This window comes from Vibrio sp. 1167 (assembly GCF_033340375.1).
GTDB lineage: Bacteria > Pseudomonadota > Gammaproteobacteria > Enterobacterales > Vibrionaceae > Vibrio > Vibrio alginolyticus.
The window spans coordinates 171,452-229,122 of the sequence record NZ_JAWOWK010000004.1 but is presented as its reverse complement, the minus strand read 5'-3'; the positions used below and the strand labels follow the sequence as shown (position 1 = coordinate 229,122).

Sequence of the window (57,671 nt, the reverse complement as noted above, 5' to 3'; positions counted from 1 at the left end):
GAACCTGGTTTGACAACAAAGCCTGGGTGTACGCAGTGTCCAGCCTCAAAGATTTTTATTTTTAGACCAGTTTGCATACTGCTGTATTCCTTCTTGAATTGAAAAAAGCGGTTGGTAATTCAGTGTTTGTTTCGCCTTGCTGATATCCAGAGTTTGATGATAGTTAAACAATCCTGCGCTGTATGAGGTGAGCCTTGGTTCTGGCTGATGTGGTAAGTGCCTTCGTATTTGCTCACTGAGCTTTAATAATGGTGATACCACACCGTATGGTAATGATTGTAACGTTACTTTTAGGTTTAACCCCTCACATAAAGCTTGCAGAACAGTCTCAATTGGCATTGGTTCGTTGTTGGAAATGTTGAACACATCACCATGCTGAAGTTGGCCTGCCTGAGTGCAAGCGAGCATCGCTGCATGGGCAACGTTGTCTACATAGGTCAGATCAACCACAGGATTTCTACCCGATGGCAGAAGCAGAGTGTTGTTTTTTATCGCCTTAAGCACTCTTGGGATAATCGCGCGATCATTGGGTCCAAAAATGCCACGCGGTCTTAAAATGATCGCTTTGCTTTGGCCTTTTACGGCTTCAATTTCCGATAGGTATTTTGTGTGTGCGTAATCATTACACCAGTATGAAGCTATGGCGTCGGTTTCTCGAATATTCCAACGGTCTTGATGGTCAAAGTAGACGCTGGTGGACGAAATATGGATAAAACGCGAGATTTGATGCGTATTAGCCGCATTGACGAGGTTTTTGGTGGCATCTACATTGGCTTGATAAAACGCCTGCCACTTTCCCCATGGGCTTGAGAGAGCGGCACAATGGATGACTGCATCCATACCTTGGCATACCGCATGAACTGCTGAGTGGTCTCTTAAATCGACTATATGGGGGATAACATCGAATTGCTCGGCGAGTTGTTTAGCGATGACTGTATTTCGTGCTATAAAATGCAGTTCATGCTGCTGGTGAAACATTCTCAGAATTGCGCTACCCAACATCCCGCTGCCACCAGTGACCAATATCTTCATAGTTTTAGCACTCCCATCCCTAGCGACAACCCTGCGGCGGTGCCAGCTAATAACACATGTTTTCCTGCGGTTTCTGGCTGATTACGCAGCCAGTGTAAGTTAATTGGGAGTGAGGCGGCGACTTGGTTTCCCAAAGTCGAAAAGTGATTAACGGTTTTCTCTGTTGGTAGCCCGGTGAGTGAAGACAGTTTTTTTAATCCATGCGCGCTGGCTTGATGAGGAAGAAAATAATCAATATCGCCGAGTGTTACCGGAGAGGCGTCAAACCCTTTTTTTAGAAACGCTGGTAAGGCTTTACGCACATGTTTAAAGAGTGCTTTGCCCTCCATCTCAAACTGGCAACTTTTTAAATAGGCTTGATGCTCGGAGGTATGCGGATTGATATGACTACCTCCGCCCTTAATTTGACAAAATGAATACCCGGTATGATGCGTTTCAAAGTGACTGGTGAGCAATCCATCATCGTTGTGTTCTTCGAGCAAAAATGCGGCGGCACCGTCCGCGAATAAGGTTGCAACTTCTGGTTTGAGCGTAAAATTTCGATTCAGTGTGATGCCAGTGGCGAGTTCGCTGGTGACAATAAGAATCCGACGGTACCGTTTTGCTAAGAATAGACTCTGAGCAAGATCAAGCGCAGAGAGAAAGGATAAACAGGTGCTGTTCAAATCAAAGCTTTCTAGCCATGTTGGAGCGTCTAACGCGGCGAGAACCGCTGAAGCGTCGTAGGGTAGAGACTGGTGGTGTGTACCGCTAGCGTAGATAAGGAGATCAACGGAGCTTAAGGTATGTGTGTTTCCTAAACACTGCTCTATTGCCTGCACCGCCATGTAAATAGCGGTCTCTTTTGTATTGGCTACATGACGATATTCAACGTCGAATTTATTTCGGCAGGTCCCTGGCGCTAATTTTAGGAAGTGATCCATCTCTCGATCAGACCATTGATTCGTTGGCAGGTAGCTTCCACTGGAAACGATGTTAAAGCCCATTATTCTCTATACACTTATTAAAAACGTCGTTCAAAATAAACCACGTTGCATATTGAAGCTATGGTGAGCGAGATGAAAAATAAACAGAACAAAACAAATGGGAGTAAGAGCACGCTTTGGGTGCAATGCTGAGAATGAATTTTCAGGAATGAGCCAGGCTTTTATTTGCTGGCTCAATTTGAATAGAGTGAGGGTTACTTCTTAAATTTCGCCAAAATACGATCCAAATGGTTTGCAAATTCGCGTCGATCGGTTTGAGAAAGCGCGGCGGGCCCACCTGTCTGAATTCCGCTTGAACGCATGGTTTCCATAAAGTCGCGGATATTTAGGCGAGCTTTGATGGTGTCTTTTGTATAGAGCTCGCCACGAGAACTGAGGGCTTGAGCGCCTTTAGAGATAACCTCATCTGCAAGCGGAATATCTGACGTGATCACCAAATCGTTGGCTTCTACACGCTTGACGATTTCGTTGTCTGCGATGTCAAATCCCGCAGGGACTTGTAGCGAATGGATGTTGTCTCTTTTCGGCACAGGGACAACGTGGTTAGCGACAAACGTACATTCAATCCCCGTACGCTCGGCGGCACGCACAATGGTTTCGCGAATAACTTTTGGACACGCGTCTGCATCTACCCATAACTTCATGATGATTTCTCATTTAGCTTGGCTTCTAGCTCTTCAATACGAGCCACTAATTTTTTCACCGTGCTTTCTAGCGCTGCAAGACGATCATTATCGGTGTGCGCTTGTGCTGCGACTTCAACCTTGGGAACACGCTGAGCACTTTTCCAACTTTTTATTGCGGTGATTAATGCAGGCATTGGGACGGGCGTTTTCAAGCGTGCTTTCACTAACGCTACGGTTGGTTCTTTTCCTTGTTGTTGCAGTTGTTCCATTACCGCTTCTAATTCTTTAGTAACGTCTTGAGTTAACATTTTTAATCCTTAACAACGATATATCTATCATCATACGTTGAGTGCGCTAATTTGGCGAATGGCATTTTGGAGAGTGTAGTGTGAGAGATCTCTTACATAGGTTGTGAGAGAAAACGATTTCGTAAGCGGGAAAAGAGAAGATAAAGAGCTTAAGTTTATGATAAATAATGATTTAACAACTTGTTAACCAATGTGAGAGCCAAATATTTATCTTGGATAGATTGTCTATTTTTGGAAAAGGCGTAAATTGAGAGTTGTCAGCAGGAAGCAGACATGGAACAGGAAAGCACCAAGGATTTGGTTATCGTCAGGAAGACGATTTGGTTGGTCAGGATGATTAATCAAGCATGGAGCGTAGGACATTGTAAGGATACGATCATCAATAGGATGTTGATGACTAAGGATAGACAATGGACCCCTCTAGGATTGAGGTTATGGACAGCATCAGGAAGATGCAAGGGACACCGCTCAAGGAACAAGTGACGTGTGCTAACGAGGAATGTTAGCAGTCAGGATGATAAGGACACCGCTAGGACGGCGACGTAAGGAATAAGCTGACGGAATCAGCCACTATTATGGATGATGCATGGAGCACTTTTAGTAGCCGGACTGCTGCGAGTAAGACCATGACCCCGATACTTATGTGTCGGGGTCTTTCTTATATAAAAACGATATCCAGTGTTCTCATTGAATTAAGCATCTCGATGTTGCTTGGGGATATCAATATCACAAAATATATAAATTCCTAATAACACTTAATAAAAAACAACTCAGATCAATATCCTTTCCAACCAGTTGGTTTAACTTTCGGCTTCTCTACAAGGTGTTATGCCCGCAATCATTGAGCATGTTCAGCTCATCGAGTTTGTGATCTGCGGATAGATTAAGTTTGTTGTAATCAAGGAACAGATGTGGCCATAGTAACCAGAAGAATGCTTCTTCTACCCTACAATGAGTCGTTGCAACTAGAATTCGTCATGCTGAATTGCTGTGCGAAAAACCGTGCTGAATTGAATGGTCCGTATACAGTTGCGTCTGCCAAACAGATGTTTGAGAAAATACTGGATGATGAGAACATTTATAGTATGGCAGTGCTAGAGAGCACCAGTCGTGACTATATGGGGCACGTGTTTATTGCTAATCTCGATTCCGAACCTGAATTAGGGTTTATTTTTGATAAATCATATTGGGGTAAAGGGTTAGCAACAGAAGCACTAAAAGCATTTTTCCCCAAAGCGTGCCGTGAGTTGGGCTTGAATAAGGTGAAAGCTAACGTGAATAGCAATCATCAAGCTTCTATGGCGGTACTGAAAAAGCTGGGATTTGTTAAAACAAAAGAAAGTAAGGATATATATGGTCCTTACTTTGAAATGGAATTTACAAGCGATGCGGTGGTAGGTGAAAGTTCTGCGGCCTGAAACCGACCATGGTTAACTCTCCTTGGTAGCAATCGTCACCAAGAGATGAAAACTCAAATTGATACACCGTATGCCAACGCCAGACTCCGTCTGGCGTTTTTAGTTTATGGGCACCAAAGGCGATGCTGATTAATTGGAGATCCAATTGCTCACATTTACGCGTGATGGCCGCTTTTGCGAGTTCGGCTTGGCGACGCTGTTGCCAAAACAGGTAACAGAAAAAGCAGAGCCCTAAAATTGCTAAAAGATCACCAATCATTCCTGAACCTTTCTTAGCTTTTTGTTGTTTGTTGTAAGCTTACTAGCGCATTTGCTAGTTCCTCTGATGGGTTTGAATGCAGCAAAGGCAATAACACCATTCTTAACTCTGGCAGCATCACTAAATCGGCAAATAACTGATTAAATAGGGCTTGATTACCGGTTTGAGCTAAACGCAGCAAAAACTGTTCTGCTACCTCTTCATTGGCGAGTAAGTGCCAAGCGCGACCCGCCACACCAATCAATACCTCCTGATGGCTTAAACGAGGGCTATGCAATATCGCATCTAATACTGGAGAGGCGACTTCTGTTGGTGCACCAGCAAGGGCTCGGATAAGTGCTGAAAGTAGGAAGAGATCAGGTTCGCTACTTGCGATTTCTTGCTGTGCCTTTTCCGCGATACGTTCTGCTAAACGCTCTTGAAGCTCTACATGCTCAAGCGCACCTAATAGTGCATAAAGTGGCTCATTTGGTAGGTGGTTCAACGCTTTGCGTATCATTACTCCGTTTTGCTCTTTGTCCAGGCGAGCGGCTATGTCTGTGATACCTTGCAGACCTACAGTTTGCCAATTATCCCAGCCTAAACCTCCAGAGAAGTAATGCTGGGTATGCTCGTAATATTGGCTGGTAGGAAGATTGAGGTTTGCGCGGACCTGGCTATGAAACACGGCCATTTTATCTTCGGAAGGTTTGAACGTATATGGGTTGTTAGACAGCTTTTGTTGTTGCTCTTCAGTGATATCATCATTGAGGCGTGTTCCCATAGCCTCTACAACGTATTTAATGAAATTGCCGATATCCGCTTGCTTTAACAAACCACGCTCGTCCAATTCAAACTTTAGAAACCAAATCCAAGGTTGCTTTTGTTCATTCCAATAAGCGATGGCAAGGTGTGCTTTACGCTGCATTGGAAATGGGTAAGGTGCTTGACCTTTTTCTACATCGGTAAACTCTTTTTTAGCGATGGTTTTGATACGGCGACCAAGATCGAAGATTTGATAATCACAGTGGCTGTTGTTCAACAGTTGAGTGAGGGTTTGAATGTTTTCCATTAAATACGACGTCCTAACGTTCTTTTCACAAGAAATGGTATCATTCTCGGCTAATTCAAGGTTCGAGATAGAATTAATGGTAACAAATACTCAATTGGTCGACTTACTTCACCAACTTGAAACGCAGCTTAGAGAGCATAAATTGTGGCAATACACTATGCCTTCAGAGCAAGCCTTACAGAGTGCGGAGCCATTTGCGATTGATACGTTGCATCCTCATGAATGGTTGCAGTGGATTTTTATAGCCAGAATGCACGCACTAGTGAAAAATAACCAACCACTGCCAAGAGGGTTTTCTCTCGAGCCCTATTTTTCAGAAGCGTGGAAGCAGGAACCGCAGTTCGCCGAGCTGCTTGTTACAATCCGAACCATTGACGAACTGTGTAAGTAAACGAATGCTAGAACAAGAAATAGCGCGATCTTCAGAACCAGTTGAGCTGGAGATCGTTTATCAGGATGAATATTTTGTAGCGGTCAACAAGCCTGCCGGCATGTTAGTGCATCGCAGTTGGTTAGATAAACACGAAACTCAATTTGTCATGCAAACTTTGCGCGACCAAATTGGTCAGCATGTGTTCCCATTGCATCGTCTGGATCGTCCAACATCTGGTGTGCTTGTGTTTGCGTTGTCGAGTGAAGTCGCATCACAAGTCATGCCGATGTTTGCTGAACATAAAATGGAAAAGACATACCACGCAATAGTACGCGGTTGGATTGAGGAAGAGGGCGTCTTGGATTACGCGCTCAAAGTCGAGTTGGACAAGATTGCTGATAAGTTCGCTTCACAAGAAAAAGAAGCGCAAGAAGCGGTGACGGAATATAAGCCGTTGGCTAAAGTGGAAGTTCCCTATTCGACGGGTAAATTTCCTACAACGCGTTATTGCTTAGTTGAGATGAAACCTAAAACGGGGCGTAAGCACCAACTTCGTCGTCATATGGCACATCTACGCCATCCGATCGTGGGTGATACAACGCACGGGGATGGAAAGCACAACAAGCTGTATCGCACAGAGTTTGATTCTCATCGTTTGCTACTGCATGCTTCAGAGTTACGGTTCATCCATCCATTTACCGATCAAGAGATTGTTATGACGGCCAATCTTGATGAAACTTGGCAGCAATTGTTTACTCGATTTGAGTGGGATGAATCGATGATTAACCGATAATCGGCGCAGTTAGATCTAGATAATGATTGAGTACAAATAAAAAGGGTTAGCATCAATGCTAACCCTTTTTAATATTTAAGACTTAACGTTTTACTTTAGTTTTTCAAGATCCGCTTCGATCTCTGCGATCTTACTCGAAACGACTTTTTCTAAATGACGAAGGTCTGAAAGAATTTTCTCTTTTACATCAACCTCAGGTTGTTTCGTTGGCTTAGTAATTTTATTCAGTTCATCAATGACTAATGTGAGGTTACGGTTGATTTCCGTTACTTCTTTATATTTGTGACTGCCACTATCAACAAGAACATTTTTGATTTGGCGTGGGTATTTGAATTTAACGCTTTTAGCGAACAGTTCGCCTTTTTGCTTGTGGAAATAGATCTTGAGTACGTCTTTGTGTGCTTCTTGGCGTAGGGAATAACGTTCAATCTGCTTAGGGTCGTGAATACCCAAACCAGTGAGGTGGGGATACATAGGCTACCTCTATTACATCGAATTGATATTGATATAACTGTAGCAGCCTATGTATGAGCTAGATAGCTGATATTTAGCCAAAATGCTTAACTTGTGGGCAAGATCGCTCTCGCCCTGAACCGAAAAGATTGGCAGGTTTGATCTAAGCTGCGACCTCATCAGATAACTTTTCGATCAATCTCTCTCTTAGCTCATCTTGCTGTTCTTCACTTAATCTTCCTCCTGCATCACTGGTTAAAATAAACAAGTCTTCTGCTCGCTCACCAATGGTGGTGATTTTGGCACCGTGAAGGTTGATATTTAAATCAGCAAACGTACGGCCTACTTTGGCCAACAGCCCTGGTGTGTCTAGCGCGACAAACTCCATTAAAGTGTGTTTTTTACCTTTGGTTGGTAAGAAGTCGACTTTGGTTTTCACGTTAAAGTGCTGAAGTTTGTTCGGAGTACGGCGCGTTTTAATCTTGGTTGGTCGGCCTGCCTCCAGTACATGAGTGAGGTGTTTAATCACCGCGGCGTGACGAGATTCATCGATCGCTTCGCCATGTTGATCGAGTACCATAAAGGTATCAATCACGTGCCCATCTTTGCTGGTCATTATTTGTGCGTCGTGTACATTAAAATTACGCCTATCTAACTCCGCCACGACCGTCGCAAATAAAGCAGGCTGGTCTTTCGTATATACAAACACCTCAGTGCCGCCACGAGTGGCTTTTTTACTGATCAACACCAAAGGCTTAGTCGGATCTTCCATGCGAAGTAAGTGTTCGCAGTGCCACGCGATTTGCGTATGAGTATGACGAAGGAAGTAGTCAGCTTTGAAGCGTTGCCACAATACTTCAATTTCGCGCGCGGCAAACCCCTCTTTGCGCAGCATTGCGGAGGCCATCTGTTGATTGTGGCGAATTCTCTCACGCACATCGACAGGGTTCTCTAGCCCTCTGCGTAAAGCACGTTGTGTGGAGTAATACAGCTCTGCAAGTAAAGTTCGTTTCCAAGCATTCCAAAGTTCTGGGTTGGTTGCACAAATATCTGCAACTGTCAGGCATACAAGATAATCGAGAGATTCTTCGTCTCTGACTTTTTTGGCAAACTCGGTAATGACATCGGGATCATAAATGTCTCGGCGCTGTGCTGTGACGGACATTAATAGATGATGCCTTACCAACCAAGCGACAAGTTTCGCTTCGGGCTTCGATAAGCCATGCTCAATACAGAAGTCGTACGCTTCTCCTTCACCGATAATCGAGTGATCGCCGCCACGACCTTTCCCGATATCATGGAAAATAGCGGCAATAATCAGCAGCTCTTTCTTTTGCATCCGTGGGTAGACGTCACAGCAAATAGGGTGCTTCGCATGATTTTCTGGGTCACTAAAAGTGTTGATGTGTTTAAGTAAGCGAATACTGTGCTCATCAACCGTGTAGGCGTGGAATAAGTCAAACTGCATTTGACCAACAATCTGACTCCATTGCGGTAAATAGGCCGCCATAACCCCTAATCGGTGCATGAGGCTGAATGCTTTGTGCAGAGCATTAGGGTGACGACATAACGCCATGAACTTTTCACGCGCAGCAGGAATGGTGTGCAAAAACTTGTTGAGCCGACGCCGAGCGGTGCGCAGTTGACGCAGCGTTGGTGGGCTCACCCCTTCAATAGTTGAGTCGTTAGCAATATGTAAGAACATATCCAGAATAGTTTCTGGGCGAGCTTGGAACAATGCGGGTTTCCGCGCTTCAATTAAAGAACCGCGACGTTGAAAGTCTGTATCGAGAATCTCGGCACTTTCTGTTGCCCCACCATTAATGATTGCTTGGTCAAAGAGTTTGAGTAGCATTTTATTGAGCTCTGCCACACGACGAAGCGTGCGGTAGAACTCTTTCATCATCATTTCTACGCCTCGGTTGCCTTCTCCGACATAGCCTAGATTTTCCGCAACTTGTGCTTGATGAGCAAAGGTCAAGCGGTTGTCATAGCGGCGAAGCTCCATATGCAGAGCGAAACGTACTCGCCAAAGGAAGTCCTGACATTCAACCAATTCTCGGTATTCTGCGTCAGTTAAAAATCCGTATCGGCTCATTTCCAACAATGAAGTCGCACCAAAGTGACGTCGAGCGACCCAGCTTAATGTATGAATATCGCGTAGCCCGCCAGGGGTTGATTTAATGTCCGGTTCTAAGTTGTAGGTCGTGTCGTGGTAACGTGCATGGCGTTCGCGCTGCTCTTGAATTTTAGCGCGGTAAAACGTCTCACTTGGCCAGAAGGAGTCTGATAACACGACTTTCTTCAGTGCCTGAAAGGTGTCCTCGCTTCCACACAGCAGTCGCGCTTCTTGCAGGTTTGTCGCGACCGTTAGATCGGCTTTACCAATTTCAGCACATTCAGTAACGGTGCGAACAGCGTGTCCGACCTCGAGTTTTAAATCCCACAACAGCGTAATGAATTCGCTGATTTTTGCTTCTAACGCGGTTGGCAGTTTATTGTTCGACAGAATCAAAATATCGATATCGGAGAGTGGATGCAGCTCACCGCGTCCGTAGCCACCAACGGCAACCAGGGAAATGTTGTAAATATCCTTGAAACCAAAATGTTGCCACAAACGATTGAGAAGCAGATCCATATATTCAGCTCTGGCTAAAACCAAGCTTGTTACCGGATGATGATTGAGAAACTCTTGGTTTTGATTAGAGCTAAACTTCTCTAATTCTTGTTTGAGTTCACCGATATTGATTTGTTCATCGGAAAAGGTAAGAGGGGACTGAAGTGTCATATTTGCCATCCGTGCAAGCTAATCTAATAACAATCTAACAAATTTGCGGCAGATAAAAAATATCCCCGCCGAAGCAGGGATATAGTAAACAACGAGTGGTCGTCAGCTTTACGCGTTTTTCATTAGGCGAGGAATCGTATCGTCGCTACGAAGCGTCAGTACTTCACAACCTTCTTTTGTTACAACAATGGTATGTTCCCATTGCGCAGAGTTCTTGCCGTCGCCCGTGTAAACAGTCCAGTCATCTTGTGCATCAACAGAGCAACCAAATTTACCTGCGTTAATCATCGGCTCAATAGTAAAGCACATGCCTTCTTTTAATACGCGGCGGTCTTTGTTCTTGTAATGAACCACTTGTGGTTCTTCATGGAACTCATCGCCGATACCGTGACCACAGAAGTCTTTCACAATAGAAAACTTGTTGCGAGGATTGTTCTTGTTGTTCTCTTTGATGTACTTCTCGATAGCTGTACCGATGTCACCAACTGTTGAACCTGGCTTTACGGTACGCATACCAACGTACAGTGCTTCTTGAGCTACCATGCACAGACGTTTGTTTGCAGGCGAAACATCACCGACTAGGAACATCTTAGAAGTGTCACCATGGTACCCCTGAGGACGCACGCTCAGATCTGCATTCTCATCATTTGGAACGATTACGGTAATATCAACGTTTAAGATGTCGCCATCTTTTAGTACCGCCGGCTTCATTTGGCCGTTGCTACCGATTTCGTCTTTTTCCGCTGGAATACCGTGGCATACGATATGGTTGATTGAAGTACAGATCGACTTAGGGAAACCATGGTAATCAAGCGGAGCAGAGTATGCACCTTTTTCTAGAGCGTACTCATGACAGATTTTGTTTAACTCTTCTGTCGTCACACCAACTTTGATGTGTGGTTCGATCATTTCTAGAATCTCTGCGGCTAGCTTGCCCGCAATGCGCATGCGTTCTATTTCTTCAGCAGTTTTAATCTTGATTGACATTGGCTTTCTCTACTTATTCCTAAGCACGTAAACGTGCGAATGGCCGCATTCTATCAGACATCGGGGCGTTAACCCAAGTTAGATAGGAATATGCATCATTCTTAATTCGATCATATGTTTAAAGTTTTGCTTATAAATAGGAGAAAGTGGCTCGGTGAAGAAATAATTTTTACTAGCCACAGTGAGCTAAAATATGGTATAAAGCGCGCCGGAATAGAGGACTGTTCTCTTCGTTTAGCAAAGTTAAGCGGCGAAGCAAGCTTCATCCGAATAACCTTTTATCTTTAAATCACACACATTCCGTCACATATTCCGGGGTGCTGAGCAGAAGCTTGGTCGGAGTTATGGGGAATGTGGAGGCCTAACCCCATAGAGGATTTTAAAATGGCAACTGTATCAATGCGCGATATGCTAAAAGCTGGTGTTCACTTCGGTCACCAGACTCGTTACTGGAACCCAAAAATGAAGCCATTCATCTTTGGCGCTCGTAACAAAGTTCATATCATCAACCTAGAAAAAACTGTACCAATGTTCAACGACGCTCTAGCTGAACTAGCTAAAGTTGGCGAGAAGAAAGGTAAGGTTCTATTCGTAGGTACTAAGCGCGCTGCATCTGAAGCTGTTAAAGAAGCTGCAATCGCAAGCAACCAGTTTTACGTAAACAACCGCTGGTTAGGCGGTATGCTTACAAACTACAAAACAGTTCGTCAGTCTATCAAGCGTCTAAAAGAACTAGAGACTCAATCTCAAGACGGTACTTTTGACAAACTAACTAAGAAAGAAGCTCTAATGCGTACTCGCGAAATGGAGAAGCTAGAGAAATCTCTTGGTGGTATCAAAGACATGGGCGGCCTACCAGACGCTCTATTCGTAATCGACGCTGATCACGAACACATTGCAATTAAAGAAGCTAACAACCTAGGTATTCCAGTATACGCTGTGGTAGATACTAACTCTAACCCAGACGGCGTTGACTACGTAATCCCAGGTAACGACGACGCGATCCGCGCTGTACAGCTATACCTGAACGCTGCTGCTTCAGCAGTATCTGAAGGTCGTAACAAAGACGTAGCTGCAGTTGCTGAAAAAGACGGTTTCGTAGAAGCTGAATAATAGCGGCTCTGTGTCACACTTGGTCTATGTGAAACCTTTGTGTAGCATAAACTAAGTTATAGTTAGCAATGGGGGCCGACAATGTTAGGCCCCTGTTTTTTACCTTATTTCGAATCAAACGAGGAAGACAGAATGGCAACTGTAACTGCTGCTCTAGTTAAAGAACTTCGCGAGCGTACTGGCGCTGGCATGATGGAATGTAAGAAAGCGCTTGTAGAAGCAAACGCTGACATCGAACTAGCAATTGAAAACATGCGTAAATCTGGCGCAGCGAAAGCAGCTAAGAAAGCTGGTAACGTTGCAGCTGAAGGCGCAATCATCATCAAAGAAGAAAACGGCGTTGCTGTTCTTCTTGAAGTTAACTGCCAAACTGACTTCGTTGCTAAAGACGGTAACTTCACTGCATTCGCAGAAGAAGTTGCAGCTGCAGCTCTAGCTTCAAAAGCTTCTGTTGAAGAACTACAAGCACAATTCGAAGACGCACGTGTAGCTCTAGTAGCTAAAATCGGTGAAAACATCACTATCCGTCGCGTAGAATACGTTCAAGGCACTGCAATCGCTTCTTACCGTCACGGTGAGAAAATCGGTGTTGTTGTTGCTGGTGAAGGCGACGCAGAAACTCTTAAGCACGTTGCAATGCACGTTGCTGCTTCTAAGCCAGAGTTCGTTAACCCAGAAGACGTACCAGCTGACGTAGTAGAAAAAGAGAAAGCGGTTCAAGTTGAAATCGCAATGAACGAAGGCAAGCCTGCTGAAATCGCTGAGAAGATGGTTGTTGGCCGAATGAAGAAATTCACTGGCGAGATCTCTCTAACAGGTCAAGCTTTCATCATGGAGCCTAAGAAAACTGTAGGCGAAATGCTGAAAGAAAAAGGCGCTTCAGTTTCTACGTTCGTTCGCCTAGAAGTAGGTGAAGGTATCGAGAAGAAAGAAGAAATGAGCTTCGCTGAAGAAGTTGCAGCAGCTCAAAAAGGTTAATCCTTAGAGACTGTATAAAGATTAGACCGTAGCCAAGGCTGCGGTCTTTTTATGAGCAGTGAACGATTAGCCGTGATGAATAGCCATAACTGAAGTTGTGTCTATTCATGACTGTTAATCAACAACTCTCTTTGGAAGGTAAACTCCATGACTACGAACCCTAAACCAGCGTATCAACGTATTCTATTAAAACTGAGTGGTGAAGCTCTTCAAGGTGAAGACGGTTTTGGTATTGATCCTGCGGTCCTTGATCGTATGGCACAAGAAGTTAAAGAACTGGTTGAACTGGGTGTTCAGGTTGGTGTAGTTATCGGTGGCGGTAACTTGTTCCGTGGTGCAGGCCTAGCTGAAGCTGGTATGAACCGCGTAGTTGGTGACCACATGGGTATGCTTGCTACAGTAATGAATGGCCTAGCGATGCGTGATGCTCTTCACCGTGCATACGTAAATGCGCGCGTTATGTCTGCAATCCCTCTAAAAGGCGTATGTGACGACTATAATTGGGCTGATGCGATCCGTGAGCTTCGCCAAGGCCGAGTTGTCATCTTCTCTGCTGGTACTGGTAACCCGTTCTTTACAACGGATTCTGCTGCTTGTTTACGTGGTATCGAAATTGAAGCGGATGTCGTACTAAAAGCGACGAAAGTTGATGGTGTATTTACTGCTGACCCTGTAGCAAACCCAGACGCAGAGCTGTATGATAAGCTATCTTATGCAGAAGTTCTGGATAAAGAGCTGAAAGTTATGGACTTGGCGGCGTTTACGCTAGCTCGTGACCACAAAATGCCAATCCGCGTATTTAATATGAACAAGCCAGGCGCACTACGTCGCGTGGTTATGGGCGAAGCAGAAGGCACGCTCATCAACGAATAAGCTTGGCTTAAGGTGCCACTCCAAAGCGTTAGGGTGGTGCTTGCTTTGCTCAACCGTTTTAGGCTTTCTTCAGGAAAGATGACATTTTTAAGGTGAAACTGTGATTAACGAAATCAAAAAAGACGCGCAAGAGCGCATGGATAAAAGCGTTGAAGCGCTTAAGAACAACCTTTCTAAAATTCGTACAGGTCGTGCACACCCAAGCCTACTATCTGGTATTTCTGTAGAATACTACGGTGCAGCAACACCTCTAAACCAAGTAGCAAACGTTATTGCTGAAGATGCGCGTACACTTGCAATCACGGTTTTTGATAAAGAGCTGACGCCGAAAGTAGAAAAAGCGATCATGACGTCTGACCTTGGTCTAAACCCTATGTCAGCTGGCACTATCATCCGCGTTCCACTTCCACCGCTAACGGAAGAGCGTCGTAAAGACCTAGTTAAGATCGTTCGTGGTGAAGCTGAAGGTGGTCGTGTTGCTGTTCGTAACATCCGTCGTGACGCAAACAACGATCTTAAAGCGCTTCTAAAAGATAAAGAAATCTCTGAAGATGAAGACCGTAAAGCACAAGACGAAATTCAAAAGCTAACTGACGTTGCAGTTAAGAAGATCGATGAAGTTCTTGCTGCAAAAGAAAAAGAGTTGATGGAAGTTTAATACTCCCACACACATCACTGTTGGAAAACGCTGTGCTCACAGCTCAGCGTTTTTTTATGTTAGTCTATCCAACTGATGGAACTCAATTAACTCCCTATGCAAAATTCTCAAGCCTTCTCTGATTCCCTTCCTAAGCATATTGCCATCATTATGGACGGTAATGGCCGTTGGGCTAAGTCCAAAGGAAAACCTCGCGTATTTGGTCATAAAAAAGGCGTTAGTGCCGTTCGTAAGACCGTGGCTGCTGCTTCAAAACTAGGCATTAGAGCCATGACGCTGTTTGCTTTTAGTAGTGAAAACTGGCGTCGTCCGGAGGAAGAAGTGGGTCTTTTGATGGAACTGTTTATCACGGTCCTGTCTAGTGAAGTAAAAAAACTACACAAAAATAACTTACGGTTGCGCGTGATCGGTGATACCAGTCGATTTAGTGAGCGTCTACAAAAGAAAATTGTAGAAGCAGAAAACCTAACGGCAGATAACACGGGTATGGTGATCAACATTGCAGCCAACTATGGCGGTAAATGGGACATCACAGAAGCTGCTAAAACGTTAGCGCTAAAAGCACGTAACGGTGAAATTCGTGTAGAGGATATCAATGAGCAGCTAATCACTGAGCATTTGACCATGGCAGACCTACCGGAAGTGGATCTTTTAATTCGCACCAGTGGAGAGTGCCGCATCAGCAACTTTATGTTGTGGCAAATGGCTTATGCAGAAATGTACTTTACACCAGAGTACTGGCCAGAATTCGATGAAGACAGTTTGGTAGAAGCTGTGACTTGGTTTATCAACCGAGAACGTCGTTTTGGCTGTACAGGTGAACAAATAAAGGCATTGATGGCAGCTCAATAAGGACTAGTTAGTTTGAAACAGAGAATAATAACAGCACTAATTTTAGCTCCCCTGGTTATTTTAGGCATTTTTAAATTACCGCTAATGGGCTTTATTGCCGCTTTAACTGCAATAACGCTATTAGGTTTTTGGGAGTGGACTCAGTTTACAGGAAGCAACTCTCGCATTGCTGCCCTTGTGCCGGCAATCATTATTACCGGACTTAGTTTTCTATACATCTCGCCTGATGCATATAGCCTCAATCACTTAACGACACCTCATTATGTCGTCTTGGGTATTGGTTTTGTTTGGTGGATTATTGCTAGCTTAATGGCGATTACTTACCCCAAAACGACGAAATCTTGGCAAAGTAATTTTGTTTTACGTCATGTATTTGGTTTTCTGACATTAATCCCATTCCTTTGGAGTGTGATTATTCTCAGAGCGTATGACATCACTGTAGATCCATACCACGGCGCAAAGCTTGTGTTGTACGTTTGTTTCTTGGTATGGGCTGCAGATAGCGGCGCCTACTTTGCAGGCAAAAGCTTAGGCAAACGTAAGATGGCTCCTCATGTAAGCCCCAATAAAACCATTGAAGGGCTAATTGGTGGCATTATCACGGCATTAATCGTAGCGTGGGCATTTGCTGATTGGTTCGATATCCAGTTCACTAGCCCTGTCCATATGGTGCTGATTACGCTAGTGACTGTCGTTATTTCAGTGCTTGGTGATCTGGTTGAAAGTATGTTCAAACGTGTCTCAGGCATTAAAGACAGCAGTAACATTATCCCAGGGCACGGTGGTGTGCTAGATCGTATCGACAGCCTAACCGCAGCATTCCCAGTTTTTGCTCTTCTTTACTACGTATTCTAATTTATCAGGAGCGGCGTCGTCGCTCCTGAGCTTTCTAACGGTCTTACAACATGCAAAAGTTAACGATTCTTGGTGCTACTGGATCAATTGGTGCAAGCACGCTTAAAGTGGTCGAACAAAACCCAGATCTGTTTTCTGTCGTTGCCTTAGCGGCAAGCACTAACGTTGAAAAGATGATCGGTCTATGTCGTCAGTGGCAACCTAAGTATGCGGTCATGGCAGATAAAGCTGCGGCGTCTCAACTTCAAGCTGAGCTACACTCGGTTTCGCCAGGTACCGAAGTGCTAGGTGGTGTTGATGCGCTATGCCATATTGCTTCGCTGGACGAGGTCGACAGTGTAATGGCTGCTATTGTAGGAGCAGCCGGCTTATTGCCTACCATGGCTGCCGTGAAAGCAGGTAAGCGAGTCTTGTTGGCAAATAAAGAAGCACTTGTAATGTCAGGCCAGCTATTTATTGATGCCGTTGAAGAATTTGGCGCAGAGCTACTTCCCGTCGACAGTGAACACAACGCCATTTTCCAATGTTTACCACAGCAAGTACAAACCAATCTAGGTCGTTGCAATTTACAAGAACATGGCATTTCTCATATTTTGTTGACTGGATCTGGTGGTCCTTTCCGTTACACTGACATCGCAGAACTGGAGCAGGTGACACCCGCTCAGGCGATCGCTCATCCAAACTGGTCGATGGGGCCAAAAATTTCTGTTGATTCTGCCACGATGATGAATAAAGGCCTTGAGTATATAGAAGCTAAGTGGCTATTTAATGCTGCTCGCGAACAACTGAAGGTGGTTATTCATCCTCAATCGGTAATTCATTCTATGGTTCAGTATCGTGATGGTTCGGTCTTGGCACAAATGGGAGAAGCGGATATGGCGACGCCAATTGCGCTCACCATGTCATACCCGTCAAGAGTGGAAGCTGGGGTTAAGCCGCTAGACTTCACGAAAGTTGGTGAGCTGACGTTTTTGCAGCCTGACTTTGCTCGTTACCCATGTTTAAAACTCGCAATTGATGCTTGTTATGAAGGTCAACACGCAACAACGGCATTGAATGCAGCTAATGAAGTCGCTGTTGATGCATTTTTAAATAACAGACTAGGTTTTACCGATATTGCTCGCATCAATGAGTCTGTGTTGAATAAAATCAACGCAAGCTGCAAAGCTGAGAATGCGAATAGCTTGGAAAGCTTGCTCGAGCTAGATAGAATGGCACGAACTATTGCCCTAGAAACCATACGCGAGCGTAGCTGATGACTGGTATATTGTGGAATCTCATTTCTTTTATCGTCGCACTGGGCATTCTTGTTGCCGTGCACGAATTTGGGCATTTTTGGGTTGCTCGCCGTTGCGGCGTTAAAGTTGAAAAGTTTTCAATCGGTTTCGGCAAGTCTATTTGGAGTAAAGTAGGCAAAGACGGAACGGAGTACAGCATCTCAATGATCCCTCTCGGCGGCTATGTGAAAATGGTTGATAGCCGTGTCGATGAGGTGCCAGAACATGAGAAGCACCTAGCGTTTGATAAGAAGCCGTTATGGAAGCGTACCTCTATTGTTGCGGCTGGCCCCATCTTTAATTTTCTTTTCGCAATTTTTGCCTATTGGCTGGTATTTCTAATTGGTATCCCAGCTGTTAAGCCTGTAATTGGTGAAGTTACGCCCAATTCGATTGTTGCGGAAGCTGGAATTGAATCTGGAATGGAACTTAAATCGATATCTGGTATCAAAACTCCGGATTGGGAATCAGTAAATATGGGATTGATTTCTCATATTGGCGATGATTTGATGACGGTAACACTAACGTCAGCGAATGAAGTTGGTTCAGAAGTAACGAAAACGCTCGATTTACGTGAGTGGAAGTTCGACCCAGAAACTCAGTCAGCGATGCAGTCGTTAGGTTTTGCTCCGTATACACCGGAGGTGTATCGAGTTATCGAGCAGGTCTCGCAAGGTGGAGCGGCGGAAAAAGCCGGTGTGCTTCCAGGTGATGAGGTTGTCGCAATTGGTCAACAACGCGTAACCGAATGGAAGCAAGTGGTTGAAGCGGTTCGTTCTAATCCTGATACACCGCTTGAATTGACGGTGTTGCGTCAGGGTTATGAGCAAACATTGACGCTGACGCCCGGTAGCCGTGAGCTAGCTAACAAAGAAGTCGTTGGTTTTGCAGGTATTGCACCTAAAGTCGCAGAATGGCCAGAAAGTTATCGCTTCGATCTTCAGTTTGGTGTATTCGAGTCAATAGGTAAAGCAGTAGACAAAACTGGCCAAGTCATTGGTTTGACAATCAGCATGCTTAAGAAGCTGATTGTTGGAGACGTTGGTCTGAATAATCTGAGTGGACCAATATCAATAGCCAAAGGCGCAGGCGCGACAGCAGATTATGGTTTGGTCTACTTTTTAGGTTTTCTCGCTCTAATTAGTGTTAACCTAGGTATTATTAATCTCGTTCCTTTACCAATGTTGGATGGCGGTCATTTGTTGTTTTTTGCAATTGAAGCTGTCATTCGACGTCCTGTTCCTGAGAAAGTGCAGGAAATGGGTTTTAGAATTGGTGGTGCGATCATCTTCTCGCTCATGGCGTTAGCGCTATTTAATGATTTTACTCGTCTGTGATAGTTCAGAGACAAAAGCAGTAGCAAGGAATAATTAGAACAAGTATGGCGATTAAGCGAATTCTATTTGCAAGTTTACTGGCGACCAGTGTATCTGCAAATGGAGCAGAGAACTTCGTAGTTCAAGATATTGAAATCGATGGATTGCAGCGTGTAGCACTGGGTGCTGCATTGTTGAAAATGCCTGTACGTGTCGGTGATACCATTGGCCAAGGCGATGTTGCAGAAATTATCCGCGCCCTGTATGCATCTGGTAACTTTGAAGATGTGAAAGTGTTGCGTGACGGTGGTGTTCTGATGGTTCAAGTCAAAGAACGTCCTACCATTGCAAGCATCTCTTTTTCAGGTAACAAAGCAATCAAGGACGAGCAGCTACAAGAAAACCTGAACGCGTCTGGCGTTCGTGAAGGTGAAGCGCTTGACCGCACCACGCTAAGCAACATTGAAAAAGGCTTAGAAGACTTTTACTACAGCGTAGGTAAATACAACGCAACAGTAAAAGCGGTGGTGACTCCACTACCACGTAATCGTTCTGATCTTAAGTTTGTCTTTACTGAAGGTGTGTCGGCAAAAATTCAGCAAATCAACTTTATCGGTAATGAAGTGTTCAGTGATGAAGAACTGCTTTCGCGCTTTAACTTAAATGTTGATGTGCCGTGGTGGAATTTCCTTTCTGATGAAAAGTATCAAAAGCAAGTTCTTGCAGGTGATATTGAAGCACTCAAATCATTCTACCTGGATCGTGGTTACTTAAAATTTAACGTTGATTCGACACAAGTTGCAATCTCTCCTGACAAGAAAGGGGTATACATTACTCTTGGTCTAGAAGAGGGCGAGGTTTACACCGTTAAGGACGTGAAGTTCCGTGGTGATTTGATTGGTGAGGAAGCGACGTTCGAAAGACTTGTGCCATTTGAAGACAATGAGACATACAACGGCTCGTTGGTGACTTCAATGGAAGAAGGGATTAAGCGTGTGCTTGGTGAGTCCGGTTATGCTTATCCTCAAGTGAATACCATTCCAGAGTTTGACGACGAGAATCAAGAAGTTTCTTTGGTCGTTAACGTAGATCCGGGTAACCGAATTTATGTTCGTGACATTCGCTTCACGGGTAATAACTCAACCAAAGATGAAGTCCTTCGTCGTGAAATGCGTCAGATGGAAGGCAGTTGGTTGAACTCGAAATCGATTGAAACGGGTAAAACTCGTCTAAATCGTTTGGGCTACTTTGAAAATGTTGAAGTACAGACGGTTCGAGTTCCTGGTAGTGATGATCAAGTTGACCTAGTTTACTCTGTCAAAGAAGCGAACTCTGGTAGCGTTAACTTCGGTGTTGGCTACGGCACAGAATCGGGTGTGAGCTTCCAGGTTGGCCTGCAACAAGATAACTTCATTGGTAGTGGTAACCGTGTTGGTATCAACGCGATGATGAATGACTACCAGAAAAACATCAGTCTAGATTACCGTGATCCGTACTGGAACTTAGACGGTGTAAGCTTAGGTGGTAAGGTTTTCTATAACGAATTTGAAGCGAAAGAAGCCAATATCGTTGACTATACCAACGAAAGCTATGGCGCGAGCTTAACGTGGGGTTTCCCATTCGATGAGTTGAACCGTTTTGAATTCGGTGTCGGTTATACGCACAACAAGATCGGTAACTTATCGCCTTACTTACAGGTAGAGCAGTTCTTACGAGCACAAGCAGACAACATTGATTCTAGTGGAGCGTTGAACACAAACGATTTCGACTTCAATATCTCTTGGACACGTAATAACTTAAACCGTGGCTACTTCCCTACGGCAGGTAACCATCAGCGTGCATTCTATAAAATGACCGTACCTGGCTCTGACGTTCAATACTTCAAAATGCAGTACGATGTTCGTCAGTATGTGCCATTGACTAAAAAGCACGAGTTTACCCTCTTGTTCCGTGGCCGCTTAGGTTACGGTAATGGTTACGGTCAAACGGATGGCAACGATAACTTGTTCCCATTCTACGAAAACTACTACGCAGGTGGCTTTACATCGCTTCGTGGCTTTGGCTCAAACTCTGTTGGTCCTAAAGCGGTTTACCGTGATACATCTGGTTCAAACAATGGCGCAGATACAGCAACAGATGACTCTGTTGGTGGTAACGCCGTAGCGCTAGCAAGTGTTGAGTTGATTGTCCCAACACCATTTGCATCAGAAGAAGTACAAAACCAAATTCGTACCAGTATCTTCTTTGATATGGCAAGTGTTTGGGATACGGAGTTTGACTACCGCGATTCAGGTGCGGAATATGGTGACCGTTACTACTACGATTACTCAGATCCAACCAACTACCGCTCTTCTTACGGTGCGGCGTTGCAGTGGATGTCTCCAATGGGGCCACTAGTCTTCTCACTAGCGAAACCAATTAAGAAATTTGATGGCGATGATGAAGAGTTCTTCACATTCACTATCGGTAGAACTTTCTAAAGAGGAAAATATTTTGAATAAAATGATCAAAGCGGCTGGGATTGGCCTTCTTGTACTGAGCTCTTCAATGTTTGCAAATGCGGCAGAAGCTGCACAGAAAATTGCTTACGTAAATACAGCTCAAGTTTTTCAAGCTCTTCCTCAACGTGAAGTTGTACTACAAAAAATGCAGAAAGACTTCAAAAGCAAAGCTGATGAACTGAAGTCAATCCAAGCACAAGCTAAAACAAAGATTGAGAAGCTACAACGTGACGGCGAGCTTTTGGGTCAAGACGAAGTTGAAAAGCTACGTATCGATATCGCGAAGCTAGACAGCGAGTACAAAGTGAAAGCACAAGCACTTGAAAAAGCAAGTGCGCGTCGTGAAGCTGAAGAAAAAGCGAAGCTTTTCAAAACGATTCAAGATGCAGTTAAGAAAGTCGCAGACAAAAATGGTTACGATCTTGTGATTGATATCTCTGCTTTGCAGTACGGCAAGCCAGAATACAATATCTCTGAAGACGTAATTAAAGCTCTAAAATAAGAAGTTATGAAGACATTGACATTAGCCAAATTGGCGACAATTACCGGGGGTGAGCTGTTTGGTGACGAGTCTCTCGTTGTAAGCCGTGTTGCCCCAATGGATAAAGCACAAGAAGGTGACGTAACCTTCTTGTCTAACCCAAAATACGCAAAACACCTTTCTGAGTGCCAAGCTACCGTTGTTATGGTAAAGGCTGAGCATAAAGATCAATGCGTTGGAAATGCGCTAGTGGTTTCAGACCCTTATGTCGCATTTGCTCGTGTGGTTCAAGCGATGGATACCACACCAAAACCGGCAGACGATATTGCACCAAGTGCTGTGATTGCCGCTGACGTTAAGATGGGTGAGAACGTTACAATCGGCGCTAACGCTGTGATTGAAACGGGCGTAGAACTCGGCGATAACGTAAGCGTTGGCGCTGGTTGTTTTATCGGTAAGAACGCCAAGCTAGGGAATAACACCAAGCTTTGGGCTAATGTCACTATCTACCATGAAGTGTCATTAGGTGATGACTGTCTTGTTCAATCGGGTACCGTCATTGGCTCTGATGGCTTCGGTTATGCGAATGACAAAGGCGAGTGGATCAAAATCCCTCAGCTTGGTTCAGTGCGTATCGGTAACCGCGTTGAGATTGGTGCTTGTACTACGATTGACCGCGGTGCACTCGAAGATACTATCATTGAAGACAATGTCATTCTGGATAACCAACTTCAAATCGCGCACAACGTGCAGATCGGATATGGTACCGTGATGCCTGGTGGTACTATTGTCGCGGGCAGTACAAAAATTGGCAAGTACTGCCAGATTGGCGGCGCGTCTGTTCTGAATGGCCATATCACTATCGCAGATGGTGTGGCGATTACAGGTATGGGCATGGTAATGCGCAGTATCGAAGAAAAAGGCCTTTACTCATCAGGTATTCCACTACAAACGAACAGAGAGTGGCGTAAAACTGCAACTCGAGTTCACCGTATTGATGAGATGAATAAGCGCCTGAAAGCGGTTGAAAAACAGCTGGAACAGAAAGAAGAAATTTAGAACAAGTTATCTTTCGCTCTGTATTTAACGTGAAAGCTAACAGGCTCTAGTTCCATATTCTGTACGAAGACTCGCGAAATGCGGGTCTTTTTCTTCTATAATGACGCGCTCTAAGTAGATTTAACTCCAAGATGGTGCGTATTTTGCTAGTATATTGCAAAGCGATTCGGCTTTACGACCTGTTGCCACGTTTGCCATCTTGGCGGCAAAAAATTGATATAGGAAGACGACTTTGACTACTGAAAAGAAAACGATGAACATCTCTGAAATTCAAGAGCTACTACCTCATCGCTACCCATTCTTATTGATCGACCGAGTGATAGACTTCCAAGAAGAGAAGTACCTTCACGCGATTAAAAACGTGTCGGTTAACGAACCTCAGTTCACAGGTCACTTTCCTCAACTACCAGTATTCCCAGGTGTTTTGATTTTAGAAGCAATGGCTCAGGCAACAGGCTTACTTGCATTTAAATCATTTGGTGCACCAACAGAAAATGAACTGTACTACTTTGCAAGCGTAGACGGCGCGAAATTCCGTAAACCAGTGGTTCCGGGCGACCAATTGGTTATTGAGGTAGAATTTCTGAAAGAACGTCGCGGCATTGCTGCATTTAGCGGTGTAGCAAAAGTTGACGGTGAAGTGGTATGTTCTGCAGAACTGAAGTGTGCTCGTCGAGAGTTTTAATATGATTCATGAAACCGCTAAAATCCACCCGGCAGCGGTGGTAGAAGAGGGCGCCAAAATTGGTGCTAACGTAACAGTAGGTCCTTTTACGTACATCACCTCTACGGTTGAAATTGGTGAAGGCACAGAAGTGATGTCTCACGTTGTGATCAAAGGTCACACAACTATTGGCAAAGATAACCGTATTTTCCCACATGCTGTCATTGGTGAAGAAAACCAAGACAAAAAATACGGTGGTGAAGACACAACTGTGGTTATCGGTGACCGTAACGTCATTCGTGAAGCGGTCCAAGTTCACCGCGGCACAGTGCAAGACAAAGCAACCACGATCATTGGTGATGACAACTTATTGTGTGTGAATGCACACGTTGCGCATGATGTTGTTATTGGTAACCACACTCATATCGGTAATAACTCGATTCTTGGTGGTCACGTTACTGTTGATGACTATGCCGGTGTGATGGCACTGTCTGCGATTCATCCGTTTTGTACAGTGGGCGCTTACGCATACATTGGCGGCTGTTCAGCTGTGGTGCAAGATGTCCCAGCTTATGTACTCGCGCAAGGTAACCACGCTACTCCATTCGGCTTGAACCTTGTTGGCTTGAAGCGTAATGGCTTTGAGAAACCAGAGATTCGTGCGCTACAAAAAGCGTATAAAGAAATCTACCGTTCAGGTAAGACGCTAGAAGAAGTGAAGCCTATTCTGGCTGAAATGGCTCAAGAGTGGCCGGCTGTGAAGCGTTTCTCAGATATTCTGGAAACGACGGAACGTGGCATTATTCGTTAATTGGCGAATGAACCAATAAATAAAAAGATCGTGACCAAATTTGAGGTTACGATCTTTTTGTGTTTTATGGATAAGGCAAACCGTTATCCATAGCGCACAGGAAAAATAGCGAAGTAGATATGGAAAGACCATTACGTATTGGCATCATTGCCGGAGAATTGTCTGGCGATACGCTAGGTGAAGGCTTTATCAAAGCAGTAAAGCAACAATATCCAGACGCAGAGTTCGTAGGCATTGGTGGTCCGAAAATGATAGCCCAAGGTTGCGAGTCTCTGTTTGATATGGAAGAGCTTGCGGTGATGGGATTAGTCGAGGTTTTAGGCCGCTTACCGAGACTTCTTAAAGTGAAAGCTGAGCTCGTTCAGTATTTTACTCAGAATCCGCCTGATGTTTTCATCGGGATCGATGCTCCTGACTTCAACTTACGCCTGGAGCTTGACCTCAAGCAAGCGGGCATTAAAACCGTTCATTACGTGAGTCCGTCTGTTTGGGCTTGGCGTCAGAAGCGCATCTTTAAAATAGAAGCGGCAACGAACTTGGTGCTAGCATTTCTTCCGTTTGAGAAAGCGTTCTACGACAAATTTAATGTACCTTGCGAGTTCATTGGTCATACCTTGGCTGATGCCATCCCACTAGAATCAGAACAAGCGCCTGCACGTGAGTTGCTTGGTTTAGAACAAGATAAAAAGTGGCTTGCTGTCCTGCCAGGCAGTCGTGGTAGCGAGTTAAAAATGCTCTCAGAGCCATTTATTGAAACCTGCAAGTTACTCCATAAAAAATTTCCAGAACTGGGGTTTGTTGTCGCGCTTGTTAATCAAAAACGCCGTGAGCAGTTTGAACAAGCATGGAAAGAGCTAGCGCCAGAGTTGGACTTCAAGTTAGTTGATGACACCGCACGCAACGTCATCACCGCATCCGATGCCGTGATGTTGGCCTCCGGTACCGTAGCGTTGGAGTGTATGCTTCTCAAGCGTCCAATGGTGGTGGGTTATCGTGTGAATGCATTTACTGCTTTCTTAGCTAAACGTCTATTGAAAACGAAGTATGTGTCATTGCCGAATATCTTGGCGGATGATGAGCTCGTCAAAGAATATCTACAAGATGAGTGCACACCAGACAATTTGTTTACTGAGGTTTCTCGCTTATTGGAAAGCGACAATAAACCGATGTTAGATAAATTTACGGAAATGCATCATTGGATTCGTAAAGATGCGGACCAACAAGCCGCAAACGCGGTTCTAAAACTGATTGAGAAATAGAGATTTATCATGGCTGTTAAACCAAAAGCGACCAAAACCAAAGTTGAACTCCCTCCGTTTGAATATCCGCAAGGTTATCAGCTTGTGGCCGGAGTCGACGAGGTAGGACGTGGCCCTTTGGTAGGAGACGTCGTCACCGCTGCGGTTATCCTTGATCCTAACAATCCTATTGAAGGGTTGAACGATTCGAAAAAATTGACCGAAAAGAAACGTATGGCGCTGCTTCCTGAAATCAAAGAAAAAGCATTGGCGTGGGCGGTCGGGCGTTGTTCTCCTGAAGAAATCGATCAACTGAATATTTTGCAGGCGACTATGGTTGCGATGCAGCGTGCAGTGGCGGGGTTACAGGTTCAACCTGATTTGGTGTTGATTGATGGTAACCGTTGTCCGGAGCTGCCTATGGATGCTCAAGCTGTAGTAAAAGGCGATCTACGTGTTGCCGAAATCAGTGCTGCTTCAATTATTGCCAAAGTCGTGCGTGACCAAGAGATGGAAGAGTTGGATAAACTTCATCCACAATTTGGCTTCGCGAAGCACAAAGGTTACCCAACTAAAGCGCACTTTGAAGCGATTGAGCAACACGGAGTGATCAGTGAACACCGCAAGAGTTTCAAGCCAGTAAAAAAAGCGTTAGGCATAGAATAATCAAACGATCTAATTGGTGTTATAAACCCAACCTCTTTAGGTTAGAATCCCCAACAAAATAGAGTTACACGGTACCTGTTAATGTCAGATCCCAAATTCATCCACCTGCGTGTTCATAGTGACTTCTCGATGGTGGATGGCCTCAACAAAGTTCCGCCAATCGTAAAGAAAGTTGCTGAGCTCGGTATGCCCGCAATGGCGTTGACCGACTTTACCAACCTATGTGGTTTGGTGAAGTTTTACGGTACTGCGCATGGCAGTGGTGTTAAACCGATCATCGGTGCTGACTTTAAAATGCAGTCGGACGAGTTTGGTGAAGAGCTGACTCAAGTGACTTTGCTTGCGGCGGATAATGTGGGTTATAAGAACCTGACGTTATTGATATCAAAAGCGTACTTACGTGGACATGTTCAACACCACCCTGTGATTGATAAAGCCTGGTTGGCTGAAATGTCTGAAGGCTTGATTGTATTATCCGGCGGTAAAAGCGGGGAAATTGGTCGCGGCCTTTTGAAAGGCAACCGTCAAATAGTGCAAGGGTGTGTTGATTTCTATAAACAGCATTTTCCAGATCGCTTTTATCTTGAGTTACTTCGTACCGGTCGTCCAGATGAAGAAACTTATCTTCACTTTGCAGTTGAATTGGCAGAGCAGCAAGACTTGCCAGTAGTGGCGACCAATGAAGTTGTATTCCTGAGTCCAGACCTATTTGATGCTCATGAAATACGCGTAGCGATTCACGATGGTTACACATTAGAAGATCCGCGCAGGCCAAAAAACTACAGTCCGCAGCAATATCTTCGTACAGAAGAAGAAATGTGTGAGCTGTTTGCTGATATTCCTGAAGCGTTAGAAAACAGTGTCGAGATAGCGAAGCGTTGTAACGTGACTGTGCGCTTAGGTGAGTACTTCCTACCAGCTTTCCCAACCGAAGGGATGAAAGAGACTGAGTTCCTAGTCATGAAATCCCGAGAGGGGTTGGAAGAGCGTTTAGAGTTCCTATTTCCAGATGAGGAAGAGAGAAAACGTCGCCGCCCTGAATATGATGAACGTCTTCAGATAGAGCTAGATGTTATCAACCAAATGGGATTTCCTGGTTACTTCTTGATCGTAATGGAGTTCATCCAGTGGTCAAAAGATAATGGAATTCCTGTCGGTCCTGGACGTGGTTCCGGTGCTGGTTCTTTGGTGGCTTACGCACTAAAAATCACCGATCTGGATCCACTAGAATACGACTTGCTGTTCGAACGTTTCTTGAACCCAGAACGTGTTTCGATGCCCGATTTCGACGTCGATTTCTGTATGGATAAACGTGACCAGGTTATTGACCACGTTGCGGAAATGTACGGTCGTGACGCGGTGTCTCAGATCATCACGTTTGGTACCATGGCGGCAAAAGCGGTAATCCGTGACGTTGGCCGCGTATTGGGCCACCCATTTGGTTTTGTTGATCGTATTTCAAAGCTGATCCCGCCCGATCCAGGTATGACGCTAGATAAAGCGTTTAAAGCTGAACCTGCACTACCTGAATTGTATGAGGCCGATGAGGAAGTTAAAGAACTCATCGACATGTGTCATATTTTGGAAGGCTGTACGCGAAACGCCGGTAAACACGCTGGTGGTGTTGTAATTTCACCTACAACAATTACCGATTTTGCGCCAATTTATGCAGACGCTGAAGGTCACTTTCCGGTTACTCAATTTGATAAAAACGATGTTGAGACCGCTGGCCTAGTTAAGTTTGACTTCTTAGGTTTACGTACCTTAACCATTATTGACTGGGCGTTAGGGCTGATTAACCCACGCCTAGAGCGAGAAGGGAAAGAACCGGTTCAAATTGAATCCATACCGTTAGAAGACCCTGCCTCTTTCCGTTTGTTGCAAAACTCTGAAACGACAGCAGTATTCCAGCTTGAATCTCGAGGCATGAAAGAGCTGATCAAACGACTTCAGCCAGACTGTTTCGAAGACATTATCGCATTGGTAGCACTCTTCCGTCCGGGTCCTTTGCAATCGGGCATGGTAGATAACTTTATCGACCGTAAACATGGCCGAGAGGCGATCTCTTATCCAGATGAAAAGTGGCAACACGAGTCGCTAAAAGAGACGCTTGATCCAACCTACGGCATCATCCTGTACCAAGAGCAGGTAATGCAGATTGCGCAGATCTTAGCGGGTTATACGCTAGGTGGTGCGGACATGCTTCGTCGTGCAATGGGTAAGAAAAAGCCAGAAGAGATGGCAAAACAACGTGCTATCTTTGAAGAAGGTGCGATAAAGAACGGTATCGATGGCGAGTTGGCGATGAAAATCTTCGACTTGGTAGAGAAGTTCGCCGGTTATGGTTTTAACAAATCGCACTCTGCTGCTTATGCATTGGTTTCTTATCAAACTCTTTGGCTGAAAACACATTATCCTGCCGAATTTATGGCTGCGGTAATGACAGCCGATATGGATAACACGGAAAAAGTCGTTGGCTTGGTCGATGAGTGTTTCCGTATGAAGCTTACCGTGCTGCCACCAGACATCAACTCTGGCCTATATCGTTTTAATGTTGATGAAAATGGCGCAATTGTTTACGGTATTGGTGCGATAAAAGGGGTTGGTGAGGGCCCTATCGATGCGATTCTTGAGGCGAGAAATAAAGGTGGTCACTTTAAAGACCTGTTTGATTTCTGTGCTCGAGTTGATCTAAAACGCGTCAATAAACGAGTGATAGAGAAGCTGATTTACGCGGGCGCGTTGGATCGACTAGGCCCACACCGCGCGGCGATGATGGCGTCACTCAATGATGCGGTAAAAGCAGCAAGTCAACATCACCAAGCTGAAGCGTTTGGTCAAACGGATATGTTTGGTGTGCTAACGGATGCACCTGAAGAAGTAGAGCATAAGTATACGCAGGTTCCGCCTTGGCCAGAAAAAGTGTGGTTAGAGGGCGAGCGTGATACCCTAGGTCTATATTTGACAGGGCACCCAATTAACGCCTACGTAAAGGAACTAAACAAATACACCAGTTGTCGACTAAAAGACGCAACGCCCACTCGCCGCGATCAATCTGTCACGGTAGCCGGCCTGGTTATTGCCGCTCGTGTAATGACGACCAAGCGTGGTACACGAATTGGTATTATGACACTGGATGACCGAAGTGGTCGCATGGAAGTGATGTTGTTCTCAGATGCGCTGGATCGATACGCTGAACTTCTCGAAAAAGACAGAATTTTGGTCGTTTCTGGACAGGTCAGCTTTGATGACTTCAACGGTGGCCTTAAAATGTCGGCGCGTGAAGTTATGGATCTCGGCAGTGCGCGCGAGAAATACGCTCGTGGTTTGTCGGTATCGATAGATGCAAATCAGATCAACGATCAGTTTTTTGAGCAGTTCAGCCGTATTTTAGAACCGCACAAAGCCGGAACCGTACCCGTCAATGTATACTACCAGCGTGCCGACGCCAGAGCGCGGTTAACATTGGGCACCGAGTGGCGAGTTACGCCAAGTGATACATTACTCGACGATTTAAAACAGTTGCTTGGCAAAAGCCAGGTAGAACTCGAATTTAACTAAAAATTCAGCGCAATATGTTAGACGCTGAGTAAACAAGGATTCATAGATGAGCCTAAACTTTCTTGAATTTGAAAAGCCAATTGCAGAACTAGAAGCGAAAATTGAAGCATTACGTGATGTCTCTCGTCACGGTGGTGATTCTGCGATTGACCTGGATAAAGAAATCGAACAGCTTGAGAAGAAAAGCTTAGAGCTGAAGAAAAAAACCTTCAGTGACCTAGGTGCATGGGAAACAGCTCAACTGGCTCGTCACCCACTACGTCCTTACACGCTGGATTACATCCAACACGCTTTTGAGGAGTTTGATGAATTAGCGGGTGACCGCGCGTTTGCAGACGACAAAGCGATTGTGGGTGGCATGGCTCGCCTTGAAGGCCGCCCTGTGATGATCATTGGTCACCAAAAAGGTCGTGAGACCAAAGAAAAGGTGAAACGTAACTTTGGTATGCCGAAACCAGAAGGTTACCGTAAAGCGCTACGTTTGATGGAAATGGCAGAGCGTTTCAACATGCCGATTATCACATTTATCGACACGGCTGGCGCGTATCCAGGTGTGGGCGCAGAAGAGCGTGGTCAATCTGAAGCTATCGCGAAAAACCTAAAAGTGATGTCTGGTCTTAAAGTGCCAGTAATCTGTAACGTTGTTGGTGAAGGCGGTTCTGGTGGTGCACTAGCAATCGGTGTAGGCGACTACGTGAACATGCTTCAGTACTCTACGTACTCAGTAATTTCTCCTGAAGGTTGTGCTTCAATCTTATGGCGTGATTCAGACAAAGCGCCACAAGCGGCAGAGGCAATGGGTCTAACTGCTCCGCGTCTTAAAGAGCTTGAACTGATCGACGAAATCATTGAAGAGCCACTAGGCGGCGCTCATCGCGATCATGTTCAAATGGCAGCGAATATGAAAGCGACATTACTTCGTCAGCTAAAAGATCTAGAACAATTGGATGAAGAGACGCTACGTGAGCGTCGTTACCAGCGTCTAATGAGCTACGGTTACTGTTAATTTCGGTGATTGCTATTAAGCGTTAGCTGATATCTCAAGTGATAACAGTTAAAATAGAAAGGGTTGGATGAGAGTCCAGCCCTTTTTTTGTACCTATCGGATCGCTTATGGAATCGCTTTACCCGCATTTTGCTCAAGTTCTCGGCCGCTACTATCAATTAGGCACTAAGGTTGTCTTGGCGTTTAGCGGAGGAGTGGATTCACGTCTTTTACTCGAATTACTCAGTCGCTACCAACAGGCGCACTCTGTAGAGTGTCACGCTGTGTATGTGCACCATGGTTTAAGCTCGAATGCCGATAATTGGGCCGATAAATGCTTACTTTGGGCACAACAAGTGGGGATATCGTGCTCGATCGAGCGAGTGAGCTTAGACATCAGCAATGGTGAAAGTATTGAACTTCTTGCTCGTGAAGCTCGCTACCAAGCCTTAACTAAGTACATTCAAGAAGGCGATATACTGTTGACTGGTCAACATGCCGACGATCAAATAGAGACTTTTCTCCTTGCGCTTAAGCGCGGCAGCGGGCCTAAAGGGTTATCTTCGATGGCGGAGAGTATGCCGTTTTCTTGCGGATCTCTAGTTCGACCATTGCTTACTATCAAGCGGAAGACCATCGAAGAAGCCGCTACTAAATTAGGCTTGGAGTGGGTGGAAGACGAAAGCAATCAAGATACCCGTTATGATCGTAACTTTCTTCGTCATTGTGTTATTCCTGAATTGTCTGGTCGCTGGCCGAGTATCCATCAAGCGGTTCAGCGCAGTGCAAGTTTATGTGCTCAACAAGAAGCGCTATTGGATGAACTATTGAGCGCGGTGTTTGAACGCGCTTTACAAACGGATCTTAGTTTGAGTATTGAAGAACTGGCTAAGCACAGTGAATTAGCGCGTGCGCGCTTGATTCGTATGTGGCTAGCTAATCTTAATACTAGTATGCCGACTCAGGTACAACTCAATCTCATCTGGAATGAAGTGGCATTAGCTCAGCAAGATGCCAACCCCAAACTACAACTTAAACAAGGTGAAGTGCGCCGTTTTCGAAATCGTCTCTATTGGGTAACGGAAATCGCTGACGTCACTGAGTGGCAAAGTACGATTCAAGTCGATACCGTTTTATCGCTTCCAGAGCGGCTAGGGGAGCTGACCTTAACGACGAGTTCTAGCAACGCAACGATTGCGCTTCCGAGTCAGCCAGAGTTGCTTCGCGTGACCTTTAATCCGGAAGGCTTATCAGCGCATCCAACCACGCGTAATCACAGTCGAAAACTGAAGAAGTTGTTCCAAGAATACAATGTGCCAAGCTGGCTGCGTCGTCAAATTCCGATTTTGATGTATCAAGACCGAGTCGTTGCTGTGGCAGATCTGTTCGTTGATCAGGCGTTTAATGGTCAAGATTGTGAACTTATTTGGCGCAGGTAATGAAAATTCATGCCACAATGTCGATTATAAAATATAAAAATCCTTAAATAATAATTGATTAGGTGAAGCAATGAAGAAAACAATCATGGGCGCAATGGTGGCGCTAACCATGTTCAGTGGGCAAGCTCTAGCTGCGGGAGATGCTGCAGCAGGTCAAGCAAAGTCGGGAGTATGCGCGGCGTGTCATGGCGCTGATGGTATTGCTGTCATTCCGGGTTACCCAAATCTGAAAGGGCAAAATGAGCAATATATTATCAGTTCAATTAAAGCTTATAAAAATAAAGAGCGAACAGGTGGACTTGCTGCTGTGATGCAAGCTCAAGCTTCATTGTTGTCTGATGAAGACATCGCTAACCTAGCGGCTTACTACGCAAGTTTGAAGTAAACGTGAGCCTGAAGTAAAGCTTGGACGATTGGGCATTGAGCAGTCCTCATTGGGTTTTATCAACTCACGATATTCGCTATGTTAATTTGCTCAGCCTGGATTTTCGCTGGTGGAGCAGAGACAAACATTGAATGTTGCGAAACGCTAAACGATAATAAGCGCAATCGATTGAAGCTTAAGGGATGAACATGAAAAAAATTGAAGCGATTATCAAGCCATTTAAACTGGATGATGTTCGAGAAGCGCTAGCTGAAGTTGGCATTACAGGGATGACTGTCTCTGAAGTGAAAGGCTTTGGTCGCCAAAAAGGTCACACCGAGCTTTACCGTGGTGCAGAGTACATGGTGGACTTTCTACCTAAAGTGAAGCTCGAAATCGTTGTAACGGAAGATGTGGCTGATAAATGCGTAGAGACAATCATTGAAACCGCGCAAACTGGTAAGATTGGTGATGGTAAAATATTTGTCACTGATATTGAGCGTGTGGTTCGTATTCGTACTGGTGAAGAAGACGAAGACGCGATCTAAGGTTTCTTGTCACCTGTTTCGTATTTATTATGCTAAAAGGGAGCCAAGTGGCTCCTTTTTTGTTGTTTGCTTATTAGTGAAATCATTTAACCCGAGATTTGTTGTTCTAGATTTTGGGTGCCTACATTCAGGTTTGTCGTATGTTTAAGCGTTTTTTTCTGGCGTTAGCTTTTCTCGTAATGGCGGTATTGGTTGGCTTCCAGGTTATTTTCACCGTACCAGATCAGCCGCAAATTATTACTCAAACAGGTACCGAGCTGACACAAGATATCAGGTGCATCGAATTTAGCGATTCAAAAGCTCTCGATCATGACGGCAAAATCAATGTGCTTGTCTGGAATATCTACAAACAGAACCGGGCTAATTGGCAACGTGCACTCGATGAGTTTTCTGCTGATAAGCAGTTACTGTTATTGCAAGAAGCCAGCATGACACCATCATTTAAACAGTGGTTGGTGGATGGTCGCTGGGTTAGTAATCAAGTGAGTGCTTTTAAGGCGCTGGGTAGCGGTGCCGGTGTAATTAGTATTGCTCAAGGGCAACCAGAAAAAGCCTGCGCTTACACCTCTAAAGAGCCGTGGCTTCGCTTACCTAAGTCTGCATTATATAGCCAGTATCACTTGAGTAATGGCGAGAAACTCGCAGTGGTGAATGTACATGCGATTAACTTCACCGTGGGTACAAAAGAGTATGTATCTCAGTTAACGGCGCTTGAAATGCTTTTAAAGCATCATGTGGGGCCAATTCTATTTGCTGGAGACTTCAATAGCTGGAGTGAATCTCGCGTTAATGCGATGAGGCAGGCCTTAAAGGCTGCGGACTTACAAGAGGTGACGTTCTTGCCGGATCATCGAGTCCAATTTATAACAGGGTTACCACTGGACCATGTGTTTTACCGAGGTCTGACGCTTAAGTACGCAAAAGCGCCGCAGAGCGACGCTTCCGATCATAACCCATTGTTATTGTCATTTACGTTAAATGACTAGCTTAGGTTACCACAATATAAAGTGCCCAAATAACGTAGAAGAATACCCATGGCAGGCTTGCAATCACCAAAGCTTGGCCACGTTCAAACTCCGTCCACGTCAGTACAACGCCGTAGCCGAGCACAATGTACCAAGGCAGAAGCAAAGGTAACGAGCTAGCGAAATGAGACCATTCGTTAGTAAGAGGCAGCTTTAATAGACCATTGAGGCTATTTAAATCGGCAGCGTAAGTCATTACCTGACCATGCTTGAGTAGCAAGCTCGCGTAACTTGCTACATCGCCCAATACTGCTGGGAATAAGATAGCACACGATGCGGCAAACCATTTCCAGTAACCGTATTGTTGTTTGCTTGCCTTTGTTGCAAGAAAGAACCAAAGCGCGAGCAATAGTAAGGTGGCAAAGCGGTTGAATACATCATTGATGATCGCGCTTGCCATTAGCGTGTTTGGTTCTAATAGCTCAATCTGCTTCGGGTCGATTTGCTGAAATTGCGCAGCAAGTTGGTCACTGAGCCACGTGAAATCGACATTCGAAAAGTAAGCACCCCAGAATAAAAACGGACTAAGCATCAGGAAGATGAACGGTTGCCATCCCCATCCACCGCGTTGATAAAGCGCGAGAAAACAAGATGTTGGAGAACGAAAAATGTCCAACAGCATCACAAGTGGATTGCTTGATGGGTTCATACACTTACCTTCGTTACGTCAACGTACAACTTAAGCTTTTGACCTGGTTGTAAGTATTTTTTCTTGTGTAGCGAGTTCCATTTCACGATGTCGTTCGTTTTTACTTTGAACTTGCTTGCAATGCCGCTAATGGTGTCGCCAGAGCGAACGTTGTAGAAAACGGTACGGATCACAGAACCTTTGTCTGAGTCCTTCCATATCACTAGCTTTTGACCCACACGCAATGGATCTTTAGGGCTCATACCATTCCATTTAGCTAATGATTTATACGACACTTTATTGTTACGTGCGATTGACCACAAACTTTCTCCAGACTGAACGACATGGGTGAGCTTGAGTTGACCACGAGCACGAGATTGAGTCTTGTTTAATCGGTTTTGTGCCGTTAATGCGTATTTTGCATCGTCTTTTGTTGATGTAGGAATCAACAGGTATTGACCAATACGAATGTTGTTATTCGATAGGCCGTTGGCACGCCGAATGACTTTCGTGGTTGTGCCGTATTTATTAGCTAGCACGCTTAAAGAGTCGCCAGATTTCACCTTGTAGCGAGCGACCTTCATCCCTTTACCGCGATTTTTCTCCACCTTGGTGAGAAAAGTCTCTTTTTTCTCTACGGGAATCAAAAGTTGGTGCGGCCCCTCAGGCGCTGTCGACCACTGGTTGTATGCTGGGTTGTAACTCTGCAACTCTTTTACGCTAATGCCGGCATAATCTGCGGCAATAGCCAGATCTAACTGCTCTTCTGGATCAACAAGCGTTAGAACAGGCTTGTTTGGAATTGCAGGAATATTAAGTCCGTACTTGTCTTGGTTTGCGATAACGTCAGCCAAGGCCAATAGCTTAGGAACGTAACTGCTGGTCTCTTTTGGTAAGTCTAATGAGAAGAAATCGATAGGTTTACCGAGCTTTTTATTCTTACGAATTGCGCTAGAAACTCGGCCTCCACCGCTGTTATAAGCGGCGATTGCATGTTCCCAGTTACCATCAAAACGCTCGTTTAGTTGTACTAGGTAGTCCAGCGCTGCATCCGTTGCTGCTGCCACATCTCTGCGACCGTCATACCAGTAGTTTTGCTCTAATCCCATCATTTTTCCGGTGCCTGGGACAAATTGCCACAACCCAGCCGCGCTACCATGTGAGTAGGCAAAGGCATCGAATGAACTTTCCACTACAGGAAGTAATGCAAGCTCCATTGGGAGTCCGCGCTCTTCGATACGTTTTGTGATCATGTATAGAAAAGGGGTAGCACGCTTAGATACCGTGTAAAGGTGATTTGGGTGCTTTAAATACCACGTACGGTAGTAGTCCACTTTCTTGTGGTTTGGGATATCCATGTCCAGCTGCATGGCGATACGTTGCCACACATCTTCTTGTTCTTGGGGGGAGAGAACTTTAGGCGCGTCGTTAGCGGATTTTTTTGCTAGTGACGATTTATTGCCCGGTTGAGCTTTTACTGCATTTTGCTTTGCAGTCTGCTCAGATTTATTGGTTTCTGGTGTAGAAGACGTTGAATCTGACTGAGTCAATTGACAGCCAGATAATAACAACGCCAACGCCCAAGTATACTTCAAACGCATGGATTCAGCCTATTTAGGGCCTTTTTATCTTCACCTGCCTGTCGCGCAACGTAATGTGCGTGGCAGTCGCAAGATAATAGACATCTTTTAAACACTAACTAATTTATAGAGGCAAAGAGCTTCTAATTATGCAATGGGGAGAAATTCAAATAGATTTATATCAACCCCAAACGTAAGAGAAGCGCCAGTGGCGCTTCTCGAAAAATCAGTCCCTGATAATACTGGGGTCTTGCAAACTTACAAGCAGAAAATGGTTAAAATTCGTTCTTCCACTCGCGTAAAGCAGTAAAAACCGAGCATGGATCGCTATTTTTAATGCGACTAGCAACAGATTGAACCACGTCAGGGTTAGAGGTTCGCAAGAACGGATTAATCCACTTTTCTTTGCGTATTGTTGTTGGAAGTGTCGGAATGTTGAGTGCTCGCAGTCGGTTTACATCGTCGCGATATTGGCGAAGTTGCTCATTGTCAGGTTCAACCGCTAGAGCAAACGCCACGTTACTCGCGGTGTATTCATGCGCGCAGAAGACTTGAGTTTCTTCTGGTAGAGACGTTAGTTTGCTCAGTGATTCAAACATTTGCTCAGGCGTACCTTCAAAAATACGACCGCAGCCAGCAGAAAAGAGCACATCACCGCAAAACAGTTTTCCGTCTCCAACGTAACCGATATGGCCCAAAGTATGGCCTGGTAACCCAAGTACTAAGAAAATCTCACCAAACAACTCCAGTTTGTCGCCTTCTTCCATTGGTGTTGTTAGGGTTGGAATTGGCTCTGATTTTGGGCCCACAACGGCGACTTCGGGAAAGGCACGCACTAAGTCTGGAACGCCACCAATGTGATCGTTGTGGTGGTGCGTAATTAAAATCGCTTCTAAAGTTAATTCGTTAGCCTGCAGAAATTCTAATACTGGCTTCGCATCGCCCGGATCAACGACTGCGCAGCGCTTATCGTTATTTTGTATCAGCCAGATGTAATTATCATTAAATGCGGGTATGCTTTTGATCTCTAACACGATTCGTTCTCCGTCACCCATTTTAGTCAGGTGGTTAATGAAACCAGCACTCAGCAACAAAACTATACCACACCCGTCGACTTGGTCAGCAATGAACAACGGTCCGTGGGTGCTTGAGTCAATCCAGACCCGACTTGATGAATGGTGCCCGAAACTCTTCGGCTACCATATGCTCAAACTGGGCGGGTTGAGCTGTGAGCTAACCAGCTGTAATTGTAACATTCAACACCAAGTCAACGTAGATATCCAGAACCCGTTGCATAATGTGATTGCAGATGGTTACGAATTGCCCTTTTTGGAAAAAAGCTTTGATGTTGTGATACTCGCTCATCAGCTCGACTATGCAAGCGATCCACACCGTTTGTTGCGTGAAGTCGATAGAGTGATGATGGATGATGGCTATGTAATTATTACTGGATTCAACCCATTAAGCTTGACTGGATTAGCGAGTTTACTTCCATGGCGTAAACATAATTTGCCTTGGAGTGGACGAATGTTTACGTCGAACCGCATCAAAGATTGGTTAGGGTTACTTAATTATCAAGTGATTCATTGTGATCGTTATGCGCTGTTTCCGATGAAACGTTACCGTACGATGTGGACATGGTTGGAAAATAGTCTTGGTGATTGGGCATCACCCGCTGGGAGTTTGTATTACATCGTCGCGCGGAAACGGACATACCCTCTCAAGCCTATCAAACCGCATTGGCGCTTGAAGAAAAAGCTCACACCACTTGGGGTGATGAATCGAGAGGGTAACACTATGAGGAAAGAATCTCGCTAAGAGGGTTGGTAACCTGTATCTTCCTCAGTTGGGTTTTCTGCAGCAGTCCGGGCTAGCTCATCACACATTTCGTTCTCACGATGGCCCGCGTGGCCTTTTACCCAATGCCATTCAACTTGATGGCGTGCGGTTTCTTTGTCTAGAGCTTGCCATAAATCGGCATTCTTCACGGGTTTTTTATCCGCTGTTTTCCAACCACGCTTCTTCCAGTTATGGATCCACTGAGTAATACCTTGGCGCACATATTGGCTGTCAGTCGTTAAAGTGACTTTACAAGGTTGTTTTAACGTCTGTAGCGCGACGACAGCCGCCAACATTTCCATGCGGTTGTTGGTAGTTAACGTATAGCCTTTGGAAAGTGTCTTTTCTACGTCTTTGTAACGCAATACTATGCCGTAACCACCTGGTCCTGGGTTACCTAAACAAGAACCGTCAGTGAAAATCTCAACGTGTTTGGTCATATTTTTTGGTACTATTAGCCGAAACATTTAATAAAGCATAGTCTGACATACATAACCTTATGAATACCAGCAGCAATTCTGAATATAACCGCATTGTCGTTCTCGATACCGAAACCACAGGTATGAACCGCGAGGGTGGTCCTCACTACATGGGACACCGCATTATTGAAATCGGTGCCGTGGAGATCATCAACCGTAAGCTGACTGGTCGTCACTTCCACGTTTATTTAAAACCCGATCGTGAAATCCAACCAGAAGCGGTTGAAGTTCACGGTATTACGGATGAATTCTTGGTTGATAAACCGGAATACGCGAGCGTGCACCAAGAGTTTCTTGAGTTTATTAAAGGCGCAGAGCTTGTTGCCCACAACGCGCCCTTCGATACCGGCTTTATGGATTACGAGTTTGGCATGCTCGATCCTAACATCGGCAAAACGGACGACTACTGCAAGGTGACCGACACCCTTGCTATGGCGAAGAAAATCTTCCCTGGTAAGCGAAACAACCTTGATATCTTATGTGAACGTTACGGTATTGATAACTCGCACCGTACTCTCCACGGAGCTTTGCTCGATGCGGAGATTCTAGCCGACGTTTACCTCTTTATGACGGGTGGTCAAACGAGTCTAGAATTTAACGCGAATAAACAAGAGGGTGGAGTAGAAACCATTCGTCGTATTGAAGGAAGAAAAGCGCTAAAGGTTTTGCGCGCAAGTGCCGATGAACTAGAAGCTCACCAAAAAAGATTAGAGTTGGTGAACGACTGTATTTGGCATCAATAGGAGAAGCTATGTTGAGGGCTTTGTTGGTCGCGTTTTTAGCGATATGGAGTAGTCTCTCGAGTGCTGCGAGTGAATCTACAATGTCTTTGTTAGACAATCGCTTTCGAGTTGATCCAACCATCGAGCAGATCACGTTTTTGGTTTATCGTGAGCAAAGTTCTCAGCCAGTTGTTTTAGTCCGTCCTGACGGTAAAAAATACTATGCTTGGGGCTCTTACGACAATGTACGTTGGTATCAAGAAGCCTCACTCGATATTATTTCCGTTGATAACCCTATGCCAGGTCCATGGCAGGCTGTGGGGAAAGTTACGCCTAAAAATAACATCCGCTTAATTTCTCACCTAAAGCTCAGTACGGATCTGTTCCCAAACCGATTATATAATGGGGAAGCGCTTAAGTTTACAGCTCGCCTGACCTCCGACGGCAAACCTCTTGTACTGCGTGACTTCCTTGATCGCGTGAATCTGCGCGTGACATTTACCAAGTTTGTCGAAAATGAAGATGAGCTGATCAAAGAAGCACGTCCAGTGCCGATGGTTGTGGGTGAGTTTTCTGATGACGGCCGAGGCTTGGATGAAAAAGCTGGGGATGGAGTGTTCACGGTTCAGCTCCCAATAGACGTTGAGCCTGGTAAGTACCGCGCGCGCATCACGTCTGGCAATGGCGTATTCTTACGAGCGCAAGAACAAGTCATCTTGGTTTATCCGAACCCAATCTCTCGTACTTTTATTCAGGCTCGTAATCCCGATAAGCCACACCAATTAGTGGTGAGTGGCGAGCAAGGTATGATTGCACCAGGCTCTATAGCTGTCACAGTGAAAAAGGACGCTCCCGATGGTTTCATTAGTTACAGCCAAGGACAGGTCTCTAAAGATGGAATGAGAGTTACGTTGAACCTCAATAACGATGCTGAGCTTGGTAAGTACGCCTGGCGCGGCGAGATCTTTGCCACTGATTTTGCAACCCAGCGCTCGTTGGTGTTTCCTATCCCAGAGCAAACCTTCAGTGTTGTTGATGAAGTTGATCTAGAAGCTGCTCGAATTGCAAAAGAAGCTGAATTAGCCGAACAGCGCCGTATTGAAATGGAAAAGCAAATTATCGCTGAGCGAGAGGCTGAGCGTAAGCGCAGCATGATTATTATCGCGGTGGGTAACGTGATAATGCTGCTGATTGTGATCATTGCATGGATAGTCTGGCGCAAAATTAAAGCGAAGCGCGATGCCATGCCAGAGATGCAATTAGAAGTACCAAAGAAATAGTAGTAACACACACATAAAGCGAGAAACGGAGCCAATCGGCTCCGTTTTTTTTCAAGTTATCAAATTGGAAGAAGAAAAATGGATAAATTATGAATATTTAAGTTTACTGTACTCAAATATATGTTTGGGATTTTATATAAATAATATATCATTTTTACTTTCTAAATTGGTTGCATTTTTAATGTGACTAACTTTCAAAATAATCAATTAAAGATAAAGAAATAATGAATAAAATTTTAGCTTTTTTTTGTGCAGTGATAATTGTAGGTTGCTCTTCTATTGATAATGGTATTAATAATTCAGATGCGGGAAGTAATAATTTAAAATCACTTGATACCTTCACTTTTGATCCCTTAAGTAAAATCCAAAAAGTAGAAATACCAACTTATTATGATGGCTTGTTTGATACAGCAAGACCCTATTTAGATGAAATGTACCCTTACACTTATGTCAGTAAACCTCAAGCATACATAATTGATGACGAGATTATTTCTTTTGCTCCCTGGTTTCCTGTCGAAGGAAGGTTTACGGTTTTTCCAACCGCTCACTATATAGTTATAACTCAAGAAACCGAGAGTGGCTTAGTCTCCGCACGATTTAATCATGAACAAGTAATTAAGCTGTTAAGTGAAGAGTATAAAATTACTGAGCATACAAGTCCGTTTTTTCATTATGTTCTAGAGGTTTCTCCAAGTGAACAAGCCAATTTTGTAGAAGATATCCATAAAAAATTGAGTAGACTTCCTTCAGAATAAGGATTGCTGGTTGAATTTTGATCAATAAAGTCAGGGATTCTGGCTTTATTGATTGCATGGAGTTCTATTTATATTGATTTGGGCTTTGTAATAGGTAGTACGCCATAATAACAAGAGCCGATCTTGTAGGGTTTCTGGATAAATATTCAGCTGTGCGTGATAAATAAGAATAAGTAAACGCGAGGTCTCTGATGAAATACAAAAAGCGTCAGAAGTATAAATACACTCTCCATTCTGAAGAAAAGATTGAGACTCACATTTCAGTGAGTAACGCGTATGACAGCCCTTTTCTTAGTTTGTCCAAACAAGGCGTGTTAACGATTAAAAAGGGCTATGCATGGGATGGAGCGAGTGGGCCAGCGTTAGACACAAAAAACATTATGAAAGCTTCTTTAGTACATGATGCTCTTTACCAACTCATGAGGGAAGAGGTGTTGCCTCAAAGTGCTCGAAAGCATGCGGATACGTTGTTGAGAGAAACATGTTTAGAAAAAGGAATGTCTAGCTTCAGAGCAACTTATATCTATTATGGCGTCAGAGTTGTCGGCGGGTTCTTTTCTAGACCCGATACTTTGTGTGCTTAATGGGAACATCTTTCCAACGTTTAACTGTTTATTTATACAGTTTAGTTATGTAAGCTCCAAGGTGATACAAAGGAGTAGTACATAATGACAATAAGATATGAAGAGCATGTGCCAAGCCCGAAAGAATACTGTGATATGCGTATCAAAGCCGGGCTATCACCCAAATCGTTGAAAGCTGCTGAAATTGGTCTACCCAATTCGTTATATGGCGTATCTGTTCGGGATGAAGGAAAGCTCATTGCAATGGGGCGGGTTGTTGGTGACGGGGCGTGTAACTTCGAAATTGTCGACGTTGCCGTTGATTCTGATTATCAAGGTAACGGTTTAGGTAGAAAAGTCATGGAATACATCGACGGTTATCTTTCTTCTGTTGCACTTGAAGGCTCTTACGTTTCTATGATTGCTGATGAACCGGTCTTTTACGAAAAGCTTGGTTATAGGCTGGTGGCTCCTAAAAGCCAAGGGATGACAAAAAAGTTTAAGCCAAAGGCATAACACGTATTCAGCTGTGAAGATAAGCACTAGAAAACAGGAGTTTAATTTCCTGTTTTCTATATTAAATTTCTATTTAAGCCACTTCTGGAATTGGTTTGGGTGGCTGCTCTAAATCAGGCTCTTTTTGAACAGTAGGAATTTGTCCCTCACCCACAGCACTGATGTAACAGCCACTAAGTTTAATGGCAAGGTACATATCAGCTCGCAGTAAGATGCCTCCTTCACTGGTGCTGATACCAGTAAGCTCACACCATTGACGAAGACGTCGTTTCCTTCCTGCGAGGATTAAGCGTACGCCTCTCTTTTTCAAAGTATTGTGAATATCTGCCAGTGTTGCCATCACACTGAGATCCAAGTGAGTAAAGCTCGACACGGCGTCGATGACAACGCAACTTGCGTCTTTGTGATGCTCTGCCTGCTCTAACACTCTACGTTTAAAGTAAGGAGCATTGAAGTAAGTTAGCGGTGAGTTAAAGCGGTAAATCACCATTCCAGGAATAGGCGAAGCTTTTCCTGAGTCGTCGATGGTCCGAATGGTGCCTTTTTCATCCAAGCCAAGTAGCTGATCACTCGGCCGCATGACAATACGTAAAAATTGAAACAGCCCTAGCAATACCGCCAAAGTGATCCCCGGTATTACACCCACGATCAACACAGAAATAAAAGTAATGATGGCCAGATAAAATGCATCTTTGTCACGAGATTTTAATTTCCAAATTGCTTTAAGATCGAGCAGCGATAGGGACGCAATGATCAATACAACACCAAGTGAAGCGATAGGGATGAACTGTAAAGGCTCGTAAATAAATACCGCAATAATGGCAATGGTGATTGCGGCGACAATCGAAACTAATTGAGATTTACCGCCATTTGCATCATTGACGGCTGTGCGTGAGTCAGCGCCGCTTATTGCGAAACCTTGTGAAAACGCTGAGGCAATGTTGGCAAAACCCAACGCCTGAAACTCTTTATTTGCATCAATATCATAACCGTTTTTAGCCGCGAAACTGCGGGCGGTGAGCATCATGCTAACAAAACTGACAATCGCAAGGTTGAGCGCCGGGACTACTAGTTCACGAACTTCACCTAGCTCAAATTCCGGTGTTTGAAACTGAGGGAAGCCACCTTGAGTGAGTCCGACAACCGATACGCCCATCTCTTGTAAATGGAAAAACCAAACTGACGCAGTAGTTACGAGGATCGCCAGCATGGCAGCAGGCCAAGTTGGTCGGTAGCGTTTGGTGAGCAAATAAACGACAACTGTCACGATACTCAGAGTTACAGTAGGCCAATGAAGATCGGTTAATCGTTGTGGAGCTTCCCATAAACGTTCCAGCAAATAACGTTGCTCGTATTTCAAACCGACTACTTTCGCAAACTGACCAACGATAATTGTGAGAGCAACACCGTTGAGTAGACCCAAAAGAATCGGGCGAGAAAGGAAATCTGCAAATACTCCTAGCTTGAAACGACTTGCCAGTACACACCAAATCCCCGTCATCGCTGTCATGGTCATAACCAACTGCCAATGTTTTGTGGGGTCACCTGCGGCAAGTGGTGTCACAACAGCAGCGATCACTGCACAGGTTGCTGCATCGGGTCCGACAATGAGTTGTCGAGATGTGCCCATCATGGCGTAAACCAACATTGGCAGTACACACGAATACAGACCGACAATTGCGGATACACCAGTTAACTGTGCATAAGCTATGGCAACTGGCAGTGCAACCGCGACAACAGAAAAGGCGGCTCTAAAGTCGTTAACAAACCATTCTTTTTGATAATGCTTAAGCTGAACAAGCCCTGGGAACCACTGTGCGAGTAATATTTTAGCCAACGGATTTACCATATATGTGAGTGAGTTACTTAAAGTATACACCGCTTAGTTGGAACGTCTGTGAGTTAGTTATCACTGGAAATCGGGGAAAAGATTGGAGTGCGAGGATTTTATTGCGCAGGGGGGCTTTGTAGTGTGAGGTGTTATGAATCCGATTCTGGAAGCAATAAAAAACGGGAGCTGATACTCCCGTTTGTGGTCTCAGATTCTAGAGTTACGCGACACTATCCATCTGAGGGTATAGCGGCTTTGCGGCAAGCAGTTCCGGCTCAAAATCGTCAACGTTGATTGTATCTAGACGATGCTGTTCCGCTTCTCTGAGTAGATCGGCTTCTTCTTGCGTGATAAAGCCTTGCTCTAGCCCTTCCTGAGCAATCATATCCAAACGTAAGAATGGGCGACGCTTACCTTGCGCTTTACATACTTTGTCAAACACAGGCTCAGCTTGAAGAATGACTGATAGTGCAAGCTCAATCTTACCTGCTGCGTTGTGCTCGGTCGGTTCAAGGTATTGACCGCGACCAATGCGTGAGCGCGTTGCACTTGGCGTTTGTAGAATGCGTGCCACTTTGCTGTCTAGTTTATCGCTTGGCGCTTTGCGTACACGACCGAATGGCATGATTAACACGCGCAGTGCACGACCAATCACTTTGTTCGGGAAGTTTGCTAAGAATTCGTCTACCGCCACTTCCGCTTGTTTCAAACTGTCTTGTAGACCCCAGTGTACTAATGGTAAATCTTCGACTGGGCGTCCATCTTGCTCAAAACGTTTCAACGTCGCAGAGCTCAAATATAGCTGGCTTAGAATGTCACCAAGACGCGCTGATAGACGCTCTTTACGCTTCAAAGAGCCACCTAGCACTGCCATTGAGATATCCGATAGCAGAGCAAGGTTTGCACTGTAACGGTTCAATTGTTGGTAGTAACGCTTGGTTGCATCTTTGGTTGGTGATGAAGAGCCCAGACCGTCGCTCAAACCAAACCAGATACTGCGCACTAGGTTACTCATTGTAAAGCTCACGTGACCAGCAAGCGCTTTATCAAACTTCTCGACAGCATTACTTGCTTCAGAATACGCCGCGTTCATTTCTTCAAGAACGTACGGATGGCAACGGATTGCGCCTTGGCCAAAGATGATCATTGAGCGTGTTAGAATGTTAGCACCCTCAACCGTTACTGCGATTGGCGCACCTTGGTAACCACGAGCTAGGAAGTTAGAAGGTCCCATACAGATACCTTTACCGCCTACGATGTCCATTGCATCGATGATGCTTTGCTGGCCGCGGTGCGTACAGTGATACTTCACGATAGCTGAGATTACTGAAGGCTTTTCACCTAAGTCGATACCCGCAACGGTTAAGTTGCTTGCTGCATCCATCACGTAAGCATTACCACCCAAGCGTGCTAATGGTTCTTCAACCCCTTCCATATGGCCGATAGGCTGTTTGAACTGACGACGAATACGTGAGTAAGCACCGGTTGCCATTGCCGCAGTTTTGATGCCACCTGTTGAGTTTGAAGGTAGCGTGATACCACGTCCAACCGACAGACACTCAACCAGCATACGCCAACCTTGGCCCGCCATTTTTTCACCACCGATAATGAAATCGATAGGAACAAAGATGTCTTTACCGCGCGTTGGACCATTTTGGAATGGTACATTGAGCGGGAAGTGTCGGTTACCAATCTCAACACCTTTGACATCAGTTGGGATAAGCGCACAAGTGATGCCAAGATCTTCTTTGTCGCCTAGCAAACCTTCAGGATCGCGAAGTTTAAATGCTAAGCCTAGTACCGTTGCGACTGGCGCTAGGGTGATGTAGCGCTTGTTCCAAGTCAGGCGCATACCCAGTACTTCTTTTCCTTCCCATTCGCCTTTACAGACCACACCGTAATCTGGAATAGAGCCTGCGTCAGAACCCGCTTCTGGACTTGTTAGGGCGAAACAAGGGATTTCCTTACCTTCAGCTAGACGCGGTAAGTAATGATTTTTTTGATCTTCAGTACCGTAGTGTTGCAGTAGCTCACCTGGGCCCAAAGAGTTAGGAACACCAACGGTAGACGATAGAACGCCAGAAACACCCGTTAGTTTTTGTAGTACTAGTGATTGCGCGTATGCTGAGAATTCCAGACCACCGTACTTTTTCTTAATGATCATGGCGAAGAACTTATGATCTTTCAGGTATTGCCAAACTTCTGGCGGTAAGTCCGCGAGTTCATGGGTCACTTGGAAATCACTCACCATGGCGCACACTTCATTCACAGGGCCGTCTAAAAAGGCTTGTTCTTCCGCACTTAACTTAGGTGCTTGAATCGCGTGTAGCTTTTGCCACTCTGGTTTGCCTTTAAACAGTTCGGCTTCCCACCAGACGGTACCTGCGTCTAACGCTTCTTTTTCGGTTTGAGACATAGCTGGCAGCACTTTCTTGAAAAGCACTAACGCTTTGCGGCTAATTAAAGACTGACGTACGCCAGGAACCGCGAGCACAGCTGCGGCGAGAACGTAAATCGCCCAACCAATAACGCCGACAGTTCCTGCTACTGTAAGAGCCAGCATGGCCGCGGTGAGTAAGCTAATAGATTTCACGAGAGACATGCGGTGGTAGAGCGTAATGCCTAGCACGATCGCCATCGTGATGATTGAGAGCAAGATGTCCATATATATTTTCCTTTTCAGACTTTATAAGTTTTGTACGTCTGCATGTTAGGTAAGAGGTCTAACCAGTTGGTTTAAGTGTAATCAAAATATTAAGGAAATGTAAAACATAAGATTGGATAAAAAGTGATCTAAGTAGAGTTAAAATTCTAAAGTTGAGATTTGAGTGATGGTTTCATGAGCAAGTTGACAAGTTTATTACCATCACTAATCTAAATCTGTTGGTTCACTATCGACACTAATTCTCGTTTGTGGGTAAACTCAGAGTAATCAAACCCGAGTTCAGGTTTATGAAATTTCCGATACCAAATTGGTATCAGAACAATTTGCTCAGTGAGTCAAGAGCTGACTGAAGCCGAAATAATAAAGAGAACGTCTTATGTACCATGATCTGATTAGAAGTGAATTAAACGAAGCTGCTGAAGTGCTCAACAAATTTTTAAGCGATGACCATAACATTGCGCAAATCGAAGCAGCGGCGAAAATGATTGCTGACTCATTCAAGCAAGATGGTAAAGTATTGTCATGTGGTAACGGTGGTTCTCACTGTGATTCAATGCACTTTGCCGAAGAGCTAACAGGCCGTTACCGAGAAAATCGTCCTGGCTATGCTGGTATTGCTATTTCAGATCCAAGCCACCTTTCTTGTGTGAGTAATGACTTTGGTTATGACTTCGTGTTTTCACGCTATGTAGAAGCGGTTGGTCGAAAAGGTGACGTACTGTTTGGCCTGTCGACGTCAGGTAACTCAGGTAACATCCTGAAAGCGATTGAAGCAGCACAAGCGAAAGGCATGAAGACGATTGCGCTAACAGGTAAAGATGGCGGCAAAATGGCAGGCCTTGCAGATATTGAAATCCGCGTTCCACACTTTGGTTATGCAGACCGCATTCAGGAAATTCATATTAAGATTATTCATATCATCATTCAGTTGATCGAAAAAGAGATGGAATAATCGTTTTACGGCCACCGTTTCGAGCTGTGTTGTTAGGGAGTTTTTTAAACCATGTGTGAATTGCTCGGTATGAGCGCTAATGTTCCAACGGATATTTGTTTCAGTTTTACTGGGCTCATGCAGCGTGGAGGTCGAACCGGCCCACACCGTGACGGATGGGGGATCACCTTCTACGAAGGGAAGGGCTTTCGAACCTTCAAAGATCCCAAGCCAAGTTGTGAGTCTAAAATAGCAGAGTTGGTACAAAATTATCCCATCAAAAGTCGTGCGGTCGTTAGTCATATCCGACAGGCGAATCGTGGTGGTGTTAATTTAGAAAATACTCATCCCTTTACACGTGAGCTGTGGGGTAGGTATTGGACGTTTGCGCATAACGGTCAGCTCTCTGGCTACCAAGACTTGCATACAGGTCGACATCGACCTGTCGGTGAGACAGATAGTGAACTGGCATTTTGCTGGTTATTGAAGCAAATGGAAGATCGATATCCTGAGCCACCAAAGGATATGGAGTCGGTATTCTTATATGTTGCTAAATGTTGTGATGAGCTAAAAGAGAAGGGTGTATTTAACATGCTTCTGAGTGATGGTGAGTATGTAATGACGTATTGCACCAATCATTTGTATTGGATCACAAGACGCGCACCGTTTGGAAAAGCCGCGTTGCTTGATGAAGATGTGGAAATTAACTTCCAAGAAGAAACAACGCCACACGACATCGTTTCTGTGATTGCAACTCAACCTTTGACGGGCAACGAAGCTTGGCAGCGTATGAAACCTGGCGAATACGGCTTGTTTCACCTAGGTGAACTAGTCAAAAATAATGCCTCTGAACTGGTAAATGTGCCGTTTGCGGCGGCTAAGCCGGGCAATCAAGCGCCAACCGAACCGTTAGAGTGATGGTCTCTTACTCTGAATATAAAAATAAAGCTCGCTTAATCGCGAGCTTATTTTTATGCGTTTTAAACCGAGGGCGGATACGGATGAGCATTCTTACTTTCTAGAGTGCTGGTAGTAGAGTCCTAGTCTCGCTAAGGCTTGCTGTAAAGACGTAACTGATAGAAATTTCTCATAAAACACCTCGTCAGTCTGAACGGTGAAGAACGAACCAGATTCAGAATCTACTTTCCGAGTGTTATGTTACTCAAGTGGTTATGGGATTTTTTAGAATGTTGGGTTTTAGGTTTCTAGTCTCACTACGGCTTTCTTGAATCAAGTTTATAAGTATTAAAACAACCAAGAGCAGCCCTCAGGCTGCTCTTTTGTGCTTGGAGTTTATTATTCAGGGCTACTCATCTGAGGCGTACCCATGTACGCCAAGCTCTGCGCCATCTAAATAGGCTTTACCATCCTTCATGATCAACCGCTCGTCTACCAGCCACTTAGCCACCATAGGGTAGATTCGGTGCTCCTGCGCCTGAACACGTGCCGCAAGTACACTAGCATCATCGTCTTCGAACACAGGAACTTTTGCTTGCAGTATGACAGGGCCACCATCAAGCTCTTCCGTTACAAAGTGCACACTCGTACCATGTTCTTTATCGCCAGCATCAATTGCTCTCTGGTGTGTGTGTAGCCCAGGATATTTTGGTAGAAGAGAAGGGTGGATATTGATCATCTTACCCATGTAATGAGAAACAAATGCGCTGCTCAGAATGCGCATGTAACCAGCAAGAATAATCACGTCTGGTTGGTATTCATCTATTTGACTCATTAGCTCTGCATCAAAGCTTTCACGCGAGCTGAATGCTTTAGGGTCGACAAAGTGACCGTCTACATCAAACTTTTTTGCACGTTCTAAACCAAAAGCATCTGCTTTGTTAGAGAACACGGCTGCCACTCGTGCGTTTGGCATGCTGTCTTCGCAAGCTTCCAAGATAGCTTGCAGGTTACTTCCGTTACCCGAGATGAGGACCACAAAGTTTTTTAGGGTATGGTTTTTCATGATGTCGAGAGCGCCTTGGTATTGTAGGTTGGAGTTATGTAGCTTCTAAACTACCTACTAATAGAATGGTTTTTAGTGTTCTAGATAGCAAAATGAGGACCTAGTCATCTAGTGTCCTCATTCTTCTTATCTTTTGAGCTCGATTTGCAAATTATTGGATTTCAACTTGCTCTTCGTTCGCGTCTGCTTGTGCGATTTGACCAATCACCCACGCGTTTTCGCCTTCTTCTTTAAGAAGAGCAACTGCTGCGTCTGCCTGGTCTTTCGGTAGTGCGACGATTAGACCTACACCACAGTTGAATGTGCGGTACATTTCGTGTGTGTCGACGTTGCCTTTCTCTTGTAGCCACTTGAAGATAACTGGCCATTCCCAACTGTTACCATCGATAACTGCTTTCGTGCCTTCAGGCAGTACGCGTGGGATGTTTTCCCAGAAACCACCACCAGTGATATGAGAAATCGCATGGATGTCGTGTTTCTCAATCATCTTAAGTGCTGACTTGATGTAAATTTTTGTTGGTTCTAGTAGGTGCTCACCAATAGTGCGGCCTGCTAGCTCTTCGCTCTTATCTGCACCAGATACTTCTAGGATCTTACGGATAAGGGAGTAACCGTTTGAGTGTGGGCCGCTTGAGCCAACAGCGATAAGTGCATCACCAGCAGCGACTTTCGTGCCGTCAATCACGTCTTCTTTTTCTACTACGCCAACACAGAAACCAGCTACGTCGTAGTCTTCGCCTTCATACATGCCCGGCATCTCCGCAGTTTCGCCACCAATTAGGGCACAACCTGCTTGAACACACCCTTCTGCGATACCTGAAACAACATCCGCTGCGGTATCAACGTCTAGTTTGCCTGTTGCATAGTAATCTAGGAAAAACAGTGGCTCTGCCCCTTGCACGATAAGATCATTTACACACATTGCCACTAGGTCGATGCCGATCGTGTCGTGCTTATTCATATCCAGTGCTAGGCGAAGTTTGGTGCCAACGCCATCAGTACCAGAAACCAGTACAGGTTGTTTGTATTTAGTTGGCAATTCGCATAGCGCGCCAAAACCACCGATACCACCCATAACTTCAGGGCGACGAGTACGTTTTACCGCACCCTTAATACGATCCACAAGCGCGTTGCCTGCATCAATATCTACACCAGCGTCTTTATAGCTAAGAGAAGAGTTGTTACCACTCACAGGGAAGTCCTCGGTATTAAGTTGGATATGAAAACGGCGCTATTCTAACAGTGCTTAAACATAGATAGCAAACGTTTGCGTCTGTTTTTTTCTTTAGTGATTTATCCTGATATCCCTGTGAAAATCATGTATAATCTGAAGGTTTGTTTAAATATTGCCAACTATAGCCGGAGATGGACATGAAAGTTGTTGAAGTAAAGCACCCTCTAGTAAAACATAAAATTGGTCTAATGAGAGAAGGTGACATCAGCACAAAACGTTTTCGTGAGTTAGCGACTGAGGTCGGTAGCCTACTTACTTACGAAGCAACGTCAGACTTTGAAACAGAAAAAGTGACCATTGATGGTTGGAACGGTCCGGTAGAAGTAGACCAGATTAAAGGTAAAAAAGTAACCGTAGTGCCAATCCTACGTGCAGGTCTAGGCATGATGGATGGAGTTCTTGAGCACATGCCAAGCGCACGTATCAGTGTTGTGGGTATTTACCGTGATGAAGAAACGCTTGAGCCAGTTCCTTACTTCAACAAGCTTGCTTCAAACATCGAGGAGCGTATTGCGCTTGTTGTTGACCCAATGCTTGCAACAGGTGGTTCTATGATTGCTACGATCGATCTCCTAAAAGAGAAAGGTTGTAACCAAATCAAAGTGCTGGTACTTGTTGCTGCACCAGAAGGTATTGAAGCGCTAGAAAAAGCACACCCAGATGTTGAGCTATACACTGCGGCAATCGATGAGAAGCTTAATGACAAAGGCTACATCGTTCCGGGTCTAGGCGATGCAGGTGATAAGATCTTCGGTACTAAGTAATTCTTTGATGTATTACTATGACTGAACAGAAAAAGGCTTGGTGAAAACCAAGCCTTTTTTGTATCTACAAGAGGAGAAGAGTAAGACACGCCAACTAATAAAGCGGCGCAAACGAACTATTTCGCGCTTTCTTCTTCCATTTGTGCGTTATCCACAACGTGGTTTTCACCTAAATCGTTTGGTAGCACAAGGTTAAGAATAATTGCCACGATACCGCATAGGCTCACACCTTGTAGACTGAACTCACCAATACCGAAAGCCATACCACCAATGCCAAACACAAGTGTTACGGCAACAATCACTAGGTTACGAGACTTATGTAAATCAACGTTATTCTTGATCAGTGTGTTGAGGCCTACCGTTGCGATGGAGCCGAACAGCAGAATCATGATGCCGCCCATAACAGGAACTGGAATCGTTTGAAGAACCGCACCTAGCTTACCTACCAATGCAAGTACGATTGCGGTGATTGCTGCCCAAGTCATGATCACAGGGTTAAATGCTTTGGTTAGCATTACCGCTCCTGTTACTTCACTGTAAGTGGTGTTTGGTGGAGCACCCACCATCGAAGCTGCGATAGTTGCCACCCCGTCACCTGCGATTGTGCGGTGAAGGCCTGGTTTTTTCAGGTAGTTTTTACCTGTAACGTTTGAGATAGCAAGCATGTCACCTACGTGCTCAACCGCAGGTGCGATAGCGACAGGAATCATGAACAAAATTGCGTTGATATTGAACTCTGGCGCGGTGAAGTTTGGCATGGCTAGCCAAGCCGCTTGTTCTACGGGAGTGAAATCAACCACCCCGTAGAATAGAGAAACAGAGTAACCAGCAAGAATACCACCAACAATAGGAACGAGCTTCAAAAAGCCTTTTGCAAAAACGCTGAGTACAATGGTTGTGAGCAGTGAGACCGCCGAGATAATGATCGCAGCATCACCATTAACTAGCTGTGCAGCTCCATCACCAGTTTTACCTACCGCCATGTTCACTGCTGTTGGGGCAAGGCCAAGGCCGATAACCATGATCACAGGGCCAACGACAACGGGCGGGAGAATTTTATGGATAAATCCAACACCACGCACTTTGATCATCGCCCCTAGAGCCACATAAACTAAGCCCGCTGCCATCAAGCCGCCCATCGTTGCACCGATACCCCAAGTTTGGATACCGAACATAATAGGAGCAATAAACGCAAAAGAAGAGGCAAGGAAGATGGGAACAGAACGTTTAGTCATTAACTGGAAGAGGAGAGTACCGACACCGGCACCAAAGAGGGCTACGTTTGGATCAAGGCCAGTTAGGAGCGGCACAAGCACCAAAGCACCAAAAGCGACAAAGAGCATTTGAGCGCCTTGTAACGCGTTTTTCATAATAATTCCCTATTTTCAAGATACGCAGACAAATCCGGCGAATACTATCATCCTGCAATCGTTTGCAATGTTGCATAGATCAAACTTTCGATTGAATTTTTCCCATAAATAGCACTTTTGAGAGTTGCTTGCTTGCAAATTGTCCTCTTTTACGTGTCTTGCGTGAAGATGAAAAATGGACAGCCTAACTTGTTGAGATAGCTTAATAAGCAATGAGTTTATTATAAAAAATAGCACTGAAGCGCTGGTTGAGGCCCGAGTTAACAAAGCTGGTCATAATACAGACAATTTACTCAGTACTTACCTTGCTCAAGATTTGATAGTTGCTTATTATTCGGGTTCTTGTTCAGAGGATTATAAAAACTATGCGCTATTTAGCTCTCTTACTGATAGGTTGGTTGTCCCTACCAGTATATGCATTAACTCAGGTGGATATCTATCGTGCCGAAGTGGTTATCGACAGTGAGCAGAACGACGGTGAGTCTTTGGCTCGTCAACAAGGTATGCAGGATGTGATTGTTCGAGCGACCGGTTCTCAATCCTCTTTAAGCAATCCAGTGATTAAAAAGGCACTTAGCTCAAGTGCGCGTTACATTTCTCAACTGAGCTATGGGCAGGTTGATGGAAAAGCGAGCTTAAAAATGTTGTTTAACAACGACCAAATCAGCTCTCTTTTAACACAAGCACAATTGCCATCTTGGTCGCCAAATCGTGCCAATATTTTAGTTTGGATGGTTGAAGAACAGGGTTACGATCGTAACATTGCGTGGGAGCATTCTGAATCTTCAAATGTTGCAGCACTTCGTAGCGCAGCGAAACTAAGAGGCCTACCAATCACTATCCCGGTTGGGGATTTTGATGATGTAACCGGTGTTAATGTCTCTGATCTTTGGGGCGGCTTTATTGAGCCAATTGGTCAAGCTAGCCAGCGCTACCCAGCTGACGCCGTTTTGGTTGTACGAGCTCAAGGTGAACAAATTCGTTGGACACTCTACGACCAGTCGCCAACGAGAATTGTAGAGGCGCAACGTTCTCCGCGTAGCGGGTCTGCATCAGGTGCTAATGCTATTGCAGAAATGGTGGATGGCATCGCAGACTACTATGCAAGTAAGAGTGCAGTTGTGGTTTCAGGAAAGTCTTCAAAAGCGCTAGCAGTGAAAGTCCTTAATGTAACCTCTGCCACGGACTTCTTCCGTTTAGAGAATGCGCTAAAACAACTTAATTCGGTTGCGGGTACAGAGATTAAGCGTGTTCAAGGGGACGAGTTAACGCTCAACATCCACCTTTTGGCATCACAACAAGCTTTTGAGAAAGAAGCTTCTTCTATTTCTCAATTAATGGTTTTTGAAGATCCTTTAGGTGAAGTTGATGCCCCAGCTTCAACTCAAGAAGAAGAGCCATTGGTTCAGAGTAATGAAGCAAAAGACGCCGCGACGCCAAAAGAAGCGCAGCCTGAAGTACCAGTAAATGTTGTGGCAGAAGCAAGTGACGAAACACAACCAACTCAGCCGATGATTGTGGAGCCTGTCCGAGAACAGTATGACTTGATCTACGAGTGGCGCTCGGCATCGTAATCTCCTTGGTAGCGTTCCAGGCGTGAAACGCAAGGATCAAACACCAATGTGGTAAGCATAAAAAAGAGTCGCAATAGCGACTCTTTTTGTTTTCTAAATTCGTATTCGAACCAATGATCAGTGATTGACTGCGATTGGCGTTATTTATTGAATTTCGCTTTTTCTTCTTTTTCTACTTGAGAGAGGCGTTTCAACTTAAGACCTAGCTCTTTGCCTCTCGCTCTAGCAAACAAAATATTACCAGCGAAACCGAGTGAAGTCAGTATCAGTTCCACTGCCGCAAGCCAGCGTTCACCCCCATCCACATAAAGGATGGTCAGCGCATGCAAGAAATACAGCATAAGAACAAAGTTAGCCCAAGCATGAGTGTAAGGCTTACCAGCTAAAATACCAGGCAACGGAAGTAGTAGCGGAATACACCAAGCAATAGCAAGTGTTGTGCTGCTGAGGTGAGGGTGAGGGGATAACGCAAGCTGCCAAATAGCGACCCAGGCTAATAAGGCTAAGTTGCCAAATAAAGCCAGGTAACGATAGGTTTTAGCCTGTGTACCGAGTGGTGTTTGGTCTAAAGAGTCAGACATCGATTAACTATCCTTGATTTTACTAACAGACTTTTAGTTTTAACGCTGCAGTTGCCAGCCTTTTGCCTAATTGTTGTGCCAGGCGAATCTCTTCACTGCTCAGGGTCGCCTCATGGCCTACACTGCTGGCGCCATACGGAGTGCCTCCGGACTGCGTAGTGTGTAACTCTGGCTCGGAATAAGGAATGCCCAAAACCATCATCCCGTGATGCAATAAAGGGGTCATCATGCTTTGTAACGTTGTTTCTTGACCACCATGCATCGAGGACGAAGAGGTAAAGACACAAGCAGGCTTATCGATTAAGTCACCACTGACCCATAAAGATGTAGTCTGATCCCAGAAGTGCTTTAAAGGCGCAGCCATGTTGCCAAACCAGACGGGGCTGCCAAACGCTAGACCGTCGCACGTTTTCAGTTCCTCTAGAGTAACAATTGGATCAGAAGGGGAGTGTGAGTGAGGTGACAATTCTTCAACTGTACGCAAAATTGCTTGGCATTGAGGAGTCGATTCGACTCCTCTTGCTATTTGTCTTGCCAGTTGTTTTGTCGAGCCATGACGGCTGAAATACAAAATAAGGATCTGGCAATCCATTTATAAAATATCCAACACTTGCTCTGGTGGGCGACCAATTTTTGCTTTGCCGTTAGCAACGACTACCGGACGCTCAAACAACTTTGGATTTTTCGCCATTGCTTCGAATAATTGCTCATCGCTGACGGAGTCTTCGCCTAAGCCAAGCTCTTTATATTCACTTTCTTTAGTGCGCATCATTTCACGTACAGATGAAAAGCCAAGCTGGGCGTACAGCGCTTTTAGTTCATCCACGTTAAGTGGTGTGTCTAGGTATTTGACGACTTCCGGTGTAACACCATTTTGCTCAAGCAGTTCAAGTGCTTGACGGCTCTTTGAGCAACGAGGGTTGTGATAAATCACGACTGACATGGTTTTCTCCATTTCGTTATTGTAATGCCATGAATCGATCTCTTTGGATCATGAGTTGGTCGATACGGGCATCGTATCGCGCTTGCTCTAAGCTGCCCAACTTGGCCATTTTACTTGCTTCACTATAATATTGAATCGCTTTATTCCAATTTGCTCGCAATGCCAAAATTTCTGCTCGAGCAGCCAACTCTTCATCGCTACGCCCCAGCGCGTGGTAGCTCTTCGATATTAGGTGCCAGCCATTTGTATCTTCAGGATAGTCATGAGTGTATCTTTGAAGAACTCGCGAGGCTTGATCGTTTTTATTATCCTCAAGTAGTGCATTGGCATAGTTAATGGTCAATACTTTATTTTGAGGGTTCCGAGATAACGCTTTACGGAGCATCTCGGTCGCTTTTTCTGGCTGCTTCTTCTCGATGTATAAATCCGTCATAGCATCCAAGTAAAACGGGTTACTTGGGTCTTGTTCCAGTAACTTTTTCAAAATTGGTTCCGCTTGAGATAAGCGTTTATTGTCTAAATGCACGAGTGCCCGACCATAATCAAAAGCAGGTGTAATGTCCGCAGAGGCTTTCTTTTGAGTTCGCTCAAACCAGCTCAGGGCGGCTTGTCCATCAATGCCAGCGTAACGAGCCACAATGCGCGCGCGAGCTAGATGATAGTCTATTGAAGGCACAACACGCATTGGAGGATAGGTTCTTGCTCGCGCACGGCTATCGGTAATTCGATCTTCAGGCAGAGGGTGAGTCAGGAGCATTGGTGGCGGTTTACTCGCGTAACGATACTCATCAGCAAGACGGCCAAAAAACCTTGGCATTGCTTGAACATCAAAACCGGCTTTTGCTAGTGTCGAAATACCAAAGCGATCCGCTTCTTTTTCGTTTGCACGAGTGTAGTTGATTTGACTTTGCATGTTGCCCGCGGTTGCTGCTGTAATTGCAGCCATCCCCGCTTCGGGTGAGGCAATTGAAAGCAGTAGTGCCCCCGCAAGTGCGGCTAATGTGGCCGGAGAGCGGCGTGCTTGTTCTTCCATACTCCGAGCAAGATGACGTTGTGTGACGTGCGCTATCTCGTGAGCGACAACAGAGGCCAGCTCACTTTCTGAACGAGCATGA

The 57,671-nt window shown here is 44.9% G+C and carries 57 protein-coding genes (2 of these 57 running past the window's edge); 34 read left to right on the top strand and 23 right to left on the bottom strand.

All coding sequences use genetic code 11. The features are described 5' to 3' along the window. From R7Z78_RS10495 to R7Z78_RS10475, 5 genes are all read right to left on the bottom strand, one after another. Positions 1 to 77 carry the 5' end (the start) of an MBL fold metallo-hydrolase gene (locus tag R7Z78_RS10495; RefSeq protein WP_033905523.1) on the bottom strand. It extends 787 nt beyond the left edge of the window, so 77 of the gene's 864 nt are visible here — the first part of the coding sequence; it begins with the start codon at positions 75 to 77; its stop codon lies off the left edge, out of view. Next, positions 46 to 1,032 (bottom strand): NAD-dependent epimerase/dehydratase family protein, encoded by a 987-nt coding sequence (locus R7Z78_RS10490; RefSeq protein ID WP_042521405.1) that lies wholly within the window; start codon positions 1,030 to 1,032, stop codon positions 46 to 48. The genes R7Z78_RS10495 and R7Z78_RS10490 overlap by 32 nt, the downstream gene beginning before the upstream one ends. After that, positions 1,029 to 2,018, bottom strand: coding sequence for a ketoacyl-ACP synthase III (locus R7Z78_RS10485; RefSeq protein WP_169644372.1), 990 nt, complete (start codon positions 2,016 to 2,018; stop codon positions 1,029 to 1,031). Before R7Z78_RS10485 ends, R7Z78_RS10490 begins: the two co-directional genes overlap by 4 nt. Positions 2,019 to 2,212: 194 nt before the next feature. Next, positions 2,213 to 2,662, bottom strand: coding sequence for a YaiI/YqxD family protein (locus R7Z78_RS10480; protein WP_005380310.1), 450 nt, complete (start codon positions 2,660 to 2,662; stop codon positions 2,213 to 2,215). After that, positions 2,659 to 2,952, bottom strand: a complete 294-nt coding sequence (locus R7Z78_RS10475; RefSeq protein ID WP_005385336.1) for a hypothetical protein — start codon at positions 2,950 to 2,952, stop codon at positions 2,659 to 2,661. The genes R7Z78_RS10480 and R7Z78_RS10475 overlap by 4 nt, the downstream gene beginning before the upstream one ends. 932 nt (positions 2,953 to 3,884) lie before the next feature. On the opposite strand from R7Z78_RS10475, the gene R7Z78_RS10470 reads away from it, so the two are divergent. Beyond that, positions 3,885 to 4,370, top strand: coding sequence for a GNAT family N-acetyltransferase (locus R7Z78_RS10470; RefSeq protein ID WP_005385338.1), 486 nt, complete (start codon positions 3,885 to 3,887; stop codon positions 4,368 to 4,370). Here R7Z78_RS10470 and R7Z78_RS10465 read toward each other — a convergent pair. Beyond that, on the bottom strand, positions 4,330 to 4,629 hold the full coding sequence (locus R7Z78_RS10465; protein WP_005380315.1) for a DUF3301 domain-containing protein: 300 nt from the start codon (positions 4,627 to 4,629) through the stop codon (positions 4,330 to 4,332). The two genes, R7Z78_RS10470 and R7Z78_RS10465, sit on opposite strands and share 41 nt — an antisense overlap. 13 nt (positions 4,630 to 4,642) lie before the next feature. Further along, a complete protein-coding gene (locus R7Z78_RS10460) occupies positions 4,643 to 5,680 on the bottom strand; it encodes a DUF3549 family protein (RefSeq protein WP_104975540.1) in 1,038 nt (345 codons plus the stop codon). Positions 5,681 to 5,756: 76 nt separating this feature from the next. Between R7Z78_RS10460 and R7Z78_RS10455 the strand changes: the two genes are divergently transcribed. Then, positions 5,757 to 6,071 (top strand): YqcC family protein, encoded by a 315-nt coding sequence (locus R7Z78_RS10455; protein ID WP_042521408.1) that lies wholly within the window; start codon positions 5,757 to 5,759, stop codon positions 6,069 to 6,071. Positions 6,072 to 6,075: 4 nt separating this feature from the next. Next, positions 6,076 to 6,846 (top strand): tRNA pseudouridine(65) synthase TruC, encoded by a 771-nt coding sequence (gene truC, locus R7Z78_RS10450; protein ID WP_047102610.1) that lies wholly within the window; start codon positions 6,076 to 6,078, stop codon positions 6,844 to 6,846. Between the two features lie 90 nt (positions 6,847 to 6,936). Here truC and R7Z78_RS10445 read toward each other — a convergent pair whose 3' ends face one another. The 3 genes from R7Z78_RS10445 to map form a co-directional block, all read right to left on the bottom strand. Continuing rightward, positions 6,937 to 7,320, bottom strand: a complete 384-nt coding sequence (locus R7Z78_RS10445; RefSeq protein ID WP_005380322.1) for a DUF3461 family protein — start codon at positions 7,318 to 7,320, stop codon at positions 6,937 to 6,939. 142 nt (positions 7,321 to 7,462) lie between these two features. Continuing rightward, positions 7,463 to 10,087 carry a bifunctional uridylyltransferase/uridylyl-removing protein GlnD gene (glnD, locus tag R7Z78_RS10440; protein WP_017636037.1) on the bottom strand — a complete coding sequence of 875 codons (2,625 nt, stop codon included), beginning with the start codon at positions 10,085 to 10,087 and terminating at the stop codon, positions 7,463 to 7,465. Positions 10,088 to 10,195: 108 nt separating this feature from the next. Then, complete coding sequence (gene map / locus R7Z78_RS10435; RefSeq protein ID WP_005380326.1) at positions 10,196 to 11,074, bottom strand: type I methionyl aminopeptidase; 879 nt, start codon at positions 11,072 to 11,074, stop codon at positions 10,196 to 10,198. Between the two features lie 384 nt (positions 11,075 to 11,458). Here map and rpsB point away from each other — a divergent pair, with 384 nt between their 5' ends. The 21 genes from rpsB (at position 11,459) to R7Z78_RS10330 (ending at position 34,299) form a co-directional block, all read left to right on the top strand. Further along, positions 11,459 to 12,187: a 30S ribosomal protein S2 gene (rpsB, locus tag R7Z78_RS10430; RefSeq protein ID WP_005380327.1), complete on the top strand. Its 729-nt coding sequence runs from the start codon at positions 11,459 to 11,461 to the stop codon at positions 12,185 to 12,187. 132 nt (positions 12,188 to 12,319) lie between these two features. Then, on the top strand, positions 12,320 to 13,165 hold the full coding sequence (gene tsf / locus R7Z78_RS10425) for a translation elongation factor Ts (protein WP_005380328.1): 846 nt from the start codon (positions 12,320 to 12,322) through the stop codon (positions 13,163 to 13,165). A gap of 147 nt (positions 13,166 to 13,312) precedes the next feature. Then, positions 13,313 to 14,038, top strand: a complete 726-nt coding sequence (pyrH, locus tag R7Z78_RS10420) for a UMP kinase (RefSeq protein ID WP_005380329.1) — start codon at positions 13,313 to 13,315, stop codon at positions 14,036 to 14,038. Positions 14,039 to 14,138: 100 nt separating this feature from the next. Then, positions 14,139 to 14,696 (top strand): ribosome recycling factor, encoded by a 558-nt coding sequence (gene frr, locus R7Z78_RS10415; protein WP_005380330.1) that lies wholly within the window; start codon positions 14,139 to 14,141, stop codon positions 14,694 to 14,696. A 96-nt stretch (positions 14,697 to 14,792) separates the two neighbouring features. Then, positions 14,793 to 15,548 (top strand): isoprenyl transferase, encoded by a 756-nt coding sequence (locus R7Z78_RS10410; protein ID WP_005380331.1) that lies wholly within the window; start codon positions 14,793 to 14,795, stop codon positions 15,546 to 15,548. A gap of 12 nt (positions 15,549 to 15,560) precedes the next feature. Next, positions 15,561 to 16,403: a phosphatidate cytidylyltransferase gene (locus R7Z78_RS10405; RefSeq protein WP_005385351.1), complete on the top strand. Its 843-nt coding sequence runs from the start codon at positions 15,561 to 15,563 to the stop codon at positions 16,401 to 16,403. Between the two features lie 50 nt (positions 16,404 to 16,453). Continuing rightward, positions 16,454 to 17,659, top strand: a complete 1,206-nt coding sequence (gene ispC / locus R7Z78_RS10400; RefSeq protein WP_005385353.1) for a 1-deoxy-D-xylulose-5-phosphate reductoisomerase — start codon at positions 16,454 to 16,456, stop codon at positions 17,657 to 17,659. Next, positions 17,659 to 19,017, top strand: a complete 1,359-nt coding sequence (rseP, locus tag R7Z78_RS10395; protein WP_005380334.1) for a sigma E protease regulator RseP — start codon at positions 17,659 to 17,661, stop codon at positions 19,015 to 19,017. Before ispC ends, rseP begins: the two co-directional genes overlap by 1 nt. 44 nt (positions 19,018 to 19,061) lie before the next feature. Further along, positions 19,062 to 21,476, top strand: a complete 2,415-nt coding sequence (gene bamA / locus R7Z78_RS10390) for an outer membrane protein assembly factor BamA (protein ID WP_005391802.1) — start codon at positions 19,062 to 19,064, stop codon at positions 21,474 to 21,476. 13 nt (positions 21,477 to 21,489) lie between these two features. After that, the gene (locus R7Z78_RS10385; protein ID WP_005391804.1) at positions 21,490 to 21,999 is read left to right on the top strand and encodes an OmpH family outer membrane protein; all 510 of its coding nucleotides are present in this window, start codon (positions 21,490 to 21,492) and stop codon (positions 21,997 to 21,999) included. 6 nt (positions 22,000 to 22,005) lie between these two features. Beyond that, the gene (gene lpxD, locus R7Z78_RS10380) at positions 22,006 to 23,037 is read left to right on the top strand and encodes a UDP-3-O-(3-hydroxymyristoyl)glucosamine N-acyltransferase (RefSeq protein WP_025768247.1); all 1,032 of its coding nucleotides are present in this window, start codon (positions 22,006 to 22,008) and stop codon (positions 23,035 to 23,037) included. 232 nt (positions 23,038 to 23,269) lie between these two features. Then, positions 23,270 to 23,722, top strand: coding sequence for a 3-hydroxyacyl-ACP dehydratase FabZ (gene fabZ, locus R7Z78_RS10375; protein ID WP_005380349.1), 453 nt, complete (start codon positions 23,270 to 23,272; stop codon positions 23,720 to 23,722). Between the two features lies 1 nt (position 23,723). After that, the gene (gene lpxA, locus R7Z78_RS10370) at positions 23,724 to 24,512 is read left to right on the top strand and encodes an acyl-ACP--UDP-N-acetylglucosamine O-acyltransferase (RefSeq protein ID WP_005380357.1); all 789 of its coding nucleotides are present in this window, start codon (positions 23,724 to 23,726) and stop codon (positions 24,510 to 24,512) included. Positions 24,513 to 24,631: 119 nt separating this feature from the next. After that, complete coding sequence (gene lpxB / locus R7Z78_RS10365) at positions 24,632 to 25,771, top strand: lipid-A-disaccharide synthase (protein WP_017636041.1); 1,140 nt, start codon at positions 24,632 to 24,634, stop codon at positions 25,769 to 25,771. Between the two features lie 9 nt (positions 25,772 to 25,780). Beyond that, the gene (gene rnhB / locus R7Z78_RS10360) at positions 25,781 to 26,416 is read left to right on the top strand and encodes a ribonuclease HII (protein ID WP_005380361.1); all 636 of its coding nucleotides are present in this window, start codon (positions 25,781 to 25,783) and stop codon (positions 26,414 to 26,416) included. Between the two features lie 81 nt (positions 26,417 to 26,497). Further along, the gene (gene dnaE, locus R7Z78_RS10355) at positions 26,498 to 29,977 is read left to right on the top strand and encodes a DNA polymerase III subunit alpha (protein WP_005385364.1); all 3,480 of its coding nucleotides are present in this window, start codon (positions 26,498 to 26,500) and stop codon (positions 29,975 to 29,977) included. A gap of 46 nt (positions 29,978 to 30,023) precedes the next feature. Continuing rightward, positions 30,024 to 30,983 carry an acetyl-CoA carboxylase carboxyl transferase subunit alpha gene (gene accA, locus R7Z78_RS10350; RefSeq protein WP_104975538.1) on the top strand — a complete coding sequence of 320 codons (960 nt, stop codon included), beginning with the start codon at positions 30,024 to 30,026 and terminating at the stop codon, positions 30,981 to 30,983. Between the two features lie 107 nt (positions 30,984 to 31,090). After that, entirely contained in the window at positions 31,091 to 32,401 is a 1,311-nt protein-coding gene (gene tilS / locus R7Z78_RS10345; RefSeq protein WP_104975537.1) for a tRNA lysidine(34) synthetase TilS, read from the top strand. A gap of 70 nt (positions 32,402 to 32,471) precedes the next feature. Continuing rightward, positions 32,472 to 32,786 carry a c-type cytochrome gene (locus R7Z78_RS10340; RefSeq protein WP_017636043.1) on the top strand — a complete coding sequence of 105 codons (315 nt, stop codon included), beginning with the start codon at positions 32,472 to 32,474 and terminating at the stop codon, positions 32,784 to 32,786. A 188-nt stretch (positions 32,787 to 32,974) separates the two neighbouring features. After that, on the top strand, positions 32,975 to 33,313 hold the full coding sequence (gene glnB / locus R7Z78_RS10335; RefSeq protein WP_005380372.1) for a nitrogen regulatory protein P-II: 339 nt from the start codon (positions 32,975 to 32,977) through the stop codon (positions 33,311 to 33,313). Between the two features lie 140 nt (positions 33,314 to 33,453). Further along, positions 33,454 to 34,299 (top strand): endonuclease/exonuclease/phosphatase family protein, encoded by an 846-nt coding sequence (locus R7Z78_RS10330; protein WP_033905505.1) that lies wholly within the window; start codon positions 33,454 to 33,456, stop codon positions 34,297 to 34,299. Between the two features lies 1 nt (position 34,300). On the opposite strand, the gene R7Z78_RS10325 is transcribed toward R7Z78_RS10330, so the two are convergent. The 3 genes from R7Z78_RS10325 to gloB form a co-directional block, all read right to left on the bottom strand. Then, positions 34,301 to 34,987: a YIP1 family protein gene (locus R7Z78_RS10325; RefSeq protein ID WP_005380375.1), complete on the bottom strand. Its 687-nt coding sequence runs from the start codon at positions 34,985 to 34,987 to the stop codon at positions 34,301 to 34,303. Beyond that, the gene (locus R7Z78_RS10320) at positions 34,984 to 36,567 is read right to left on the bottom strand and encodes a LysM peptidoglycan-binding domain-containing protein (RefSeq protein WP_005391819.1); all 1,584 of its coding nucleotides are present in this window, start codon (positions 36,565 to 36,567) and stop codon (positions 34,984 to 34,986) included. The genes R7Z78_RS10325 and R7Z78_RS10320 overlap by 4 nt, the downstream gene beginning before the upstream one ends. 254 nt (positions 36,568 to 36,821) lie before the next feature. Next, positions 36,822 to 37,580 (bottom strand): hydroxyacylglutathione hydrolase, encoded by a 759-nt coding sequence (gene gloB / locus R7Z78_RS10315; protein WP_053304147.1) that lies wholly within the window; start codon positions 37,578 to 37,580, stop codon positions 36,822 to 36,824. 37 nt (positions 37,581 to 37,617) lie between these two features. Here gloB and R7Z78_RS10310 point away from each other — a divergent pair, with 37 nt between their 5' ends. Further along, entirely contained in the window at positions 37,618 to 38,364 is a 747-nt protein-coding gene (locus tag R7Z78_RS10310; RefSeq protein WP_017636046.1) for a class I SAM-dependent methyltransferase, read from the top strand. Here R7Z78_RS10310 and rnhA read toward each other — a convergent pair. Beyond that, positions 38,361 to 38,825 (bottom strand): ribonuclease HI, encoded by a 465-nt coding sequence (gene rnhA / locus R7Z78_RS10305; RefSeq protein ID WP_005380384.1) that lies wholly within the window; start codon positions 38,823 to 38,825, stop codon positions 38,361 to 38,363. The two genes, R7Z78_RS10310 and rnhA, sit on opposite strands and share 4 nt — an antisense overlap. A 59-nt stretch (positions 38,826 to 38,884) precedes the next feature. Between rnhA and dnaQ the strand changes: the two genes are divergently transcribed. From dnaQ to R7Z78_RS10280, 5 genes are all read left to right on the top strand, one after another. Then, a complete protein-coding gene (dnaQ, locus tag R7Z78_RS10300; RefSeq protein WP_005380385.1) occupies positions 38,885 to 39,607 on the top strand; it encodes a DNA polymerase III subunit epsilon in 723 nt (240 codons plus the stop codon). Between the two features lie 8 nt (positions 39,608 to 39,615). After that, on the top strand, positions 39,616 to 40,866 hold the full coding sequence (locus tag R7Z78_RS10295; protein WP_104975535.1) for a TIGR03503 family protein: 1,251 nt from the start codon (positions 39,616 to 39,618) through the stop codon (positions 40,864 to 40,866). A gap of 224 nt (positions 40,867 to 41,090) precedes the next feature. Next, complete coding sequence (locus R7Z78_RS10290; RefSeq protein ID WP_104975534.1) at positions 41,091 to 41,621, top strand: hypothetical protein; 531 nt, start codon at positions 41,091 to 41,093, stop codon at positions 41,619 to 41,621. A gap of 191 nt (positions 41,622 to 41,812) precedes the next feature. Beyond that, entirely contained in the window at positions 41,813 to 42,205 is a 393-nt protein-coding gene (locus R7Z78_RS10285; protein WP_017633769.1) for a DUF1353 domain-containing protein, read from the top strand. A gap of 84 nt (positions 42,206 to 42,289) precedes the next feature. After that, entirely contained in the window at positions 42,290 to 42,700 is a 411-nt protein-coding gene (locus tag R7Z78_RS10280; protein ID WP_005391824.1) for a GNAT family N-acetyltransferase, read from the top strand. A gap of 73 nt (positions 42,701 to 42,773) precedes the next feature. Here R7Z78_RS10280 and R7Z78_RS10275 read toward each other — a convergent pair whose 3' ends face one another. Together R7Z78_RS10275 and fadE are read right to left on the bottom strand one after the other, a co-directional pair. Beyond that, positions 42,774 to 44,549: a SulP family inorganic anion transporter gene (locus R7Z78_RS10275; RefSeq protein ID WP_005380390.1), complete on the bottom strand. Its 1,776-nt coding sequence runs from the start codon at positions 44,547 to 44,549 to the stop codon at positions 42,774 to 42,776. Positions 44,550 to 44,751: 202 nt separating this feature from the next. Beyond that, complete coding sequence (fadE, locus tag R7Z78_RS10270; RefSeq protein WP_005385392.1) at positions 44,752 to 47,196, bottom strand: acyl-CoA dehydrogenase FadE; 2,445 nt, start codon at positions 47,194 to 47,196, stop codon at positions 44,752 to 44,754. Positions 47,197 to 47,572: 376 nt separating this feature from the next. On the opposite strand from fadE, the gene lpcA reads away from it, so the two are divergent. Then, positions 47,573 to 48,148, top strand: a complete 576-nt coding sequence (gene lpcA, locus R7Z78_RS10265) for a D-sedoheptulose 7-phosphate isomerase (RefSeq protein ID WP_005380392.1) — start codon at positions 47,573 to 47,575, stop codon at positions 48,146 to 48,148. Between the two features lie 51 nt (positions 48,149 to 48,199). Beyond that, positions 48,200 to 49,045, top strand: a complete 846-nt coding sequence (locus R7Z78_RS10260) for a class II glutamine amidotransferase (protein ID WP_005385395.1) — start codon at positions 48,200 to 48,202, stop codon at positions 49,043 to 49,045. A gap of 388 nt (positions 49,046 to 49,433) precedes the next feature. On the opposite strand, the gene purN is transcribed toward R7Z78_RS10260, so the two are convergent. After that, positions 49,434 to 50,090: a phosphoribosylglycinamide formyltransferase gene (gene purN / locus R7Z78_RS10255; protein WP_025768256.1), complete on the bottom strand. Its 657-nt coding sequence runs from the start codon at positions 50,088 to 50,090 to the stop codon at positions 49,434 to 49,436. A gap of 151 nt (positions 50,091 to 50,241) precedes the next feature. Then, complete coding sequence (gene purM / locus R7Z78_RS10250) at positions 50,242 to 51,282, bottom strand: phosphoribosylformylglycinamidine cyclo-ligase (RefSeq protein ID WP_005389861.1); 1,041 nt, start codon at positions 51,280 to 51,282, stop codon at positions 50,242 to 50,244. A 179-nt stretch (positions 51,283 to 51,461) separates the two neighbouring features. Here purM and upp point away from each other — a divergent pair, with 179 nt between their 5' ends. Next, positions 51,462 to 52,088, top strand: coding sequence for a uracil phosphoribosyltransferase (upp, locus tag R7Z78_RS10245; protein WP_005380401.1), 627 nt, complete (start codon positions 51,462 to 51,464; stop codon positions 52,086 to 52,088). A 116-nt stretch (positions 52,089 to 52,204) separates the two neighbouring features. Here the strand turns inward: upp and R7Z78_RS10240 are convergent, their stop codons facing one another. Next, complete coding sequence (locus tag R7Z78_RS10240; RefSeq protein ID WP_005389855.1) at positions 52,205 to 53,458, bottom strand: uracil-xanthine permease family protein; 1,254 nt, start codon at positions 53,456 to 53,458, stop codon at positions 52,205 to 52,207. 365 nt (positions 53,459 to 53,823) lie between these two features. On the opposite strand from R7Z78_RS10240, the gene R7Z78_RS10235 reads away from it, so the two are divergent. Continuing rightward, positions 53,824 to 55,032, top strand: a complete 1,209-nt coding sequence (locus R7Z78_RS10235) for a DUF2066 domain-containing protein (protein WP_033907510.1) — start codon at positions 53,824 to 53,826, stop codon at positions 55,030 to 55,032. 140 nt (positions 55,033 to 55,172) lie between these two features. Here R7Z78_RS10235 and R7Z78_RS10230 read toward each other — a convergent pair whose 3' ends face one another. The 4 genes in view from R7Z78_RS10230 to R7Z78_RS10215 are tightly spaced (at most 22 nt apart) and all read right to left on the bottom strand, a layout consistent with a single transcriptional unit that may run on beyond the window. After that, on the bottom strand, positions 55,173 to 55,613 hold the full coding sequence (locus tag R7Z78_RS10230; RefSeq protein ID WP_005380407.1) for a DUF2069 domain-containing protein: 441 nt from the start codon (positions 55,611 to 55,613) through the stop codon (positions 55,173 to 55,175). A gap of 22 nt (positions 55,614 to 55,635) precedes the next feature. Next, the gene (wrbA, locus tag R7Z78_RS10225) at positions 55,636 to 56,205 is read right to left on the bottom strand and encodes an NAD(P)H:quinone oxidoreductase (protein WP_005380409.1); all 570 of its coding nucleotides are present in this window, start codon (positions 56,203 to 56,205) and stop codon (positions 55,636 to 55,638) included. Further along, complete coding sequence (gene arsC / locus R7Z78_RS10220) at positions 56,206 to 56,556, bottom strand: arsenate reductase (glutaredoxin) (protein ID WP_033907509.1); 351 nt, start codon at positions 56,554 to 56,556, stop codon at positions 56,206 to 56,208. It abuts the gene before it with no gap. A gap of 16 nt (positions 56,557 to 56,572) precedes the next feature. Next, on the bottom strand, positions 56,573 to 57,671 hold the 3' portion of the coding sequence (locus R7Z78_RS10215; RefSeq protein WP_169644370.1) for a M48 family metalloprotease. 353 nt of this gene lie beyond the right edge of the window; only the last 1,099 of its 1,452 coding nucleotides appear in the window; its start codon lies beyond the right edge, outside the window — the gene reads right to left on this strand; it ends in the stop codon at positions 56,573 to 56,575.

Coding starts and splice junctions, on each gene's coding strand:
- tsf (WP_005380328.1), top strand. CDS start 12,320: ATGGCAACTGTAACTGCTGCTCTAGTTAAAGAACTTCGCGAGCGTACT.
- R7Z78_RS10235 (WP_033907510.1), top strand. CDS start 53,824: ATGCGCTATTTAGCTCTCTTACTGATAGGTTGGTTGTCCCTACCAGTA.
- wrbA (WP_005380409.1), bottom strand. CDS start 56,205: ATGGATTGCCAGATCCTTATTTTGTATTTCAGCCGTCATGGCTCGACA.
- rseP (WP_005380334.1), top strand. CDS start 17,659: ATGACTGGTATATTGTGGAATCTCATTTCTTTTATCGTCGCACTGGGC.
- purN (WP_025768256.1), bottom strand. CDS start 50,090: ATGAAAAACCATACCCTAAAAAACTTTGTGGTCCTCATCTCGGGTAAC.
- R7Z78_RS10240 (WP_005389855.1), bottom strand. CDS start 53,458: ATGAAAAACGCGTTACAAGGCGCTCAAATGCTCTTTGTCGCTTTTGGT.
- glnB (WP_005380372.1), top strand. CDS start 32,975: ATGAAAAAAATTGAAGCGATTATCAAGCCATTTAAACTGGATGATGTT.
- truC (WP_047102610.1), top strand. CDS start 6,076: ATGCTAGAACAAGAAATAGCGCGATCTTCAGAACCAGTTGAGCTGGAG.
- R7Z78_RS10465 (WP_005380315.1), bottom strand. CDS start 4,629: ATGATTGGTGATCTTTTAGCAATTTTAGGGCTCTGCTTTTTCTGTTAC.
- R7Z78_RS10480 (WP_005380310.1), bottom strand. CDS start 2,662: ATGAAGTTATGGGTAGATGCAGACGCGTGTCCAAAAGTTATTCGCGAA.
- rnhB (WP_005380361.1), top strand. CDS start 25,781: ATGGCTGTTAAACCAAAAGCGACCAAAACCAAAGTTGAACTCCCTCCG.
- R7Z78_RS10310 (WP_017636046.1), top strand. CDS start 37,618: ATGAAACCAGCACTCAGCAACAAAACTATACCACACCCGTCGACTTGG.
- tilS (WP_104975537.1), top strand. CDS start 31,091: ATGGAATCGCTTTACCCGCATTTTGCTCAAGTTCTCGGCCGCTACTAT.
- R7Z78_RS10410 (WP_005380331.1), top strand. CDS start 14,793: ATGCAAAATTCTCAAGCCTTCTCTGATTCCCTTCCTAAGCATATTGCC.
- R7Z78_RS10490 (WP_042521405.1), bottom strand. CDS start 1,032: ATGAAGATATTGGTCACTGGTGGCAGCGGGATGTTGGGTAGCGCAATT.
- upp (WP_005380401.1), top strand. CDS start 51,462: ATGAAAGTTGTTGAAGTAAAGCACCCTCTAGTAAAACATAAAATTGGT.
- R7Z78_RS10325 (WP_005380375.1), bottom strand. CDS start 34,987: ATGAACCCATCAAGCAATCCACTTGTGATGCTGTTGGACATTTTTCGT.
- R7Z78_RS10485 (WP_169644372.1), bottom strand. CDS start 2,018: ATGGGCTTTAACATCGTTTCCAGTGGAAGCTACCTGCCAACGAATCAA.
- lpcA (WP_005380392.1), top strand. CDS start 47,573: ATGTACCATGATCTGATTAGAAGTGAATTAAACGAAGCTGCTGAAGTG.
- dnaE (WP_005385364.1), top strand. CDS start 26,498: ATGTCAGATCCCAAATTCATCCACCTGCGTGTTCATAGTGACTTCTCG.
- R7Z78_RS10290 (WP_104975534.1), top strand. CDS start 41,091: ATGAATAAAATTTTAGCTTTTTTTTGTGCAGTGATAATTGTAGGTTGC.
- R7Z78_RS10285 (WP_017633769.1), top strand. CDS start 41,813: ATGAAATACAAAAAGCGTCAGAAGTATAAATACACTCTCCATTCTGAA.
- R7Z78_RS10295 (WP_104975535.1), top strand. CDS start 39,616: ATGTTGAGGGCTTTGTTGGTCGCGTTTTTAGCGATATGGAGTAGTCTC.
- R7Z78_RS10230 (WP_005380407.1), bottom strand. CDS start 55,613: ATGTCTGACTCTTTAGACCAAACACCACTCGGTACACAGGCTAAAACC.
- bamA (WP_005391802.1), top strand. CDS start 19,062: ATGGCGATTAAGCGAATTCTATTTGCAAGTTTACTGGCGACCAGTGTA.
- rnhA (WP_005380384.1), bottom strand. CDS start 38,825: ATGACCAAACACGTTGAGATTTTCACTGACGGTTCTTGTTTAGGTAAC.
- R7Z78_RS10445 (WP_005380322.1), bottom strand. CDS start 7,320: ATGTATCCCCACCTCACTGGTTTGGGTATTCACGACCCTAAGCAGATT.
- R7Z78_RS10460 (WP_104975540.1), bottom strand. CDS start 5,680: ATGGAAAACATTCAAACCCTCACTCAACTGTTGAACAACAGCCACTGT.
- R7Z78_RS10330 (WP_033905505.1), top strand. CDS start 33,454: ATGTTTAAGCGTTTTTTTCTGGCGTTAGCTTTTCTCGTAATGGCGGTA.
- lpxA (WP_005380357.1), top strand. CDS start 23,724: ATGATTCATGAAACCGCTAAAATCCACCCGGCAGCGGTGGTAGAAGAG.
- arsC (WP_033907509.1), bottom strand. CDS start 56,556: ATGTCAGTCGTGATTTATCACAACCCTCGTTGCTCAAAGAGCCGTCAA.
- R7Z78_RS10455 (WP_042521408.1), top strand. CDS start 5,757: ATGGTAACAAATACTCAATTGGTCGACTTACTTCACCAACTTGAAACG.
- dnaQ (WP_005380385.1), top strand. CDS start 38,885: ATGAATACCAGCAGCAATTCTGAATATAACCGCATTGTCGTTCTCGAT.
- R7Z78_RS10340 (WP_017636043.1), top strand. CDS start 32,472: ATGAAGAAAACAATCATGGGCGCAATGGTGGCGCTAACCATGTTCAGT.
- ispC (WP_005385353.1), top strand. CDS start 16,454: ATGCAAAAGTTAACGATTCTTGGTGCTACTGGATCAATTGGTGCAAGC.
- R7Z78_RS10275 (WP_005380390.1), bottom strand. CDS start 44,549: ATGGTAAATCCGTTGGCTAAAATATTACTCGCACAGTGGTTCCCAGGG.
- pyrH (WP_005380329.1), top strand. CDS start 13,313: ATGACTACGAACCCTAAACCAGCGTATCAACGTATTCTATTAAAACTG.
- lpxB (WP_017636041.1), top strand. CDS start 24,632: ATGGAAAGACCATTACGTATTGGCATCATTGCCGGAGAATTGTCTGGC.
- lpxD (WP_025768247.1), top strand. CDS start 22,006: ATGAAGACATTGACATTAGCCAAATTGGCGACAATTACCGGGGGTGAG.
- fadE (WP_005385392.1), bottom strand. CDS start 47,196: ATGGACATCTTGCTCTCAATCATCACGATGGCGATCGTGCTAGGCATT.
- R7Z78_RS10470 (WP_005385338.1), top strand. CDS start 3,885: ATGCTTCTTCTACCCTACAATGAGTCGTTGCAACTAGAATTCGTCATG.
- R7Z78_RS10260 (WP_005385395.1), top strand. CDS start 48,200: ATGTGTGAATTGCTCGGTATGAGCGCTAATGTTCCAACGGATATTTGT.
- R7Z78_RS10320 (WP_005391819.1), bottom strand. CDS start 36,567: ATGCGTTTGAAGTATACTTGGGCGTTGGCGTTGTTATTATCTGGCTGT.
- map (WP_005380326.1), bottom strand. CDS start 11,074: ATGTCAATCAAGATTAAAACTGCTGAAGAAATAGAACGCATGCGCATT.
- R7Z78_RS10475 (WP_005385336.1), bottom strand. CDS start 2,952: ATGTTAACTCAAGACGTTACTAAAGAATTAGAAGCGGTAATGGAACAA.
- R7Z78_RS10280 (WP_005391824.1), top strand. CDS start 42,290: ATGACAATAAGATATGAAGAGCATGTGCCAAGCCCGAAAGAATACTGT.
- accA (WP_104975538.1), top strand. CDS start 30,024: ATGAGCCTAAACTTTCTTGAATTTGAAAAGCCAATTGCAGAACTAGAA.
- glnD (WP_017636037.1), bottom strand. CDS start 10,087: ATGACACTTCAGTCCCCTCTTACCTTTTCCGATGAACAAATCAATATC.
- rpsB (WP_005380327.1), top strand. CDS start 11,459: ATGGCAACTGTATCAATGCGCGATATGCTAAAAGCTGGTGTTCACTTC.